At 57.4% G+C, this 57,671-nt stretch carries 40 protein-coding genes (2 of these 40 cut by a window edge); 17 read left to right on the top strand and 23 right to left on the bottom strand.

Annotation, left to right across the window (positions count from 1 at the left end; translation table 11 throughout):
• The 9 genes from WCS52_10435 to WCS52_10395 all read left to right on the top strand — a co-directional run.
• Positions 1-2,707, top strand: partial view of a chemotaxis protein CheB gene (locus WCS52_10435; protein ID MEI6167603.1) — the 3' portion only. The gene continues 320 nt to the left of window position 1, outside the view; the window shows 2,707 of its 3,027 coding nt (coding positions 321-3,027); its start codon lies off the left edge, out of view; it ends in the stop codon at positions 2,705-2,707.
• 410 nt (positions 2,708-3,117) lie between these two features.
• A complete protein-coding gene (locus WCS52_10430; GenBank protein MEI6167602.1) occupies positions 3,118-3,588 on the top strand; it encodes a transposase in 471 nt (156 codons plus the stop codon).
• A 427-nt stretch (positions 3,589-4,015) separates the two neighbouring features.
• Complete coding sequence (locus WCS52_10425; protein MEI6167601.1) at positions 4,016-6,820, top strand: PAS domain S-box protein; 2,805 nt, start codon at positions 4,016-4,018, stop codon at positions 6,818-6,820.
• Positions 6,821-6,902: 82 nt separating this feature from the next.
• Positions 6,903-7,391: a response regulator gene (locus WCS52_10420; protein MEI6167600.1), complete on the top strand. Its 489-nt coding sequence runs from the start codon at positions 6,903-6,905 to the stop codon at positions 7,389-7,391.
• 115 nt (positions 7,392-7,506) lie between these two features.
• Positions 7,507-9,861: a glycosyltransferase gene (locus WCS52_10415; GenBank protein ID MEI6167599.1), complete on the top strand. Its 2,355-nt coding sequence runs from the start codon at positions 7,507-7,509 to the stop codon at positions 9,859-9,861.
• 67 nt (positions 9,862-9,928) lie between these two features.
• Positions 9,929-11,761, top strand: coding sequence for a GNAT family N-acyltransferase (locus WCS52_10410; GenBank protein ID MEI6167598.1), 1,833 nt, complete (start codon positions 9,929-9,931; stop codon positions 11,759-11,761).
• A complete protein-coding gene (locus tag WCS52_10405) occupies positions 11,754-12,296 on the top strand; it encodes a hypothetical protein (GenBank protein MEI6167597.1) in 543 nt (180 codons plus the stop codon). Before WCS52_10410 ends, WCS52_10405 begins: the two co-directional genes overlap by 8 nt.
• Entirely contained in the window at positions 12,293-13,465 is a 1,173-nt protein-coding gene (locus WCS52_10400; GenBank protein ID MEI6167596.1) for a glycosyltransferase, read from the top strand. The genes WCS52_10405 and WCS52_10400 overlap by 4 nt, the downstream gene beginning before the upstream one ends.
• Before the next feature lie 9 nt (positions 13,466-13,474).
• Positions 13,475-14,161 (top strand): response regulator, encoded by a 687-nt coding sequence (locus tag WCS52_10395; protein ID MEI6167595.1) that lies wholly within the window; start codon positions 13,475-13,477, stop codon positions 14,159-14,161.
• Positions 14,162-14,386: 225 nt separating this feature from the next.
• Here the strand turns inward: WCS52_10395 and sixA are convergent, their stop codons facing one another.
• Both sixA and WCS52_10385 read right to left on the bottom strand, forming a co-directional pair.
• Positions 14,387-14,884 (bottom strand): phosphohistidine phosphatase SixA, encoded by a 498-nt coding sequence (sixA, locus tag WCS52_10390; GenBank protein MEI6167594.1) that lies wholly within the window; start codon positions 14,882-14,884, stop codon positions 14,387-14,389.
• Positions 14,885-14,905: 21 nt separating this feature from the next.
• Positions 14,906-15,781, bottom strand: coding sequence for a CHAD domain-containing protein (locus WCS52_10385; GenBank protein ID MEI6167593.1), 876 nt, complete (start codon positions 15,779-15,781; stop codon positions 14,906-14,908).
• A 175-nt stretch (positions 15,782-15,956) separates the two neighbouring features.
• Between WCS52_10385 and WCS52_10380 the strand changes: the two genes are divergently transcribed.
• Together WCS52_10380 and WCS52_10375 are read left to right on the top strand one after the other, a co-directional pair.
• Entirely contained in the window at positions 15,957-16,463 is a 507-nt protein-coding gene (locus tag WCS52_10380; protein ID MEI6167592.1) for a PhoU domain-containing protein, read from the top strand.
• 70 nt (positions 16,464-16,533) lie between these two features.
• Positions 16,534-18,036, top strand: a complete 1,503-nt coding sequence (locus WCS52_10375) for a radical SAM protein (GenBank protein MEI6167591.1) — start codon at positions 16,534-16,536, stop codon at positions 18,034-18,036.
• A 16-nt stretch (positions 18,037-18,052) separates the two neighbouring features.
• Here the strand turns inward: WCS52_10375 and WCS52_10370 are convergent, their stop codons facing one another.
• Positions 18,053-19,921: a hypothetical protein gene (locus tag WCS52_10370; GenBank protein MEI6167590.1), complete on the bottom strand. Its 1,869-nt coding sequence runs from the start codon at positions 19,919-19,921 to the stop codon at positions 18,053-18,055.
• Positions 19,922-20,109: 188 nt separating this feature from the next.
• On the opposite strand from WCS52_10370, the gene WCS52_10365 reads away from it, so the two are divergent.
• The 4 genes from WCS52_10365 (at position 20,110) to WCS52_10350 (ending at position 24,769) form a co-directional block, all read left to right on the top strand.
• On the top strand, positions 20,110-21,270 hold the full coding sequence (locus tag WCS52_10365; protein MEI6167589.1) for a glycosyltransferase: 1,161 nt from the start codon (positions 20,110-20,112) through the stop codon (positions 21,268-21,270).
• Positions 21,271-21,274: 4 nt separating this feature from the next.
• Entirely contained in the window at positions 21,275-22,801 is a 1,527-nt protein-coding gene (locus WCS52_10360) for a lipid II flippase MurJ (GenBank protein MEI6167588.1), read from the top strand.
• A gap of 77 nt (positions 22,802-22,878) precedes the next feature.
• A complete protein-coding gene (locus WCS52_10355; protein ID MEI6167587.1) occupies positions 22,879-23,601 on the top strand; it encodes a sugar transferase in 723 nt (240 codons plus the stop codon).
• 1 nt (position 23,602) lies between these two features.
• On the top strand, positions 23,603-24,769 hold the full coding sequence (locus WCS52_10350; protein MEI6167586.1) for a glycosyltransferase family 2 protein: 1,167 nt from the start codon (positions 23,603-23,605) through the stop codon (positions 24,767-24,769).
• A 58-nt stretch (positions 24,770-24,827) separates the two neighbouring features.
• On the opposite strand, the gene WCS52_10345 is transcribed toward WCS52_10350, so the two are convergent.
• Together WCS52_10345 and WCS52_10340 are read right to left on the bottom strand one after the other, a co-directional pair.
• A complete protein-coding gene (locus tag WCS52_10345) occupies positions 24,828-25,379 on the bottom strand; it encodes a DapH/DapD/GlmU-related protein (GenBank protein ID MEI6167585.1) in 552 nt (183 codons plus the stop codon).
• A gap of 31 nt (positions 25,380-25,410) precedes the next feature.
• On the bottom strand, positions 25,411-26,133 hold the full coding sequence (locus WCS52_10340) for a hypothetical protein (protein ID MEI6167584.1): 723 nt from the start codon (positions 26,131-26,133) through the stop codon (positions 25,411-25,413).
• A gap of 122 nt (positions 26,134-26,255) precedes the next feature.
• Between WCS52_10340 and WCS52_10335 the strand changes: the two genes are divergently transcribed.
• Entirely contained in the window at positions 26,256-26,666 is a 411-nt protein-coding gene (locus WCS52_10335; protein ID MEI6167583.1) for a hypothetical protein, read from the top strand.
• Between the two features lie 60 nt (positions 26,667-26,726).
• Here the strand turns inward: WCS52_10335 and WCS52_10330 are convergent, their stop codons facing one another.
• From WCS52_10330 to WCS52_10245, 18 genes are all read right to left on the bottom strand, one after another.
• Positions 26,727-29,612: a hypothetical protein gene (locus WCS52_10330; GenBank protein ID MEI6167582.1), complete on the bottom strand. Its 2,886-nt coding sequence runs from the start codon at positions 29,610-29,612 to the stop codon at positions 26,727-26,729.
• Positions 29,613-29,615: 3 nt separating this feature from the next.
• Complete coding sequence (locus WCS52_10325; protein MEI6167581.1) at positions 29,616-30,731, bottom strand: glycosyltransferase; 1,116 nt, start codon at positions 30,729-30,731, stop codon at positions 29,616-29,618.
• Positions 30,732-30,744: 13 nt separating this feature from the next.
• Positions 30,745-32,163, bottom strand: a complete 1,419-nt coding sequence (locus WCS52_10320) for an O-antigen ligase family protein (protein ID MEI6167580.1) — start codon at positions 32,161-32,163, stop codon at positions 30,745-30,747.
• Positions 32,130-33,524: a polysaccharide deacetylase family protein gene (locus WCS52_10315; GenBank protein MEI6167579.1), complete on the bottom strand. Its 1,395-nt coding sequence runs from the start codon at positions 33,522-33,524 to the stop codon at positions 32,130-32,132. Before WCS52_10315 ends, WCS52_10320 begins: the two co-directional genes overlap by 34 nt.
• A 14-nt stretch (positions 33,525-33,538) precedes the next feature.
• On the bottom strand, positions 33,539-35,596 hold the full coding sequence (locus tag WCS52_10310) for a hypothetical protein (GenBank protein ID MEI6167578.1): 2,058 nt from the start codon (positions 35,594-35,596) through the stop codon (positions 33,539-33,541).
• 10 nt (positions 35,597-35,606) lie between these two features.
• The gene (locus WCS52_10305) at positions 35,607-36,803 is read right to left on the bottom strand and encodes a polysaccharide biosynthesis/export family protein (protein ID MEI6167577.1); all 1,197 of its coding nucleotides are present in this window, start codon (positions 36,801-36,803) and stop codon (positions 35,607-35,609) included.
• 100 nt (positions 36,804-36,903) lie between these two features.
• The gene (locus WCS52_10300; GenBank protein ID MEI6167576.1) at positions 36,904-37,539 is read right to left on the bottom strand and encodes a hypothetical protein; all 636 of its coding nucleotides are present in this window, start codon (positions 37,537-37,539) and stop codon (positions 36,904-36,906) included.
• 29 nt (positions 37,540-37,568) lie between these two features.
• Positions 37,569-38,468, bottom strand: a complete 900-nt coding sequence (locus tag WCS52_10295) for a hypothetical protein (protein ID MEI6167575.1) — start codon at positions 38,466-38,468, stop codon at positions 37,569-37,571.
• Between the two features lie 72 nt (positions 38,469-38,540).
• Positions 38,541-38,963, bottom strand: a complete 423-nt coding sequence (locus tag WCS52_10290) for a biopolymer transporter ExbD (protein ID MEI6167574.1) — start codon at positions 38,961-38,963, stop codon at positions 38,541-38,543.
• Between the two features lie 13 nt (positions 38,964-38,976).
• On the bottom strand, positions 38,977-40,419 hold the full coding sequence (locus WCS52_10285; GenBank protein ID MEI6167573.1) for a MotA/TolQ/ExbB proton channel family protein: 1,443 nt from the start codon (positions 40,417-40,419) through the stop codon (positions 38,977-38,979).
• On the bottom strand, positions 40,416-41,207 hold the full coding sequence (locus WCS52_10280; GenBank protein MEI6167572.1) for a DUF3450 family protein: 792 nt from the start codon (positions 41,205-41,207) through the stop codon (positions 40,416-40,418). The genes WCS52_10285 and WCS52_10280 overlap by 4 nt, the downstream gene beginning before the upstream one ends.
• Positions 41,204-42,598, bottom strand: coding sequence for a tetratricopeptide repeat protein (locus WCS52_10275; protein MEI6167571.1), 1,395 nt, complete (start codon positions 42,596-42,598; stop codon positions 41,204-41,206). The genes WCS52_10280 and WCS52_10275 overlap by 4 nt, the downstream gene beginning before the upstream one ends.
• Positions 42,599-43,309, bottom strand: a complete 711-nt coding sequence (locus WCS52_10270) for a TonB family protein (GenBank protein MEI6167570.1) — start codon at positions 43,307-43,309, stop codon at positions 42,599-42,601.
• Complete coding sequence (locus tag WCS52_10265) at positions 43,303-44,211, bottom strand: MotA/TolQ/ExbB proton channel family protein (protein ID MEI6167569.1); 909 nt, start codon at positions 44,209-44,211, stop codon at positions 43,303-43,305. The genes WCS52_10270 and WCS52_10265 overlap by 7 nt, the downstream gene beginning before the upstream one ends.
• A 5-nt stretch (positions 44,212-44,216) precedes the next feature.
• Entirely contained in the window at positions 44,217-47,438 is a 3,222-nt protein-coding gene (locus tag WCS52_10260) for a TonB-dependent receptor (GenBank protein MEI6167568.1), read from the bottom strand.
• A complete protein-coding gene (locus WCS52_10255; protein ID MEI6167567.1) occupies positions 47,422-48,645 on the bottom strand; it encodes a hypothetical protein in 1,224 nt (407 codons plus the stop codon). Before WCS52_10255 ends, WCS52_10260 begins: the two co-directional genes overlap by 17 nt.
• 182 nt (positions 48,646-48,827) lie before the next feature.
• Positions 48,828-50,945, bottom strand: coding sequence for a hypothetical protein (locus WCS52_10250; GenBank protein ID MEI6167566.1), 2,118 nt, complete (start codon positions 50,943-50,945; stop codon positions 48,828-48,830).
• A 372-nt stretch (positions 50,946-51,317) separates the two neighbouring features.
• Positions 51,318-52,016, bottom strand: a complete 699-nt coding sequence (locus tag WCS52_10245) for a response regulator (protein MEI6167565.1) — start codon at positions 52,014-52,016, stop codon at positions 51,318-51,320.
• Positions 52,017-52,241: 225 nt separating this feature from the next.
• Here WCS52_10245 and WCS52_10240 point away from each other — a divergent pair, with 225 nt between their 5' ends.
• Positions 52,242-57,671 carry the 5' portion of an SDR family NAD(P)-dependent oxidoreductase gene (locus WCS52_10240; protein ID MEI6167564.1) on the top strand. The gene runs 2,487 nt beyond the window's last position, so 5,430 of the gene's 7,917 nt are visible here — the first part of the coding sequence; its start codon is at positions 52,242-52,244; the stop codon falls past the right edge of the window.

Below are 57,671 nucleotides of genomic sequence, written 5' to 3'. Positions count from 1 at the left end.
CCAATTACTTGAGCCCACCACACCGCATGGTCAGCGTATGCCTATCGATTTTTTCTTCCGCTCCCTGGCCCTGGACCAGCACGAGCATTCCATCTGTATTGTGCTTTCCGGCACCGGTAGCGACGGCACCCTGGGGTTGCGGACCATCAAAGGAGAGGGTGGCATGGCCATGGCCCAGAACCCCTCCTCCACGGAGTACGACGGAATGCCCTGCAGCGCCCTGGCCACCGGCCTGGTCGACTACGAGCTCCCCCCGGCGGAGATGCCCGCCCAGCTCATCGCCTATGTGACCCACTCCTTTGGCAAGCCGCCCCGCCTCGCCATCCTTCCGCCATCCAAGGCGGAAAATGCAATGAAGAAAATTTTCATCCTGCTGCGAACCCAGACCGGCCACGATTTTTCACAGTACAAGCCAAGCACCATTAACCGCCGTATTGAGCGGCGAATGGCGGTTCAGCAGATCGACTCCGTCGATGAATACGTCAAGTATCTTCAAACCAGGCCGTCCGAGCTCGACGCCCTGTTCCGGGATCTGCTCATCGGCGTGACCAGTTTCTTCCGTGACCCGGAGGCGTTCAAAGCCCTTGAATCCGAGGTTATCCAGAAACTCTTTTCCAACAGGCCTGCCGGTAGCGTCATCCGCGTCTGGTCACCCGGTTGCGCCACCGGGGAGGAAGCCTATTCTATCGCCATCCTGCTGCAGGAACAACTGGAGGCCCATAAGCAGAGTTTCCGTATTCAGGTTTTTGCCACCGATATTGACACTCATGCCATTGCCATCGCCCGGAATGGGCTCTATCCCGCAAGTGTTGCCGCCGACATTTCTCCTGAACGACTTGCGCGCTTTTTCGTGGCGGAACCTGACGGTGATGCCTACCGCATTCACAAAGGAATCCGGGATATGCTGATTGTTTCCGAGCAGGATGTGATCAAGGACCCGCCCTTTTCCAAGCTCGACCTCATCAGTTGCCGTAACCTGCTGATCTATATGGGGGGAGATCTTCAGAAGAAACTCATTCCCCTGTTTCACTATGCCCTGAACCCCGGCGGCTTTCTCTTTTTAGGCACGTCGGAGACCATCGGCGAATTTGAGACTCTTTTTTCGCCGCTTGATACCAAGTTGAAATTGTATCGGCGCAGGGAAGACCTCCACAGTGCCTCGCGCACAGCCCTGTCCACCCTTCAGTCGCCGGATGCGTCTGCACGCCTGCGATCCATCGACAAAAAGCCCGGCGGCAAAAGATTGTCCCTGCGCGAGCTGACCGAGCAGGCGTTACTGCAACAGGTCGCGCCCACCGGCGCACTCGTTAACGGCCAAGGTGACATTCTCTATCTCCACGGACGTACCGGCCTGTATCTCGAACCGACCCCGGGCGAAGCAGGCATCAACAACATCCTGAAGATGGCCCGGGAAGGGTTGCAATACGCCCTGACGACCGCTCTGCATAAAGCCGTGTCCGGCAAACAGGCGGTGCAATGCCCCAACTTGCGCGTCAAAAACAATGGTCACTACACCACCGTCAACTTGAACATCCGCCCGGTAATGGACGAGTCTGCCGCAACGCCGGATGCCTGCCTCTATCTGGTCAGTCTGGAGGAAGCGCCGGCCACCCCTAAACCGGGACCGGTCACTCCCGCTTCACCGGCTGGCCCAGAAGTGAAACCGCTTCCGATCGGAAGCCCTGCCGGCACGGACTCCGCCGAATTCGGCGGGCTCACGACAGAGGAATACATCACTTCACTCAAGCAGGAATTACGGACGAAGGAAGAGTTCCTTCAAAGCGCCAATGAGGAGCTGGAGACCTCCAACGAGGAACTCAAATGCTCCAATGAGGAACTGCAGTCGGTTAACGAAGAATTGCAGTCTACCAACGAGGAACTGGAGACCTCCAAAGAGGAGCTACAGTCCATCAACGAGGAGTTGGCCACCGTCAATACGGAACTCCAAACCAAGGTACTGGAGCTGACGCGCAACAACAATGACATGAGCAACCTGCTGGCCGGGACCGGCATCGCCACCATCTTCGTGGACCATAACCTGCGGATCCTGCGGTTCACCCCGGCCGCCACCCAGATCATCAACTTGATCCAGAGCGACGTCGGGCGACCGGTGTCGCATATCGTTTCCAACCTGACTGGCTACAACAGTCTGGTGGCCGATACGCAGGCCGTACTGGACACCCTGGTGCCCAAGGAAATGGAAGTGCTGTCTACCGACGGCAAGTGGTACTCGATGCGCATCCGCCCCTACCGCACGCTTACGAACGTGATCGAGGGGGCCGTCATCACCTTTGCCGATATTTCAGCGACTAAGGAAGCATTGAAGAATGCCGAGGGCTTTCGCCGTCTGGCGGTGGTGATGACCGATGCCTATGACGCCATCACGGTGCAAAGTCTGGATGGCCGCATTCTGGCCTGGAACCCGGCCGCCACACGGTTATACGGTTGGAGCGAACCCGAAGCCCTGGCCATGACCATTCACGACATGGTCCCGGAACACCACCACGAGGAGGTGTTGGCCCTGGTGAATAAGCTTAGCCATGCTGAGGCCGTTAAACCGTGCCGTATGCAGCGGCTCACCAAGGATGGCCGGATCGTGACCGTGATGATCACTGCCACTGCGCTGGTGACGGACGCGGGAGAAACCTATGGTATTGCCACGACCGAACGGGCCGTGGACGAACTGAAGGATGGCTTGAAGGAGTAGCACCCCTTCAGGGTGCAGCGGGGATGTGATGATGGGCGTGGTAATCCCGGGGCGTTGCCCCCGGGCTAAGGAGTTGCACCCCGTTGGGGTGCTTGGTGGTAGCAGGCTGAAGGCCTGCCATTCTCCAGCCCGGGGTGAAACCCCGGGGACAAGGTAGAGTAGCACCCCTTCAGGGTGCGGTGGCTTGGGCAGCTAGGCGTGGTAACCCCGGGGTGTGGCCCCCGGGCTAAGGAGTTGCACCCCGTTGGGGTGCTCGGGCAAAGTTGCACCCCGTTGGGGTGCTCATGGGGTATGCACCCTGAAAGGGTGCCATTCCTCAGCCCGGGGTGAAACCCCGGGGAACGAGAAATGAAAATGGGGTTACTCGCACCCTGAAGGGGTGCAACAGAGATACGAGCGGGAAATAAACCATGTCACAATCACTCTCACGCATTCTCATCCACGCCACGTTCAGCACCAAACTCCGCGATCGCTCACTCGCCTATCCGGACCTGCGTGAACACCTGAACGCCTACACCATCGGCATCCTGCACAATCTGGAATGTCCTGCGCTCCAGGTCGGCTCCGTCATCGATCATATGCATCTCTTTTTCCTGCAGGCCCGCACGGCAGCGGTAGCCGAGGTGGTGGGTACCGTGAAAAAAGAAACGTCCGCGTGGATTAAAACGCAGAAGCCCGAGATTAATGACCCGTTTCTGATGAAATTCGCGTGGCAAAGCGGTTATGCCGCGTTTTCCGTGAGTGAATCCGGAACGGAAGCGGTAATGCAGTATATCCTGAACCAGGAGGAGCATCATCGCCGGATAACGTTTCAGGATGAATATCGGGCGTTTTTAACAAAGCATGGCGTGGCGTTTGATGAGAAATATGTTTGGGATTGAGGCAATTGTGGGAGCGGTGGCACCCCTTCAGGGTGCAGTGGGTTGGGCGGATGGACATACCGGTCCCGGGGCGTTGCCCCAGGCTAAGGAGTTGCACCCCGTTGGGGTGCCCAGAAGGAGTTGCGCACCCGGGGTGCTCGAACGAAATAGCACCTCGTCGGGGTGCGCAAGGAACGAGCAGGCTGAAGGCCTGCCACTCTTCAGCCTAGGGTGCTGGACGGAGAGGGTGACGGGTAGTGCAGGCTGAAGGCCTGCCACTCCTCAGCCCGGGGTGCTGGACGGAGAGGGTGACGGAATGAGCAGGCTGAAGGCCTGCCACTCCTCAGCCCGGGGTGAAACCCCGGGGGCGAAGGCGAAGCCGATAGGAACGGAATGCACCCTGAAAGGGTGCCACTCCTCCGGGGTATGAAATGAACGGGAGATGACTATGACAAACGAAAACACCGACATGAAGCCTGCATCCTTATCTTCCGAGCTGCGCCGACGGGCTGAAGCCATCGCGCAGGGCCAGACCCCTTCACCACTTGACGAGCTCAACACCCTGTCGCCTGAAAAGTTGCGACAGGCGCTTCATGAACTGCATGTCCATCAAATCGAGCTGGAGATGCAAAACGAGGAGTTACGCCGGGCTCAAGCCGAACTCCAGGCGCTGCAGGCACGTTATTTTAGCCTCTACGATCTGGCCCCGGCGGGCTATTGCACCGTCAGTGAGAAGGGGCTGATCCTGGAAGCCAATCTGACTGCCACCGAGTTGTTGGGCTCGACCCGTGTCGCACTCATCCAAAAGCCCTTCTCCCAGTTCATCTTCAATGAGGATCAAGATATCTACTATCTCCTTCGTAAAAAACTTTTTGATACCGGTGCCCCGCAATCGTGTGAACTCAGGTTGGTGAAAAACGATGCGACCATCTACTGGGCACACCTGGATGCGGCCATCGCGCGGGATCCGGGAATGGCGCCCGTTCGCCGCATCGTCATCAGTGATATCACGGCGCGGAAGCAGATCGAGGAGGCCCTTAAAACCAGTGAAAGCCGGTATCGTGAACTTGTTAATTATGCAGTGGATGGAGTCCTGGTGGGTAACCACGAGGGCATCATCATCGAGGCCAATGAGTGCATGTGCAAGCTGGCCGGTGTAAAACCGAGTGAATTGATCGGGAAGCATATACAAGAGGTTTTGTTTGACCCGAAAAGTCTGGCAGAAACCCCGCTACGCTTTGACTTGCTTCAACAGGGTGAAGTGTTGGTAAATGAGCGCATCATTGTGCGTCCGGATGGCTCGAAAATGGATATTGAGATGCACTCCAAGATGATGCCGGACGGGACTTATCAGTCCATCTATCGCGACATCACCGAGCGCAAACGGGCCGCTGATTTTTTGCGTTTGATTATCGACAATATTCCCGACCTGGTTTTCTGGAAGGACCGGAACTCCGTCTATCAGGGATGCAACAACGCCTTTGCCCAGGCAGCCGGGGTCGGCTCCCCGGAAAATATTGTGGGTAAAACCGACTATGAGTTCAGTTGGAAAAAAGAGGAATCCGATTTCTTTGTCAGCGTCGATCGGCGGGTAATGGAAAATGACCAGCCTGAATATCATATTATTGAGCCGCAGCGTCAGTCAGACGGCAGACAGACCTGGGCCGAGACCAGCAAAATTCCCCTGCACGATGAACACGGGCGGGTCATCGGGATTCTGGGCACCTACATGAACATCACCGAGCGCAAGCAGACCATAGAGGCTCTGCGCCTGAAAAATCTGGTATTTGATGAATCTATTTCCGCCAATAGCATTGCCGACCTGAATGGCCTCATTACCGAGGCAAATGACATGTTCCTGCGGATCTGGGGCTATTCCGACAAAAGCGAGGTGATCGGCAAACCGATCATGCATTTCCTCAACGATCCTAACGAGGCCGCCGCGATCATTCACGCTCTCGACACGACCGGCCAATGGGAGGGTGATTATATCGCGAAAAGAAAGGATAGTTCAACCTTTATGGCCCACGGCATGGCCACCACCGTCCGCGATGAGAATGGAAAAATGATAGGCTACCAATCGTCAGCCGTGGATGTCACTGAGCGCAAACATGCCGAGGCCGAACTTCTGAAAACGCAAAAATTGACGAGTATCGGGCTCCTTGCGGGCGGCATAGCCCACGATTTCAACAATATCCTGATGGGCCTATTCGGAAATATCTCATTGGCCAAGAAGGATCTCCCCCCCGATCACCCGGGGATTAAACCCCTCGAAAACGCCGAGAAGTCCATGACTCGCGCCATTCGACTCACCAAACAGCTGCTGACGTTTTCAAAGGGTGGCGATCCCGTCAAAGAGGACGTCAGTCTGGGAACATTGGTCGAGGAGGTCGCCCGCTTTGACCTGACGGGAAGCAATGTCAAGCTGGTCTATCATCAAGCGGATGACCTCTGGAAGGCGAACGCCGACAAAGGGCAAATCCAGCAGGTGATTTCCAATCTCACCACCAATGCCCGCCAGGCCATGCCGAATGGCGGCCACTTGTACATCACCCTGGAGAATGCGGAAATCCGGGATAACTCCATTCCCCGTCTTCATCGTGCCAACTATGTTAAGATTACCCTGCGGGACGAGGGGTCCGGCATCGATGCCAAAACCATTGACCGCATCTTCGACCCCTACTTCACCACCAAGAAAACAGGTAGCGGACTGGGCCTGGCAACGACCTATTCCATTATCAAAAAACACGGCGGCCATATCGGGGTGATCTCGGAACTGGGGAAAGGCACGACCTTCACGCTTTATCTCCCCGCTTCTGATTCCCCGGCAGTACCGCATCAGCAACCGGTCCCGCCCGAACCTGCGCCCTTAACACATACGCCTAAACTCCTGGTATTGGATGACGAGGAATTCATCCGCATGGTGATCCCCCGCTGGCTCAAACACATGGGCTGTGTCGTGACGACCAGCGATACGGGACGCCAGACGGTTGACCTTTATAAACAAGCCATGGAGTCCGGTGCGCCCTTTGACCTGCTCATCCTGGATCTCACCATCCCGGGCGGGATCGGCGGACAGGAAGTGCTCAGGGAGATCCTCGCGCTCAACCCCGCCGCCAAAGCGATTGTTTCCAGCGGCTATTCCGAAGGCCCCATCATGGCCGATTACGCCTCCTTCGGGTTTAAAGGGGTCCTCCCCAAACCCTATACCGAGCAACAACTTCAGGAACTCGTGACGCAGGTGTTGGGATAATGAGCTGCCTCCTAACTATTTTCTAACACGATACTTTTTCCCTTCACATCCTGGTTTGCGTACTATGCATGTGAAATTACCCATGAAAACAGCTCCAGCACATATTTTGGTTGTAGAGGATGAGTCGGATATCCTGAGCCTTCTCACCTATAGCCTTAGGCGGGAAGGATATGAGGTCACCGGCCTCACCAACGGGGAACAGGCCCTGCAGCTGATTCCTCAGAGAAAGCCTCATCTCATTTTGCTGGACCTGATGTTGCCAGGGGCAAGTGGCCTGGAAATTTGCCGGATGCTCAAAGCCAGGTCCGAAACGGCGGGCATCCCGGTGATCATGGTTACCGCCAAGGGCGAAGATGCGGATATGGTGAAAGGGCTGGAACAGGGAGCAGATGATTATATCACCAAACCCTTCAACATGAAGGTGCTGCTCGCCCGGATTCATACCGCCCTCCGGCGTCGCGAACCCCCGCCACTCCAGCCAGATGAGCTGCCGAAGACCCCGGATACGGTAATTAATTTGCTTCGGCAGGTCGAAGGCGGCCTGTTGTCAAAAATCTTCGACATCAAGTGATGTCCACACACAGTTCTCACCATTCCCTCACACTTGGGTAACCTGTTTGAGCGATGATTCCCGGTATATGAATATCGGGACCTTAGACCCATTAATTACAAAAGCAGATCTCCATGTGCACAGCAAACATTCGGATCGGCCAACCGAATGGTTTTTACGGCGGATTGGTGCGCCCGAATGTTTTACTGAACCTGCGGAGGTCTATCGCATCTGCAAACAAAAAGGCATGGACTTTGTCACCATTTCTGATCACAACTGCATTGACGGGGCGCTTGAAATTGCCCACCTGCCGGACAGTTTCATTTCCGCCGAACTGACCACCTATTTCCCCGAGGACGGCTGCAAGATCCATTGCCTGGTCCAGAACATCACAGAACGACAGTTTGCAGAGATGCAGACGCTCAGAAAGAATATCTACGACCTGCGGAAATATCTTGCCGACGAAGCGATCCTGCATGTCATTGCGCACCCGCTCTTCCGTGTTAATGACCTGCTTACCATTGAGCATGTCGAGAAACTGCTCCTGCTGTTTGAGCGTTTTGAGGCCATCAACGGGTCACGCCACCCCAGGGCGGGAGATTTGACGGTGGCGCTGTTTTCCCAGCTTACCGAGGCTCAACTCTGGGCCATGGCCGACCGGCACGGAATCCCGCCCCAGGGCGAGCAGGCCTGGGTGAAGCGGTTTACCGGCGGCAGCGACGACCACAGTGGAGTCTATGCCGCCAGTGCCTACACCATCACCCCTCACGCGGATTCAGTTCAGTCATTCCTGGAACACCTGCGGGCGGGCCGTCATGAACCCCGGGGGACCTCAGGCACCAGTTTGCGTCTCGCGCACAGTCTCTACCACATTGCCTACCAGTATTACCGCAACCGCATCATGAACCAGGGAACGGGCTCCTCCGTGCTGGGCGAATTGTTCAAGCGCCTGTTGAGCGGGTATGAAGCGCCCGAAAAAAGCTCCGGGCCAGTCCGGGCTTGGGCTGAACGGGTGGTAAAGAAATATCGCATCCGGAAGCTGAGTCCCGGCGAGCGGCTATTAGTGGAGTCCTTTTCAAAAATCCGGGAAACGTCAGCCCCGGCCAGTGGACGGGAAGGCCAGCGCATCGGATCCGATGTTGAGAGTTTCGCCACGGCCAGCCAGATCAGCCATGAACTCGGATATACGTTCCTGAAGCAATTTTTGGGACATGTCGAGGACGGTCGTCTTGTGGATGGATTTCAAACGTTGGCCTCGCTGGGCACCGTGATGCTCGGCATTGCCCCCTATCTCACCGCATTCGGTGTCCAGCATAAAGATGAGCGGTTTCTTCGGGACGCCGCCTCCCGCCTGGGCGGAGGAACCATTTATCCCGAGCGCAGCCATCGCCGGGTGTGGATCACGGATACCTTCAGCGATGTGAACGGGGTGTCAAACACCATTCGCATGCTCACCGCTAAAGCCCGTGACCGGGGGGGGGAGATTACCGTCATGACCTCCATGCCGACCGCCCCTGACACTGGAGCCGAAACCATCAACTTCCCGCCCCTGGGGACGTTCTCGCTGCCCGAGTATCCTTCCCAGAAAATGGCCTTCCCCCCGTTTCTGGACATAATTGAATCCCTGGAACGAGGAAATTATCACGAGGTGATCATCTCCACCCCCGGCCCCATGGGGTTGACGGCACTGGCGGCAACACGACTCCTTGGACTGCGGACGGTGGGCATCTACCACACGGATTTCCCGAAATACGTCAAGTGCCTCACCCAGGATGAAGTGCTCGAACAACTGGCGTGGCGTTATATGCTGTGGTTTTACGGACAAATGGACCGGATTTATGTACCAAGTGAGTATTATAAAAAGCTCCTGACCGAAAACGGGTTTGACAAGGATCGGCTGAAAGTATTGCCCAGGGGGGTGGATCTGGCCCGTTTCAATCCCGGGAAACGGGATGAGAATTATTGGAAACACTATGGATTGAACGGAAATCTCAAGATGCTGTATGTGGGCCGTGTTTCGCGTGAAAAAAACATAAAGACCCTGCTTGAGGCGTTTCATCTGGCACGGAGCACCACTCCTAATCTCGATTTAATCGTCGTCGGGGATGGCCCTGAACTCGAGACGTTCCGGCAGGAGGCAGGAGACCGCAATATTTGTTTCACGGGGTTTCTAACCGGGGACGCCTTGGCGGCCGCCTATGCCAGCGCCGATCTGTTCGTTTTCCCCAGCGACAGCGACACCTTCGGCAATGTGGTACTGGAAGCCCATGCCTCCGGTCTGCCCGCCATTGTTTCCACTCAAGGCGGCCCGGCTGAAATCATTGCAAGAAACGGATCTGGCCTGGCGGTGGATGTGCGAACTCCACTCCCGCTATGTGCCGGAATCCAGGCACTGGTTCAGGATGAGCAGAAACGTATCGCCATGGGCCAATATGCCCTGAAAACGGCTCGCGAAATGAGCTGGGACCGGGCCCTCGATCATTTCTCCTGACACCATCACCGTTTTCTAACCCCCGCCTCACCTGCTTTTAACAATGTCGCCCTATGATGGCGACATTATGCAAACGATTCACACGCTTGATGGTCCGGACATCCCCTCTGCCACCTGGCATTTTCCCGGCTTGGGACTGGCGAACCTCGCCACCCATGTCGGGAGAAAAGTTCTGCAATTAGACAAGCTTTCCGAACTCTACACTGAAATCCAGGAGACGCCTGATTCCCGGTCGTTTGCGGATCGCACCCTGTCCCATCTGAATGTCAGCTACACCATTACTCAAGGTGGGCTGGAGGCGATCCCCCGCGAAGGCCCCTTGCTGATCGTCGCCAATCACCCCTTCGGCGGGGTCGAAGGCCTGATATTGCTAAGTCTCCTGACCGCGGTCCGGCCTGACATCAAGCTGATGGCCAATCAGGTGCTCTCGGGCATTCCGGAACTTCACCGGCACATGATTCTCGTGGACCTCTTCGGCAACACCGCAGCAACCGCCAAGAATACGTCCCCTGTCCGACAAAGTTTGAGATGGCTTAAAAACGGCGGGGCCTTGGCCATGTTCCCCTCCGGTGAAGTGGCTCATTTTGACCCGACCCGCAGGCGGATTTGTGAATCCGACTGGCATACGACCGTTGCCCGTCTGACCCGGCATAGCGGCGCCTCCGTTCTTCCCGTTTTCTTCGAGGGCGCCAATGGCCCCCTCTTCCAGATTGCGGGTCTGATTCATCCCCGGCTGCGGACCGCCCTGCTCGCCAGGGAGATTATCAATAAGGCGGGGCATCGAATCAACGTCAGCATCGGACAGGCGCTCCGACACGAAAAGTTGATGCTCATCCAGGACGACCAGGAACTCACCCGTTACTTGAAAATGCGAGTACAATGTCTCGGGGTCGCTCGTACGCCCACCCGGAAACATCCGGCAAAACCAGTTTGGACTAAACGCCTGAAGCCGGTGATCCCGGCCGTCAGCGCGAACAGCCTGGCCAGGGAAATCAGCTGGCTCCGGCCGGAACAACAATTACATGAGGTGGGCGACTATCGCGTGTATATCTCCACCGCGAATCAGATTCCCTGTGTGATCCGTGAAATCGCCCGTTTGCGCGAAGTGACCTTCAGGGCCGTCGGGGAGGGCACCGGCCAGACTTTGGACATCGATGTCTTTGACCGGATCTACCAGCACCTGTTCGTGTGGAACCAAAAGACCTCCGAGGTGGTCGGGGCGTATCGCCTGGGTTTGACCGATAAAATTATACCTCAGTACGGCATTGAGGGTCTTTATACCAGTACCCTTTTCCGTTATGACTGGAAATTTATTGATTCCTTATGCCCGGCCATCGAGATCGGCCGCTCTTTCGTCCGCAAGGAATACCAACGCAAACACCTTCCGCTCCTGTTGCTCTGGAAGGGGATCGGCACGTTTGTGGCCAGAAATCCGAAATACCGGAACTTGTTCGGGACGGTGAGCATGAGCAATCATTATCATGAAACCTCCCGCCAATTATTAGCCCGATTCTTTGAGCAGGAAAAACAGGATGGGCCGTCCCCGCTTTCCGTACGCCCCCGGAACCCCTTCCACATCAAAGAAAATCAGGCCGGGCCGGCGCTGGACTTGGCCTGCCGGATCCCTGACCTCGAGGCCCTGTCCGAAATAGTTGGTCAAATTGAGTCGGACGGAAAAGAGATTCCTGTCCTGATTCGCCAATACCTGAAAATGGGAGGGCGGGTATTGTCCTGCAATGTCGACCCCAAGTTCAGTATGGCACTGGACGCCCTCCTGGTGGTGGATTTAGCGCGTACCGACCCCCGCCTTCTGGAACTCTATATGGGGAAACACGCAGGGGAGTATCTTCGACATCACGGGGTCGTGACTGAATCCGAACGGCAGGCTCAATGTGCCTGAGGAACGCCGGAGGCTGGGCCAGGATCAACTCAGACTGACACGCTTGTTGGCCATGGTCAGCCTGCTGGCCGCTGTTTTTGCCATGGTCGAAATTCAGATTGAAGGGGCGGCCGGGTGGGCCGCCAATCTACCCACGTGGCGGATTGAGCACCATTGGTTGCTTGAGTGTGTCTGGGGTGGCCGGCCTTTGACCGGCTATCATGCCTGGGTTTTTCTCTTCATGATGCTAGTGTTTCATCTCGGATTCTTTATCCATGGCCGGCCCGGCATTCGACTTGAACTCCGCGTGCTGGGAAGTCTGGCATTGTTTTGGATTCTGGAAGATTTTCTCTGGTTCGTTTTCAATCCTGCGTTTGGCCTGTCAAAATTCAATCCTCAGGGTATTCCCTGGCACCACCACTGGCTACTGGGCGTTCCCACAGATTATGTGATGTACCTGACCTTAAGCGCCTGTATCTTCTGGCTTTCCTTCCGTCGGGGTCACTCCGGCCCCTCTTCCGCCACAGTCCGTGTAACGGGCAGGGATGAGTCATGAAAATCCTCATTCTCCACGCGTCTGCCGGGGCGGGCCATAAGCGAGCCGCACAAGCGCTTGAGGTGGCCTGCCTCCTGGAAGGCGCAGACGCGATTGTCCATGATATCCTGGATTTCACCCCCCCCCTGTTCAGAACCACTTATGCCGAGGGCTATTTGAGCATGGTCCGGTCAACCCCCGAGCTCTGGGGTTACCTCTATTCGCTCACCGACCGGAAAAGCCAGAGCCCCTGGCACCGGCGGATCCGCGCCATATTCAATAAATTAAATACCCAGGCCTTCGAACAATTCCGGCGGGAGGTTCATGCGGACGCCGTTATCTGCACCCATTTTCTCCCTCTGGAAATCATGGGACGGCGCACACCGGATGGCACCACGCAAGCCCCCCTGTTCGGGGTGGTCACTGATTTTGCCGCCCATTCACTGTGGTCCTGCCCCAATGTTGACGGGTATTTTACAGGATCGGAGGAGGCGCGCCGACAGTTGATCCGGCGCGGCCAATCTCCCGGCCGCGTCTGGGTGACAGGAATTCCGATATCCCCGGATTTTGTTCCTCCAACCGATATTCCGGGTTTACGCATCCGCCTGGGCCTGGCGCCCGACCTGCCGGTGATCCTGATATTATGCGGCGGCTTTGGCGTTGGCTCGATCGTGGATGTGTTGAGTTCATTTATCCAGGAGCCTCTTCACGCTCAACTGGTGGTCGTAACCGGCAACAATAAACCCCTGAAAGAACAGGCCACCCGAAAAGCCCGGGAATTGATGATGCCGGTCGTCCTACATGGCTTTGTTTCAAATATCCATGAATTGATCGGCGTGGCCGATATTGTCATCAGTAAACCTGGCGGATTGACCTCGGCTGAGGCGTTAGCCATGGGCCGCCCCCTTGTGATCCTCGACCCCATTCCCGGTCAGGAACAACGAAATGGGGAGTATCTTCTGGAACACGGTGCCGCCGTTCGACTGGTAGACCCCTTTGACGCCCCTTTCAAGGTATGGCCCATTTTGGAGAATCCGGAGCGATCCCGGTCTCTGAGCGCGGCCGCCTTGCGTCTGGCCCGGCCCCATGCCGCCCAACTCATCATTCGTCAGGTAAAACAATCCATTACCAAGGCCCGCTCATCAATTTCTAACAATAAATCTATTCCCTCGCCCCCTATGCCGGCTTAATATTCAGGGGTGATCAAACAACACATCTTTATTGTGGAGGATGAACCGGATATTGCCGACTTGCTCTCCTATAACCTCACCCGCGAGGGATATAAAGTTAGCGTGGCGAACCGGGGCGATCAGGCCGTGGGTGAGATTTCCCGCTGGAAGCCCAGCCTGATCCTGCTCGACCTGATGTTGCCGGGCATCGGGGGAATTGAAATCTGCCGCCTTTTGAAAGCCAAACCGGAGACCGCCAAGATTCCCATCATCATGGTCACGGCACGGGGTGATGAAACCGACATCGTGGTCGGGCTGGCAATGGGTGCAGATGACTACATTGTCAAACCGTTCAGCATCAATGTGGTTCTGGCCCGCATTCATGCCGTGCTGCGCCGTCCGGATAAGGCCCCCCCTGGAGCCAATGAAATCCTCACCATTCATGACATCACCATCAATCCCGGCCGCCATGAAGTGATCTGCGGGAAGGCGACACTCGAACTCACCGTGTCGGAGTTCCGGCTGTTCCATTTTCTTGCCCGACGGCCCGGCTGGGTGTTCACCCGCGAGCAAATCGTGGACAGCATCAAGGGGGAAGATTACATCGTCACCGATCGCGCCGTGGATGTCCAACTGGTCTCTCTACGAAGAAAGCTCGGGAAACGCGGGGATTACATTGAGACGGTCCGGGGCGTCGGCTATCGTTTCAAGCCCTAGTGTCCTGTCATCCGAGTTCGTTCAAGAAAGACTTCACCACTGATTAAAGAAATGAAATCAATCTAGATAATGAAGCACCATGGCGGCATTTTTGGATCGGGTACTCCCGAACAAGAAATGCCGCCATATTGTTTTGCTCTTCGCGGGTCCCGCATGCGCGGGATTCAATTCCGGATTTCCTGAATTTCTTAAATCAGTGGTGAAGTCTTTTTTTCTTGCAGGACTCTAGGGTTCCAGCCGCGACAGCAGCGACGGGGTAACCAGCCAAACAAGTTGGCCTTTCCCCTCGGCTATCCGGCCATCAAACTCGATGCAACAGAGCCCTGATTTTTTGAGGATGATGGCTTCCGTCTTCACCCGCATGGTGAGACAGGCCGCCAGAATCGCCAGATCCGGCATATGACCCACCAGCATCAATGACTCTTCCTCACAGGTCTTGAGCCACGGCAGGATCCTGTCCACCTCCGTTCCCGCGCTCAGGGACTTCAACGTCGAAAGCGGTGCAGGCGGCGACAGGATCTCGCAGGCGATCTCGGCGGTTTCCCTTGCCCGCACCAGCGGACTCGTCCAGATGCGTTGCGGCCGGCACACCTTGCGCAACCGGCGGAGAACGGTCGTGGTGCACTCCCGCCCCTCCCGCGTCAGCATCCGCTCCTCATCCGAACTTACTCCCTTTTCCCCGATGTCCACTGCACTTCCATGCCGCAATAGATAGAGTTTCATAAGTCTCCCGGAAACGCCTGTTTACTTCCCTGCCCGCTTTGCGGCCTGCAATGCTTTGAAAACGCGCTTTTTAAAGTGGGGCCGCGTCAATTCCCCCCATGCTTCGACAAATTCCTGCTGCGCTTCATGCTTCGCACAGGTCACCCCGAGCAGAAGGACATCCGGCGGCACGGTCATCTCCGCCAGGAGCCTGGCGTGAACGTGGGCGTCATGCCGGGCGCCCAGCGCATTGGCGACCCGCTTCAGGCGGCGGCTAAGTTTCTGAACCGGCTGGCCCAGTATCGGTTCCGTGAATTCAGCAAGGTATCGGACGCGCCGACAGCGGCGGCGAAAGGCATGCTCTTTCTCAGCCGTCAGGTCAGCCAGAGGCTTGTTTTTCAACCGGCAAAGTGGCTTGTACGCTCGCAACAGCTTTGCGGCCAGAAACGGTCCAGGAGGTTGATCGCTCGATACCTGGCTGCTGCATTCTTGCGCTTCCCGGAAGGGAATGCTCTGCAAAATCCGCTCGAGCGCTTGTAATTGGACCGCACAGGACGCCTCCGCCGACTTCACGCACAGATCAAAACCCGGGGGAAGCCTCGCTTTCCTTTTCCGCATGGTCCATCTCACCAGGTCCAGCCACACCTGGGCATCCCGGATCGGCCCTAACCGGCGATTCAAGACGAGCAGCCGCCGCCGGAGACGCTTCGCCAGGATATCCGGCATCAGCTCGCCAAAGACCCATAACGCGGCGCGGAACCGCCTGACCGCGAGCCTCAGGTCGTGGATGGCCTTGATGCTATGATCCCGGGCGGCACGTTCGGCATTGGACTGCATCAACCGTAACTGCGCATTCAGGATTCGGCGGGCGGTTCCCCCGACTGAATCCGGGCGGTTCATGTTCACACAGGTATGCATGGCGTTTCTCCTATAACCACAGAAGCCCCCCCTTCCACTGTGTTTAGCCACCAGTCTGAACTAACCAAATATTCGCGTCACGCTAATATTTTCCTTACAGAAATGAAGGACTATCCCCTTATTACAACTCAGCATCCATTACTATCCGTTTATGTTCACCATAGGAAATGACATTATGAAAAAACCCGATCAGGCTGAAATTCATCCGTTACCGTTCGAACCCTGCCCCTTGACAGATTTCAAGCAAACCCAAACCTTGCAAGCGACCGAGGCCTCCCTCTCAAAAACTGATCACCTTCCCCCATCCGACGCAACCACGATCAACCAGGAACTGGATCGCATTGGCATCCTGGCCAACACCGTCGCCCATCAATATGAAATCATTTCCTTGATCGGTCTGCCTTCGGTTTCAAGGGATGTCGCGCTTATGGCTAAATTAGCCTCTTCTTCCTGCGCTAAAGCGGTCAATGCCTGTTTCCGTAAAAACACGAATGAGGCTTACGCCGCGCAGGAGGATTACACCGCACTTGCCCAGACTTACCATCGGTTATCCGCACGCTTCTATAGCGCCCTCGGCCAGCCGGATTCTCCCGTCGAAACCCTCATGGCAGGGTGGGCGGTCGTCGCCTGCATCGCAAAAATAGGCCATCACGCCTCACGGATCGCCACCATGACCGCCTGAATTCCCAGGACTCTGCAGGAACACCACCCCCGAACCATCGGGGCTTTCTGTTTTATCAGCCAGACCACTTATGCGAATCGCCCTAATCAGTGTAAATACGCCCTTTCCCTGCGATGGCTTCAGGCTCATCCTGGCGTTGCTGCGAAAGGACGGTCACACGGTCACTGCCATTTCATTGCCGCGATCAGCGCCCCTGGCCTGCACCGAGCACGAATTAACGCTACTGGGTCGGGCGGTGTCAGGAACCGACCTCATTCTAATCAGCGTTTACAGCGCCTTCTCCGCCCGTGCCATTCAGGTCACTCACTTTCTGAGGGGCGTGCAACCAACTCGCAAAATCATCTGGGGCGGCCCGCACTGCGTGGCCTCTCCCGAGGATTGCCTGAAACATGCCGACGGGGTCTGCTATGCGGAAGGGGATGCCGCGGTTCCGCATTTCGTCAACCTTCTGGCGCAGGGAAATCCGACCTGGATACGGACACGCAACATGGGTTTCCAGACACCCGGCGGGATAAACATCAACGGCCTGCTCCCGCCGATGACTGATCTGGATGCCCTGCCGTTTTACGATTACAGTTTTGAAACTGAATTCATTCTGGACCGCACACTGGAACCAGTAAGCACAGAATTATTGCGGCGTTACCTGCCCGTTCACCCCTTCATGGTTCCCACCGCCACGTTCCTGACCTCCCGGGGTTGTCCACATCACTGCGCCTATTGCAATAACAGTCGCTATGTCGCCCTGCATGGCGGCCGCGTGCCAATCCGGCGCCAGTCCGTCGGCCGCTTCATGGACGAGGTGGAACAGACACTCGCCCTAATGCCCTGGGTGGAACACGTCCTGTTCGGGGATGATGATTTTCTTATCCGACCCATTGCCGAGTTACAGGCATTTGCGGAGCGTTACCGTAAAACCATCAACCGGCCCTTCGCGATCTGCCTGAGCGCCAACACCTACCGCCGCGGTAAACTCGACATTTTGCTGGATTGCGGCCTGAAAATCGCTCAATTCGGGGTCCAATCAGGCAGCCAACGCATCCTGGATGAAGTCTATGCCCGTGGCATCCGCGCGGACAAGGCCCGGCAAGTCATTGAGGAATCGGCCCCGCTGCTGGCCCGCCACGGTGGACTCGCGCTCTGCGATTTCATCATCGACAATCCTTATGAAACGGAAGAGGACGTGCTGGCGACTTACCGTTTTCTGGTGGATCTACCCCACGAGGCCTTCACGGAAGTTTTCTCCCTCGTATTCTTTCCCGGCACCCCACTCTACGACCGCGCACTGACGGACGGGCATATCCGCCCATTCGATCCCTCGTCCTTTCGGGACTACACGAGCGCCACGGTCTTATACCAGGTCAATTATCCCTTGTTGCTGATCCGCATCCTGCAAGCCCTGCGCGAAGAGCGCGTCCATTCGCGCCTCCCCCGCCGACTTTTACACGCGCTCGCCGCCCGGCCGATCCGTTTCCTCATGCGCCTCATGCCCCGCCCGATCATCGCCACCCTGATCCGCCGCCTTCCGGGCTGGATCCGCCGCGTCATTCGCCTGTTCCCGCGACAACGCAAATAATGGAATGTGCCGGGTATCACCTGCGCCCGGCGACCAGAGGCCCGACCAGGCACACCTGTTCTCCCACACGCGGTGGCGTAAAGGGCGCATAATGCCCCGCCAGACTGTCCCAGAAAACCCAGTGGTACCGGGCCGAATCCAGGGATTCGACGAATGTGAAGGTCGCCTCCACCGGCAGCCCCCGCCCGTTCACGCAATCCACCTCGACGGTCATGGCCGGAAGCGTGATCCTGTCCCCCGGCTTAAAGCGAAGCTGCGCAGACCGAAACGCCGAGCCGATCACACAACTCTTATAAAACGGATGGCGTGAGGGAGCTCCCGGGGGAACATCGTCTGCTTCCAGCCTGACGGGAATCAGCGCCCCATGTGACGCGACTAGTACCAACGTACGGGACCCTGTCCGGCGCACCACCGTGTCCCCCGGACTGGAGGAGAGCGTGCGTATTCCCTTAGGCCATGCGACACCATCCTGAGTCAGGTTAAACGGCATATAGGAGAGCGTCATCACATCCGGCGTAGTAACAATGACCAGTTCCTGAGACACCGGCGTCCGCAATACGGGTTCCACCAACAGCCCAACCGACGGGACCGGATGGAACAGACGCATCATCCGCTTGACTTGTCCTGGTAACGGCAGGAATAGATGAATGACAACAAACAGAATACCGCCCATCTGCAAGAGGCCGCGAGAGCGCCCTTTCAGCATCCAAGCCTCGTTTTCCACAACCCCTGCGATGAAGGCCGCTACCAGCGGGGCCACTCCGATCGCCGCATAAAGCGTCACCCGGTCATCCGGCAGGGTGGTTGCACAGGCCGGCACAATAGTCAAAAGTAACCCTAACGCCCAGAAGCGAGCCGCACGTGAGGCCCGCAGCAAAGGGGTGCAAACGGCCGAAACTGCCAATACCCCGATGAGTCCCGCCCCCCAAACCCAAGATTGGAGGTGGGGCGCTAGACACGCGTATTTTCCCATAAACGGCCGGGTAAATACGTCCACCAACACCAGTGGCCCCCATTTCAGCAGATTGAGAACAAACCGGACGGGCTCACTGCCGGGATCAACATACAACCCGGAACAGGCGGTCCCGAATCCCAAAACCTGATACACCATACGCCAGGCGATGAGAACGGCACAAAACGGGACCATGCTCAAAAGCCGGGTCTTCCAAGGGCGTTCGTCGATAAATAGGGTGTAACTGAACAGATACGCAGCGGACGCCACGGCCCCCTCCCCCGCCAACAAACCCAGGGCAAAGGCCAGCCAGGACGCCACGGCCCACCGGCCTGATGTGCTCCGCACAAAACGATGGTATAGCCCAAGTGTCAACACTACAAAAAAGACCGCCACCAGCGAGTTGCGGGCAGCCACCCACACCAGGGATTGCCAATTTGCTGGATTGAGGGCCAAAATCAGCGCCGCCAGCCCGGCCACCCAGGCGCGCGCATCCATACGGCGGTAGAGCGCCCAGGCCGCCATCAGGAACAGACCAAACCAGACCGCATTATGAAGATGAATCGGCACGGTGCGGGACGGCCAGAGTTGATAATCCAACCAGTGTGTCGCCGCTGTCAGAGGGCGCCATAAAGACAACTGCGCCTGCTCGGCCATCCACCAGGGCCAAACACCAAATTCCATCCCCCGTCGCGTCAAGCCCGGCCGGAACCAATCGAAAAGGGTCATTGTGGTCGTCACGAACCGATGGGAATCAATAATGCCTGCCAATTCCTTGACAGGATGATCCTTGAGTAATTTGCCGGCATGCACAAGATCATCTGCAAAAAGCGGCACTCGCCAGGCGGGGGCGCTGATCATAAAGGCCAAAGCCAACAGAAATACCGGAAAGCCAGCGTGGCCCAGAAACTTTTTAGCGATCTCACTATTCATATCAAGAAGCCTTGATACCCCCGGAATGTTAGACCCGCGTGTGCCCTTCGTGAGAATATGAATAACCCCGCGGGGCGTTGCACCTCATAATCAAAAACTAACATACTGAAAATATTCCCGCCATACGGATCCCTTATAGTCCTGCTTTCAACTTAAGCAGGGAATCGATCCTTTTACATAAACACACTATGCGGATTGCTCACATCTCAACCAAATTCAACCGGACCAGCGAGACATTCATCTATAACCTGATCCTGGGACTGGAATACGCGGGAACTGAAAACCATGTTCTGACAACTAGCCGGGTTAATACGTCCGAACGCCCCTTCGTCCGGGTTCGCCTGTTACCCCTTTCCCTACATCAAAAGGCGGCTTTCGTAATCAAGAAGCATTGCCTAGGCCTCTACCATTTCCCCCTGCCCCCCAAACTTACCCGCAAAACCCTTCAGGATATCCGGCCCGATGTCATCCTGGCGCATTTTGGCGGTACCGGTGCCGCCATCACCCCCGTGGCACAGGATCTGGGAATTCCCCTGGTGGTGGTCTTTCATGCCTTTGATCTCTTCATGCGGCAGTTCCGCCGGGAAACCTACCAGGCATTATGGCAATCCGGTGCCCAGGCCGTGGCGGTCTCGGAACACGGAAAACAAAGACTGCTCGAACTCGGTTGTCCCGCTGACCGCCTGCGGATCATTCACTGTGGCGTAGACCCCTCACGGTTTGCTTGGGCGGATCGCCCCACACCCCGAACCAGCGTCTTCCACCTGGTCAGCATCGGCCGTCTCGTCGAAAAAAAGGGTTTCGATGATTTGCTCCGGGCTATCGCCCGGGTGCGCCTCCGTCTGACACATCCGATCCGGGTGGATATTTTTGGAACCGGCCCATTGAAACACCATCTGGTGAAACTGGCACGGACACTGGGCGTAGAGGATTCCGTCACCTTTAAAGGCTCTGTGGCCTGCGAAGACGTGCCCCGCCTGTTGAGAGAGTATGATGCGTTCGTATTGCCCAGCCGCATCGCCCTCAATGGGGACACCGAGGGCATCCCTATCACCATTCTGGAAGCTCAGGCAACTGGATTGCCTGTGATCGCAAGTCTTCACGCCGGGATCCCGGAGGGCATCCCCCCGGCTAATCGGGAATGGCTGGTCCGGGAAGGTGACCCGCAAGATCTCGCCGATAAGCTCTTTTCACTAGCCACCCACCCTGAGCGCTGGCCCTCCATCAGTCGCTCCGGGAAAGACTGGATCACCAGCCACTTTTCATTAAACAACGAAGTCAATGCCTACCTTCGTTTATTCAAGGAACTGAGTTCCGTTACAAAACCCGGGCCGAAGGGAATGGCCTGACCCCGTGTCATTAGGAACCACTGGCTTGGGGCTGGCGTTTCTCCGCGCCCTGAACTCGGGGCTCGGATTGCTACTCAGCATAGCGCTTGCCGCGGTATTCGGTGTCACCCGGGAAGTGGATGCTTTGTTCGTAGCGATGTCTGTCGCGGTTTTCCTGGCGCGTGATTTGTCACGCGTCATCCGGGTCGCCGCCGTTCCCTGCCTGGTGGAATCGGACGAAGGCCGCGGCCCACCTGACTTCGCGGCCAGTTTTCAAATGACCGTGGCGGCGATCGCCCTGGCCGTCACTGCCGTTGTCTGGTGTGGCGCTCCGCTCATTGTGAAACTGACCTCGCCCGGCTTTGACCCCGCCACCTGTGAGCACGCCCAGCGGCTGTTGCGCCTGCTGACACCGTCCCTGCTGATGTTCATGCTGTTCGGCTCCGCCCAGAGCGTATTTCACGCCCGGCACCGGTTTTTGCTTCCTGAGCTGAGCGAAACGCTCTGGCGAATCCTGGCCATTGTGGCTCTGTTCACACTGGGGCGGCAGGGCGGCATCGAGGCCTATGCGAAAGGACTGACCGCCGCCGCTTTCGTGCAATGGGGGTTTCTTTTTTTTGCCGCCACCCGGTACGGGTTCCGCGTCCTGCCGGTCCGCTGGGCCCCGGTTCAACTGGATCTCTTAAAACCTTTCTGGCTGGGCGCCATCGTCGTCCTTTGCTCGGTCATCCAGATGCAGATCGAGGGCGCGCTGGATCGCGCCATGATTTCGTACATGGCGCCGGGCTCTATCGCCTTGTTCTCCTATGCCGACCGGCTCGCCCACATGATGCCGATTCTCCTCTCAACCAGCCTGCTGACCCCCTGGCTACCCGCGATTGCAAAAATCCAGGCGCTGGTGGGAGACCCCCGGCGACTGGCCAAACAGGGCTCGTTGTTTCTGGCGGCACTGGGAACCCTGCTGGCCATCGTGATCGCCTGGGCGGCCCGCGACATGGTGGCGTTCCTTCTCCTGCGTGGCAAGTTTGACGCGTCTTCGGCTCAACTGGTCATTGTCTCCATACAGGTCTTCACCCTTGGAATCCCGGCGATCTTTTGTGTGCAATGCCTCGCGGGGCTCTACGTGGTCTCGCGCAACCTGAAGGCCATGATCGGTGTGGGCCTTGTGGCCGTGCTAACCCACGCCACCTTCAATCTTCTGCTACTCCCCTGGGGGGTGCCTGGCATTGCGCTTTCCAGCGCTCTGTCGATCTGGATTGTGGCGGCCTACCTCTGGTGGCGTATCCGGGCACGGGAACAGGTTTGGTTTCCCTGGGGACGTTTTGCGGGTGCCGTCGCCGCCTCGCTTATCGTCCTCTACACTGTGCCATGGACCTCATTCTTCACCTGGGTACCCGTCCGCTTGACGGCTGGCGCAACGACCGCCTGGGCGGTTTACACGGCCATCATGTGGCCGGCCATCCTCAGGATGCAGGCCTATGAGCGGGAGGCAACCCGGCTAACAAAACCTGACGGCGGTGACACGTCAGACCGAAAAATACTCAAACCCTAACGCCTCTCTAATCGATTTGAGAGAGGATGCCTGCATTCATTTTATTGAATTCAACCATTTTCAAAACGAGGGGAACGATGAGTGGCAAAATAACATTCGCGGGAGCGGCAACAACAGCATGGGACTTTGAACCGGAAGCACTGGCGTCCTCGGCAGTTCTTTCGCCCACCAAAGATATTGCGATACAACGGGACGTTCTTCATGAGTTCGCCAAACGGTGTACCGATGTGATTTTGGCTATTCTTGGAATCGCGCTCACATTGCCCCTATGGGCACTCATCGCACTCGCGGTGAAACTGAGCAGCAAAGGTCCAGTCTTTTTCACCCAGGAACGTGCCGGGCTGAACGGCCACCCTTTCCGCATGTTTAAATTCCGGTCCATGGTGGTGGATGCCGAAGATCGGTTGAAACACCTGGTCTCAATCGAGGAACTCGCGGAACCGGTTTACAAAATCAAGGATGATCCCCGGGTCACCCGCATCGGGCGGTTACTGCGCCGGTTCGGGCTGGATGAACTTCCGCAGCTGTTGAATGTCATTCGGGGTGAAATGAGTCTCGTCGGCCCGCGCCCTGAAGTCGTGCAGCTGGCCGAACGCTACAACGAAAATGAACGTCGCCGGTTGCTGGTCAAACCAGGCATCACCGGGTATCAGCAGATCCATAACCGCGGCATGCCCGACATGGCCGCGCGGCTTGTCTACGATTTCTATTATCTCCGCAACCGGAGCAACATACTGGATGTCTGGATTCTCGCGATGACCGTTTTTGTCATTGCCAGTGGCAAGGAGATTACTTACTAACATGACCTTCCTTTTCTGGTTAAGCTTGGCTATCATCGCTTACGTGTATTTCGGTTATCCGCTTGCCATGTGGCTCCTGGCCCAATTCCAAGCAGCACCGCTGCCTCCTTCCGTAACGAACTGGCCCACGGTCAGTCTGATCATTTCCGCCTTCAACGAAGAACGGGTATTGGAGGAGAAACTCCAGAACGCGCTCTCCCTTGGCTACCCACGAGGAAAGCTGGAAGTCATCGTCGTCTCGGATGGATCTACGGACCGGACGGATGAAATCGCTGCCCGCTTCCAATCGCGGGGGGTGCGCCTGATCCGCTTGGAGAATCGCCAGGGGAAAACAGCCGCCCAGAACCTTGCCGTCGCCCGAGCCAACGGCGAGATCCTGGTGTTCTCCGATGCCAATGCCCTTTACAAACAGGATGCCTTGCAGTGGTTGATTTGGCATTTTTCGTGTGAGGATGTCGGGTGCGTCGAAGGCAGGCGCGTAGACTATTCGCCCTCGGATTCCGCCACGGCGGAACACGAACTGGCCTACCGCGACATGGAATCACACATCAAGACCTGGGAGAGCCGCGTGGCGTCCTGCACCGGCGCAACAGGCCCGATCTATGCTGTCCGGCGTTCCTTGTACATCCCGCTTAATCCAGCCCTGATCAGCGACTTCATGGAACCTATGCTGATCATGTGCCGGCACCGCAAACGGCATATCTTTGAGCCCTGCGCGATTTCCAGCGAAGCCGTCATTCCAAAACTAAAAAATGAATTCAGCCGCAAGGTGCGGGTGATGACCCGCTGCCTGAACAGTCTCCGGATGATGCCCGAGGTGCTCAATCCCTTTCAAAACGGAGGATTCGCCCTTCAGGTCATCAGTCATCGCCTGTTACGCTGGTTGGTCCCCCTCTTCGCCATCACCGCTTTTGTGGCCAACCTGTTCCTTCTGCCCGCTCCCTTCTATCAGGCGACGCTGATACTGCAGGTCTTTTTCATCCTGGTCGCCATGATCGGCGCCATCCTGGACCGTATTGATATCGGCCCGGGCTTCCTGCGTCTGCCCCATTATTTCTACACTGTCAACCTGGCTGCGTTGGATGCCATCGGCAATTGCCTGAGGGGGAAAAACATGGTGATCTGGCTCCCCCAGCGTCACGAGCGCCAGCCTCTTATCGATACCTGATCCTAGGGCCATGATCGATGTTCCTCCCCGAATCACCCTCCTCTATGCGGCGGGAGGGTCAGACCACATAACCGATCCGATCCTTCATTAGGGCGTTCATCTCCCGCTTCATAGCAGGCGTCACCTTCTTCCGCCCGGTATACGCCTCACCAAAACAGGGAACCCGCTGCATCTCCACATGCTTCCGCCGCAGGAATGCGTCCAGGGTACAGAGGATCCGGGCCGGGTTCCCAGCGGCCACCCGGGAGGCAGGGATATCCCGTGACACTACACTGCCTGCGCCAATAATCACGTCATCCCCGATCATCACGCCCGGCAAAATGATCGAGCCGGCCCCGATAAACACCCGGTTCCCGATCGTCACCTTGCCGATCCTCACTCCATTTAACGCTTTTTTCATGCTGGCATCATGCGCCAGAATATGAACCCTTGGCGCCAACGTCACATCATCCCCGATCTCAATGTGCCAGGGATGGGAGTAATCCAGGATGACCTCATCCCGCATCGTGAAATTCCTCCCCACCACCAGACCGTCACGAATGCGCTTTTTCAGCGTCACTTCGTCCAGCCAATTCACCAGCCTTCGTAGCCATTTCCTGAGTAGATTCATCCGTCTTTTTTTCACTCCTTCAGGGACTTGATCAGCGGATAGAATAGATCGAGCCCGTTGGCGGTCGTCTACCAAAGTTTCCAGGGAGTTCCGCACGGACAGTGAAGTCTTCGAGATAGGCCGAGCCTTCACCCGTCAGCTTGAAGGTGGTCATCGCGCCATTCGTTTGCGCCATGTAGAACCAAGTCCCCGTCGCCGACCCGCCATACCCGCTCCAGCCATGCGGATCGGAAATCGGAATGCCTTCATTCACCCGCACCTGATACATGTTATTCCGATAGTCGCTCTCGAAGGTCAGTCGTACCCACGCCGAGGTGCTGATCGCCGGGGCATTCGACAGCGTAACCCACTCGTTCGTCATCGCCGTGACGTCCCGCTGCCACACCACCAGATGGTTGTTCGTCGTCAAATAACACGCGATTTGGTCATTGGTATCCACCGAGGGCTCGTCTATTAGAGGCACCATCATCATCAGGAAATCGACAAACACATTCGTGATCGATTCGCTATGCACATTGTTATGCAGGGAATCCTGAACATGTAATACTTGTGTATGCGTCCCCGTGATCGGATAGGTCCTGGCTGGCAGTCCCACATAGTCCAGCAACTGGGCCATCACCGCGGTACCATTCGTCACCATACCCGCCTCACCGCTGTAGTCTGCATACCACCCATTGCTTCCCGCGATGCGTGTCCCTTTCGAATATTCCTCAAAGGACTCCTCGAACGGGATGACATGGACAAGATAGATCACACGCCCATTCCTCTCAAGTTAGAATTAGGTTAATTTTTTCGTGATCAGTCGTGAAGCCCGAGTGAAAGCGGCTTCAACTCGGCAGATCCTCCCTCTACAAGTACCTCCAGGTCCATGACTGGATGGTCGAATTCCACCCGAAGTGGCTCGAACCCAAGCCGGAAGGGTTCATCCCTGAGTTGTCCGATGCCGATGACCTGATCTGGATCGAGAAGGAACTTTCCAGAGTCGATCTCAAACCGGAGACGAAGACGGCGCTGGCGGGGTTGCAGAAGAAAGCCCTGGAAGGGCAGCTGCGTGACGGCGAAATCGTTCCCTTCCAACGGAGGCAGAATAAGAAGGAGGGGGGCCTCAAAGCCTATCTGTCAAAGCTCCGCCTTCTGCGTAAACGGGCGGGTGAGCTTGCGAGCATGCCGCCTGAGGTCATTGCGTACCTCGACCGGGCCATCGAAATCCTCAAAAATGATCCTCCCGCGCAGTCATCCGAAGCGGCTCCTGGTGGAGCGGGAACAAGGAACGGCGCCAAGAAATAACGATGTAAGGCGTTGATAAACGGAAGGTTATAAAAAGTCCAGCCGGCTGGACTTTTCTATTTATTCCTTCAGGTAATGGATGTCATCCACCGTGAAATCCGCCTTCCGCTCCATCTGGGTCACGATCCGGTTGGCCTCGACGGCTTTCTTCAGGAATACGGGATTCGGCACAAAATCATCCTGATAAAAGCCGTGGTTATAGCCAGGGAAGCGCACCCCGTTATGCCAGACATACCCGTTGTAGGATGAAAACCAATGCGCCCCTACCACAAAGGGCAGACTGGCCAATTGGGTGAGGCAGTTCTTGTAACCATTACCCCTATCCTCCCAGGTCGGCACCGTACTCCAGAGCGGCCAACCCACCGTAGTGGGAACGCCGGATTCCTCGCAGCAGATACACCACTCCGTGATGATAATGGGCCGGCCGGTTTTCTGGTGAAAATACTCGAGGGTTTTCATCTGGTCATGCGTGAAATGATCCTGCCCCTGCGGATACATATTCAGGCCGATCATGTCATATACGGAAAATAGGTCGAGACACCAGTCATAGATGTATTTCATGCGCCCGAAGCTATCCATGGCGTTGGCGCAGGGAAGCCGCTGGCCGATGATCAGAATATCCGGACGGTACTTTCGCACCGTGGAAATTTGAAAGGCAAAATATTCCTTAACATAGTGCCGCAGGAATTCATAAACCAGGTCATTGTTGTCATCAATGCTCCCCTTGAATTTCTGCTTGGCAAAGTTTTCAAACTCCCGGCGACAGGCGGGCGAATAAATTAACTTTGGAAGTTCCGCCCAAGGCAGTTCATTGTCCAGGCATACGGCAAATAGATCGCCTGACTTGCGTTTTTCAAACCACTCCTTGACATACTGGTCATAGGCCTTGCGAAACTTCTCATTAAACACATCCGGGAAAGGCGCCTCGGTACCCAGGACGGGCACGGAATCCCTATCTACCATCGAAAGATCCTCCACCTTCACATTTCCCGCTCCATAGAGGCTTTCTGCAATCTCCCACAACCTGAAGCCGCCTTCATGGGGAAGATTGAGACTCATCACAATGGTGTCCACATAGGGGAGGGTTTTCGCCTGGGTTTGTCTCCGCATCTGAAGCGCCTGATTCATCGGGTCGATTTCAATGCCCGACCCGATGGAATTGAAACCCCAAGCGATCAGCCGGTCGAATACAAGATTGTCGTATTCATTGGTTTTCCCCTTAATTAAATAGGCGTCCCGGATATGCCTGCGCAAGGGCAACTCTCCCCAATCCCCAATGGGGCCGCCCCCCCACAGGCTGACATTCCAATAAGCCTTTCCCATGGGATCAAACAGCCACCACACTCCAGCCATTTGCCTGACCGAGTATTTTCCCTCGGGGGGGATTTGGGGGCGCGCCTCCGCCTTCCTGACCGGGATGTCTTCCATTTTACCAATCAGGGATAACCGTCTAGCCGCCCGCCGTCCAATTTCATTAATCGCGATCTCGTCGATCCAATATTCCCCGGCATCCATGGCGTTCAGGCGCACCTTGCATGCCGTGGTCGCTTCCGGAATAATCAAAAGATACTCCTTCTGTATCCAGTCCGCCTGGTGATCCTGAAATGCCAACGATTGGGAACCGAGACTCCGGCCCAGCATAAAATATTCAATGGTGACACCCGACCAGGCAATTTGTTTGGCGTTGGTTTTGTAATGATACAGCAGCCGGTATTTTCTTTTTGGATCCAAAATAATGTAGGGTGTCTCCATGTTGATCGACTGATTTGCCTGCATATTGATTTTGAGACACTGATCGCCTTCCTTACCCTTATCGAAACTCAGCACCTTCTTGTCCCCATGCAAAATGATCCATGCATCAAGAGGCTCCCTGGTTGCCCAATCTCCGTTGGGAATACGATTGCCCCCGCCAAAACACAGACTGGCGCTGGCTAGATACACTCCGACCGGGGCGATGGTGGCCGCCTTCCCTTTGAAATAATACAGCGACAGGCCAATCATAAACGGATAGGCCGTCCAAACAAACCGTCCATCGGCATAAGCCGAAAGGAACGAATACCCGAAGAGGGAAAGGCCTGAAAACATCCCGACGATCAACGGGATGGCGTTCCTGTCAAACCGTGTCCGGAAATGCCTGATGATATACCACGTCGCAAAAATGCCCGGAAGCCCGAAGGCCAGCATGAAACTGATATAGGTTTTCAGGCGATAGAGATTCTGCCCCAGAAATACCCCGGCCGGCTTCCATACAAATGGAACCCCGGCCCCAAACGCCGTTCTGGCCCAGCAAACGGCCCCCAGATAGGCGGCCAGTCCTAGCCCCCAAAAGGCGAGGTTGGACCGTATAGGCCTCTGCCTGACCAGCATATCCACCAGGAGATACGGGAAAACCACTATCACCGTTTCTTTTGTCAATCCCCCGATCCCGCACCACAATGGCAACCAATAATCCTGTTCATACACACGGGACGAGATCATCAGGAACATGATCAGCATCGCCGTAGCATCAATATAGCCCGAGGGCCCGTAATAAAATACCGGGAAGGACAACGTGTAGAGCAGACAGGCGGCTATTCCATATTCGAAGGCAAACCCCATTTTCCGAAACATGAAAAAGATTACCGGCGGCGTCAAGCAAAGGGCCAGAACATTGACCAGGTTGAACGACAAGAAGGGATCAAAGGGAAGCCGCGAGGCCAGATAGGGAACCAGCGGCCTGTATGAAAACGGGGGAGTCACGGACTCCAGCGGCAGTTGGCCCCTGAAATAGTTGACGAAGTTTAAATAGCACTTCATGTCGATCTGAACTTCACCCGCACGGGTTCCAATCAGCGGCTGAATCAGCTGCACATCCTGCCGGTTAAACCGCGGATAGAGAACCAGCGGCAGACTCATGACCACCAGCGTCACCGCCAGTGTTTTGTGAAGTTTAAAAAATGCCAGCATGGATTATTTCCGTTCGAGCAGTTCCCCGTAAAGTTCCGCATACTGTCGTGCCGTGGCTTCGATGGTAAACCGGCGCACATTGCGTTGCCCGCCTTCAACCAGTTTACCTGCCAGATGAGAGGCCCCGAGTAACGACTGGATCGCCTCAGCAAAGGCGGCCGGCTGGCCCGGCTCCACGAGTAACGCATCTACGCCATCTTGAAGTGTGTCTAAAAATCCGTCAATCCGCGATGCGACCACGGGAATGCCCGCCGCCTGGGCCTCCAGCGCTGCCAGCCCAAATGACTCCTGGATCGAAGGACATACGAGCACGTCCATAACGGCCAACCACGGAGCGACCTCCTTCTGCGCTCCCACGAACCGGATGCGATCTCCGACTCCTTCCTCAGCTGCCGCCTTTTTCCACGCCGCCAGGTCCGGGCCATCCCCCACCAATACCCCCTGAACCGGAACCGAATCGCGGAGAAGTCGCGCCACCGCTTGCACCAGAGTCCTCCCTCCTTTTTCGGGACTGCAGCGCGCCACCATCCCAATCACCCAGCCCTCCTCCGACAATCCCAGCCTCCTTCGGTCTGCCGTTTGGTTCGCCGAGCGATAAAACCGGCGCGCCTCTATCCCATTGTGAATGAGCCGGATCGCCCCGGGCCGGGTTCTCTCCTTCTCCACCAGAGATCGTTGCACACTTTCACTGACGGCCACAAAACGAGTCGTCACGGGCTGTAAAAGCCGGTTACAGACGAACTGCTTCCGCGGCTGGCGCCACCCCGCCACGGAATGGAAGGTGGCCACCACGTTCGGTGTTGCTGCCATCACGGCCGCAAGTCGACCCCAGAACCCGGCCGAGAAACAATGGGTATTAAGAATATCGATCTGCAGGTCATTCAGCAAACTCCGGACTCGCCACAATGCACCAAGATCCAGTCCGCCCCTTCTTCCCAGGAAATGACAAGGGATGCCTCGTTCTCTCAGAACGTCGAACAAAGGCCCCCGGTCATCCAGACAGCCTGCATGCACGTCAAATCCTTGCGCCGCAAGACGGGGCAATAATTCGACCAATTGGGTTTCAGCCCCCCCGACTCGCAGATGATGAATCAGATGGAGAACGCGTGGCGGTTTCATAATACGAATGGGATCAGTCCGATTCCAACGCCAGGGCCCGGGATTTATCGCGCCTGATACGGGCCATGGCACCCGCCGCCGCAAGAACAATCCAGAGATATTTCTCGTTCTCCAGCGTGGAAATGAGGGAAAACAAGAGAAGGGCAACGAGTAAAATGCCCAGGATTTCCGCCGCCTTGTCCTGAAACGGGAAGTCGCCCTCCTGATCGTCCCCGGCAGGTCGGCTCGCTGATACGACCGCATAGGAGCGTTTCACCAACCAGAGGTCACGCCAGGTCACGGCGATAAGCAGGAGAAAAATGGATAAGCCGATCACACCCGTTTGGTAAAGTATCGAGAGGGGTGTATTCCCCATCACACTTCCCGGGCGGTTCAGTCGGTTGAAACGAAATTCACTCGCCATATATTCAGCCGGAAAGTTTCCCGGCCCCCGTCCGATCAGGGGGCTGCGCTCAAACAGCTCCAGGCCGATACGCGCGCTTTCCAGCCGCCAGCGAATACTCCCTTCATTACCTGCCTGCATGGCACTGACACTGAACCGCTCGTATACCTTATCCGGAATCAGCGGTACCACAACCAAGGCAATGAAAATCAGACCCAACACCAGAACGGTTCCCGATATCCGCTTTCTGACACTGAAAACCAAATAGAGGAGCGTCACCGCCAGTACAATGATGGAGCCGCGGGCCCACGTTTTCATAATCGCATCAATCAAAAGAACGGACACCGGCAAGAGCGCGATGCGCCAGGACAGGCGCCGATCCGTCAGCAGAAAATACAGACAGACCAGGGTGCTCAGCACAAGATATAGCCCAAAGGTCGGGGCATCGTTCTGGTAAGTCCAGCCCGAGAGCCGTTCCATCCCGGCCGGGCCATACCCAGCCGCCCACTGGATGGGCATCAGGATTCCTCCCAGCGCAGACAGCAGGCTTGCGGTCACCATAATGGCCAGGAGGATGGCCACATCCCGACCGGTCTTCAGCACATTGAGCGCCAGCAGGAGCAGCAACACCATATTCAGGGGGCGAATCACGCCCTGATACGACCCTTCGGTCTCGACATTCATAAGATGCGACAGCAGGATAACCCCCAAAAACAGGACGCCAAATAAACCCTGCCACCCAAATACGAAGCGCCGGTGGGACAACGCACTTCCCGCCAAAAGCGCCCCGAACGCCACAGGAAAAATTACTTTGGGCAGGGAATTGAAAAACGGCAAGGGAAGACGCCCGCCGATCACACTCAGCGGCACCAAGGCCACAATGGCATACAGTCCCCATTTGGGAACATCATCCGGCCAGCGCAGGGCCGCGCCAACCAGCGCCGCCCCAACTCCCAGCACCATGGCGGCGGTCGGGGCAAGGCTGGTTAAAAGGGCAAACAAAACCACCCCGCCCATCAGACCCAGATTGACACGTAATCCCTGCAACATAAACAGTGCCTCCTTAAGGCAAACACCCACTTTTTGGCCCGATGCATCACCGCCAGGAACGGATACAAGAGATACCAGCCTTCAAATACCTTCAACTCCAATACAAACGCCGCAAAATCCAGCCCTGGGGAACGAATCCCCGCCGCCCGGCAGCCAATAAAGGTGCGCACGATCAAGCCCGGGGTTTCACCGACCATATTCCGGCTGCGGTGCCGGTTGGAAACTGTGGCTTTATACCCCAGCTGTCGAGCGGCGGCCTCACCCTCAGGCGAAAATTCATTTTCCGGCCAACACAACACCTCCACCGTCGTATGCAGTTCGCGCTCCAGCGTCTCACGGGCCCGACCTAAGTCCTCCATGACACGCCGGACGTATGATTCCGGATCCTCCAGACTCCCCTGATGCGCCGGATCCGCGTTCCGGCGCATCCATTCCTCGCGCAGGCGCTCCTCCCAACCCGGCGAGTCAAAGATTGCCCGCCCCGGTTCACGGGCCCATGAGAGAAAACGCCCCACGGTATCCGGGTCCGGTCGATAGGCCCGATGCGCCAGCGCGGGCCCCTGCCGGAACACCGGCTGACCCCACAATGAACGATCCGCCGCCAGTTTATGCCACCATTGTGTCCGCATTTCCGGCAGGGCATTCCAGAAAAGCCACAAATTGGGCTTGCCTGGTCCAACAAACCCCTTCAGTTCCGGCTCCACAAAAACCCGCGTATGGGCCTCGCCGTGCGACTGGATTTCCACCAGCCCACTCGCCTGCATGGCCTTCAATTCCGGCCACGTCAAATATCCGCTCCAATCCAGACCGCCCCATTTTGCGCGGTCGTTCTTCTCAATCGTCGGACGACATCCCGGCGCTTCCGTGACAAATCCGGGGCTGACAAACAGCGTGGCTTTCATGCCGTATTTCCTCAGCAGCGGAAACGCCGCGATCCAGTTGTCAGCATAACCATCATCAAAAGTCAGTGCCACATACCGGCCGCGCGACTTCATCCGCATCTTGCCAGTCAACGCCTGCCGAACCTCACTGATGAAAAGAGTTCGATAGCCCTGCCGTGAGAGATACGACAATTGGCGCTCCAACGCGGCCGGGGTCAGTGACACGTGATCGGCAATCTGCAACCACTCCGGGTAAGCGGATACACTATGGTAATTCAAGACTGGAATTTTCCGCGGCCAGCGCCGCATCAGAATCAACCAGCTTCCCAGCCCGAACGCCACCAGAGAGCATAACTGGATCCATAAAACCGCTGTTCCGGCCAACAGCGCCGCCCCGGCCACAAACCCTACCCATAAACACCACTGCCCCCACGCCATTGTCCTGGTTCGCGTCGCTCCATTTTTACAGATTGATCGCATATCGGCGGATCGTTTCAATTACGGCTCAAGACCGGTCTACTCGTCAGGGGTTCAGTCGCAGGCCTGTTCCCATTGGAATGCCCGTTATTACCTGCCGCGAACAGGTGATCACCCGCATGCATCTTTTTGTTGAAAATGATTTTCATTCCGCCTGCCGCACTACCGAGCCGCTGGCGCACCTCATCAGCATCGCTCCGGCAGGACTTTGTCGCATCAAAGACACACACGATATCCGTCGCCAGAGGCAACAGGCGGGGCACGGAGGAATCGACCCTCAACGCGGCGGTATCTATCAAAATCAGATCAAACCCCTCCTTGAGTTGGAGAAGTTCGAGCCGGATCTTTTCGACCGCCCATTTCGATTGCGCCGTCGGACGTTTGTAGCCGGCATTGATCAGGCTGAGTCCCCCGTCAAGGGTTATGGAAACCGCCTTGGCTTCCACTTCGCCAGCCAGAATCTCAGCCATACCAACCGACTGGGATTTGCCGAACGCCAGGTGGAGCGCGGGAGCGCTGAAATTGGCATCCACAACCAGCACCTTGAGTCCCGATTCACGGGCCAGTTTGGCGAGTTGCTCGATCAGATAGGTTTTTCCCTCGCCCCCGTTGAGACTCACGAACATGCAGATCCGGGCGCTCACACTTTCCATCAGGCGCATCAGCAGATGTTCCAGGTGCCGCTTGGTGGTGCGCCGGTGTGCCACCGTGCCATAATGGCCATGTGCCACGCTCTGGAAAAATTCGGTCAACCGGCCAGAGGACTCGCCATCAGGATCCCCGTGACCGTTGGCAACCACGTAGGGCATGAGGCCGACGATTTCGCCGCTGCTGCGGCCAAGATCATCCTGGCTGCGCAGTCCGGGCCGCCACGCCTCGCACACCAGCACATAACCGATCGAAAGCAGCAGGCCCACGATGAGCGATGCCACGGCATTACGCAACAGAAGCGGCCCCTCCGGGTAGACCGGCGGAATAGCCCGGTCAATGATCCGCGCCGTGCTCAGTTGCGCCAGTTCTGTGATCTTGGTATCCAGCAGCCGATCCTGCAATGAACCGATGGTATGTTCCAAATTCAGCCTCTCGCGATACAAATCCAGGAGCCCGGCTTCTTTTGCCGGCAACTTGTCCAGCACAGCCACTTGTTCGCCAATGACTTTTTCAACCGCCGCCTCCCGCGTCTTCAATTCGCTGCGCTCCGCCTCAATCACCGCCAGTGAAGCCGGTGTCTGGTAAGGCTTGAGTGCGTCAATTCGCGCATCCAATTGAGCCCGGTTGACACGGGTGGCGTTGAGATCCCGCAGATACACCGACTTTTCTTGAAGCCCAAGATCCATGTCGGTTGAAGATGCGTAGAGTTTCTCGCCCACACGGTAATCCTTGATTTTCGTTTCCAGGGTGGCCAGATCCGCTTTTGATTCCTTGATCTTCGCCTCGATATAGTCGCGGGTTGTCCGCATCTCTTCCCGGTTCGTCTGCAAAGTCATCTGCACATGGCGATCCGCCAGCGTATTCGCGACTGCCGCCGCGATCTTGGGATTTTCCCAGGTCACGGCAATCTGATAGACAAAGGAACCTGGCAGATTCTGGACTTTGGTGCGGGCCTGAATGGTGTCCACCAATGACCTGAACGGATCGGGCGTTTCCCAACGACCGGTATTCAGCAGGGTGACCGCCCGGCCAAAGAGCCCGAAAATCGGGGAGATCAAATGATGCCGGATATGCCCGAGAACGCCGCCGTTGCTCAATTCCGCCCGGTCATTCGTCATCAGGGTGCGCGCCACATCCTCCGCCAGGGTGCGACTGGTCATGGTTTCAGAGTAGGTCTGGCCCAACAACGCCACCGGGCTCCCGAACATATCCGGCCGACCGGCCGCGAAACCAATTTCGCTGCGGGTGGGCAGAATGGTCATTTTGGTGCGGGCCACAAACTTAGGGCAGAACGCCATGCTGAAGGCCGTCAGCACCAGCGTCAGGATAAACAGTCTGGAGGTAATCCACCAAATCCGTCGCCGGTGATAGGTCAGAAGCCGGAAGGATCGTTTTATGATATCGTCATATGCAGTTGTCATCATGGCGTCTCCCTTAATTCAAATTGTAACCGAAGCCCAGGCCGGTCGGCACCGGCATCATCCGGCGTATGTATTGATCCACAAAAGTATTCAGGTTGGCCACCCCGGTCCGGGGAACCAGCAGCATATCCTGGGGTGAGAGCGCTATCTCAGGGCCCAGCGGTTTGCCGGAGTCAATATCCAGGTTGATCACATGCCAGCTCACCTTGCCATCGGCCCGGCGATTAACGACCACCACCTGGGATTTCTTGGCGGTGTCTAGCGCGCCACCCGCCATCGCCAGCGCAAAGAAGGGGCTGACCGGGTTGTTAATGGTGTAGCGTCCGGGATTGCGCACTTCACCCAGCACGGCGATATTCCCGTCCGAACTCGAACTCAAATTCAAGGCCACGGCGATGCCCCGCCGGAAGACCCGGTTGTATTTCTCGTCGAGTTCAGCTGAAAGCACGGGCAGGGTTTTACCCATGGCGCTGACCTCGCCCACCAGCGGGAACGTCACCGTACCGTCATTCCGGATCTGGATGATCCGGGTGGAACCCAGGTCGGTGTTGCTTCGCAGGGTATTCAGGAAGTCGCGGGCCAAGGCATTGCCCTCCTTAAGGATCACGGTGATTTCCGCACCCGCCATGGATTTGGCCATCCGCGTGGTCATATCGGTCCGCACCTGCGCCACCGTCAGGCCTCGCACATTCATCTCACCGATCAGGAAAAAGGAAATGCATCCATCCGGCCGCACCGTCACATCCCCGGTAAAGGTTTGCTGCCCCGAGACACTGATGGTCAGAACATCCTGACTGTCAATCAGGTATTCCTTCGAATCGCCCGGGGGACGGGGAAAATAGGAGACCGCCAGTACATCGCCGGGGGAAATGCGGTAATTGGCCGGCCCTTCTAATGGCGTATTGGGGACGGGAACAGAATTCGGTGTTATCGCGGTTCCACCAGTTCTTGGAGCAGATTCCTTGGCCGGAGGTTCCTTATCGACCTCCACCAGCGGGTGAATAGTCTGGCGCTGAGTCTCCGCCGCTGGCGAACCTGCGAAGCTTCGGACTTCATGACGCGCCGAGGCGTGGTAGATGATCCCGACGAGCCCGTCGTCCTGATCCGGAGGGGTACTGCAGGACGAACAGAGAGCCAGACCCATGACCAAGGCCATGCAGGCACCGACCTTTGCCACGAAGGGTTGATGTTCTTGATCACGAGTTTTCACGTTAATTCTGTCCTCCCTGTTCATTGAAATATTTGTCAGTAGACACCTTTGGGATTTGGACTCAATTAGCGTGGTGTTACTTCTTGGCTTGCATTCGGAATTATCGGCCATACCCCCGCGTTGTTCTCACTGGCGGCAATAATGATTCCTCCACCTTCACAGGAGCCTTGCTGATGTTCCGCTTCTGTTTCGGGAGCATGCCGTCGGATTGGAGTTTGGCAACCAAGTCTCTTGCCAGCGCCGGCATATCTTCCGCCTTGATGAAGGCCCCGGCCGGATCCAAATCGATGGAGCCGCGCCAGGCCAGTTCCCGTTTGCTCCGTTCGGCGTAATTTCTAAACACACCGGCTTCAAACCTGCGTTTGTAACTCCGGCCCCGTGTATCCACCGTTCCATCTCCCGGCTCCACCACCAGCACCAGATCCGGATTGAACTCCCTGATCTGGGCGGCATAGCGGGCCTTGTCGGCCTGCAGAGCCAAAGGGTTTCGGCTCTGGATCAGGAAAGGCGAACCGCTTCGCTTGAGTTCGAAGTCCAGCGCCTTCTCAAACGCGGCCGCCCAGGCTTCATCCGCGGAGGCCAGTTGCGACACCACGATGAGGGATTGCCCCACCGAAGCGTGCCCCTCCTCCCCTTTCGAGACCAGTTGAATTCCCGTGGACACACAACCGACGGCCAGAACCGCCAGCCCGGCCGCCACCAATCCTCCCCTCAAAAACAGGGCATGTTTCGACATATTTCCTCCCCAATGGCGCACGTAGCGCCTTAGAATACGTAATTTATACTCGCCATGACCGCATGATGATTCTCGATGAACAGCGCATCGCTGTTATCCGGGAACACCACAATCCCTGTATCCGTGGAGTCGAACGAGTACAGCCATTCGCGCATATAGTCGATCGAAACCCAAACCCGCTTGGTGATGGAAACGTCCACCCCGAATGACGCCCGGCCACCGTAGGCCAGCGAGTACTGGTCACTGTAGGTTTCCGAGACCACACCATCGACCCAGTTCGTGTCCATGCCGCTGCGGGCGGTTCCTGAAGCCTCACCCAGGAAGAAAAGAACGGAGCCGTGCGCCTGGAACAAAGGCGTTTCAAATGGACGCCAGCTCCCCGTGTAACCGCCTTCGAGCATCAGCCAGTTCATATTCCCCCCGCCCTCCACCATCGTGGAGCCTTCAGTGATCATATCGTCCTTCTGCATGCCCATGTACCGGAACCCCATGATGGTTCCATATTCCGCCTGATTGTTGCGGCCCGTGATCTGCGACCAGGTCACTTCAAAGTCGCGGGAAACGGTGTCGATCGACTGCTTGGCATTGGGATGGGTATATTCGTATGTGAAGTCCGACTTGACGAAGGATACGTCGAGCGTCCCGTCGCCACGGCCAACCTTCATCTGCAAGCCCGCACCGTTGCCTGAGGTGCTGCCGTTCTCCCAGTCTTCCCCGCCCTTGGACGTCGTTGGCCCACGCTGTTGCAGGGCATCGTGTTCGTAGAGCCAGTTCTTATATAACACTCCGGCCGAAATGCGCCAGGGTGTCGCGGCTTCCTGTGCCACCTCACCCAAATCACTATTGGCATCCTGCTTTGTCTTCTCCTGTGCCACGCACAGGCTGACACTACCGGCCACTATCATCGTCATCCAGATAACCTTCTTCATTGCTCCTCCGTTTTTTTTGTTTTGCTGTTGTTTCCTGCGTTTTTCATCCTGAGACTCCCTTATATTGTTGCGTTATTTTTTATCCGTATTAATTCCCACCTTGGCAATTCCGCACTTGCGGACTTCATCCAGCACCGCCACCACATTCTTGAAATTGGCGCCGGCATCGGCGTTGATGATCACCTTGGGATCCTTGCTGGTGGTCTTGTAATTCTGCAGCCGCATCGGCAATTGGGAGATCGATGTTTTTTCCTTGTTATAAAACACTTCTCCCTTCTCATTGACACTCAACGTGACCGACTTTTGCATTTCCTGCTGGTCTCCCAGGGAGGCGGCAGACGACGCGCTCGGCAACGCCACAGAAACCCCCTGGTTCTGCGTCATCGACAGCGAGACCATGATGAACGTGGCCAGCAAAAAGAAAATAATATCGATCAACGGGATGATCTCGATGCGCGCTTTTTTCCCTGATCCACCACCTCCACCGCCATGCATGTGCTCGTTCTCCTTAATTAGATTGATGTTGAGCCATGGCCGCCAACGGGCCTGCCGGGCGGTTCACCAGCAATTCCAGCTGAATTGCCGCCGCTTCCATTTCCTGTCGGGCTTCTTCCAGCCGCGTATTCAACATGTTGAAAGGAATCAGACTGGTAATGGCGACGCCCAGACCGAAAGCCGTCGCAATCAAAGCCTCGGAGATACCGCCGGTAATGGCACCCGGCGCACTGAGTTCGCCGCCGATCAGTGCAAAGGAGCCCATCATACCTGTCACCGTGCCGAGCAATCCCAGCAAGGGGGCCAGGGTAATCACGGTGTCCAGGATGGGAATCCCCCTGCGGTATCGCCGCATTTCCTTTGACTGGGAATACAGCAAGGCGTTGGAAATGGATTTCTCCCGGTGCTCCAGCGCATACGCCAGCGCCCGCAACACAAAGAATTTTGACTTGCCCCCCACCACCAGCGCCCGGTCAAAATCCCCTTCCGTCACGGCCTCAAGGAATCGTTGCACCGCCTGGGGATTGCGGCGACTTTGCTCGAGGGTCAGAAAGATGAGCCGCTCCGTAACGGTCAGGAGCGACAGCGTCGCCGCCACCAGCAAGGGCCACATGATCGGCCCCCCCTTTTCAAAGATGCTGATGAGGTCGAATTTCTGGACCATCGCCTTCAGTGCTCCGCCCCGCGAAGGATCCAGCGGCAGGGTTCCCCGGCCGGTCTTGATCAACTCTCCCAGACCTGCCTGCATGTCATTTTCCATCGGGCGCACCAGCGGCTTGGCCGAACCGGGTTGAGGGATCACCAACCCCACCAGTGCCCCATTCGACGAGCCGAACATGACCGAGGGGCCCACCACCAGGAACTGCCCCCCCTCCACCGAACCATCCGGCCCCACCGCCACTCCGCCAAAACACATACCACCGATCGCCTCGGCTAACCGGGTGCTGGTCAAATCAACCACCGCCACCCGCCGGTCGAAAATGTCGTCCGGGGTCAGGGTCGGGTTCCCGGCGGCCTGCTTGGCCGCCTCCAGCGTTGCCGCAAGCGCCTGCATTTCACTGACCGAGCTTTTCGTTTCACACACCCGGATGTACTCATCCAACAGGTTGGCAATGTAGGACATCTCGTCCTCACGGGCTTTTTGTTCCGCCTTCAGCGCCACCATTCCCATCGCGCCCGCATCGGCCAGACGCTGGGCCTGATCCAGCTTCTTCCGCCCCTGGATCAACTGGTCTTCCCCTTTCGCCAATTCCTCTGCTAGCGGCACTTTTTCCGTGGCAACCTCGGCCCGCAATTCATTGAGTTCTGTCGTGGCCCGTTCCAGCTCCATCTGAGCCGACTGGGAGATCCCCCCCATTGCGGCCGCCCCCACCTGTCCTTTCAAGCCTTCATCCGCAGATTGCGCCGCCGTCACCATCCAGGCCGTCAACACCACTGCTGTCAGGATTCTTTTCATTGGAGCACCACCGGTAGGCCGACGAAGGCGGGCGGGCGCTTGCCTTCCTGAATTTCAATCGCTTTTTGCACATCCCGCGCGATCCCGGCCGACGCTTCCCAGGTCCAACCGTTGGTAGTCGGCCGCCCGATCCCCGCCTGGCCGGCGGCGCTCAGGTAATAGGCCTGCCCCAGACCCACGTAAAGGACCCGAACCTCGGCCGGTTTTCCGTTCGCCAGATTGCGCACTTCAAACACCACGGGGATCTCGGTATTGGCTTTGATCGACTCACTCAGGATGCCCAGCACATTCTGGAACCGCTCGGCGGCGGAGACCTTGGTCGTGGCCGCATCCGCGGGAATACGCTCATATAACGGCTTGAGTTTCGTCTGGATGGGATCCGGCAAGGTCGGGAACATTTTACGGATCTGGCCTTCCAGCCGGGTCACGGCTACCGCCAGCCGTTCCACAGACCGTTTGAGCTTCGCATTTTCCGCCTCTATCGTCGCGCGCTGTTTGGCCGCGGTCGCCGAAGCCACCTCCGCCTGCTTGATTTTCTCCTCAATGGTGGCGGCTTCCTTGCGGGCCAGGTCCAGCCGCGAGGCCAGCGTTTCCTTACCCTGCTGCCAATCCTTCCGCTCCCGGGCAATGACCTGCTGGGTCTCAATCCACTTGTCGAGAACCATCCGGGTCTCGGCCAATGTGGCCCCCCCGGCCGGTTCTGTGGACCCGGGGCCGGTTCCCCCGGCTACCGTCACTCCGACTGCACCGCACAGGGCGACCACTGTAATAAGGCTCCTTGCTTTCATCGTTTGCTCCTTGCCACACGTTCAATTTGTTCGAGATACCGGGCAATTTCCTCGCGCGGTTTCACTTCCTGTACCCGTCGCAACAGGGGCACCGCATCATTGAATCGGCCTAGACTGACCAGCAACTGCGCCTGTCGTGTCCGGGCTTGCACCTCGAATTCCGGGATCTCCGCAGCGCGTTCGTAATTCAGGATGGCGCGTTCGGGTTCTGCCTTGCGCCCGTAGTACTGAGCCATCAGGATCAACGCGTCCCCATCCAAGGGGTTCAACTTAAGCGTCTCTTCCAGGGCCTTTACCAGATCCACCCCATCTTCACCCTGCGCCATGGCGATGCGTGCCCCCAGTTTGGCCAGTTGGGCGCGGTCGGCGGGCTCCAGGGTTTTCTCCCGCAAGGCGCGCAATCGGGCATTGACGAATCGTGCCTGGGAGAAGGCTCCCTTGGCGGACAACTGCTGGGCGGCGCGGATCACGCGGGCGGTCGGCAACGGGGGCTCCGCCGACAACGCCAGGCAGTACGCCTGCGCCGCCAGGTCCGGCAGGTCCTCGCCCAGATAGAGGTCCCCCAATAACATCAGGTTATCGGGCGTGGCCTTTCGCAACCGGTCAAGGCATTCCAGATTGACGGCCGCCTTCAGGGGTTTTTTCAAGCCCAGATAGGCATTGGCCTGCAGCAGCCAGAATTCCGGCTTCTCGGGATAATGCTGGATCAACACATCCAGCAGGGCGACGGCGTCCTCAAATTTCTGTTGCTTGAAAACACAACGTGTAAGCCCCAGGCGCCACTCGGTGTTGTCCGGCTGGAGCAACAGCGCGTTACGGTAGGCCGCCTCGGCCGCCAGATAGTCCTCCTTGGCCGCATAGGCGAAGGCCAGTAGACCATAGGAATAGGCATCACCGCCGCCTAGTTCGATCATGCGGGTAAAACTGGTAATGGCTTCGTCAAACTTGCCGTCCCGCACATGAATGATGCCCAGGTTACGATGCGCCCGGCGAAAGGAGGGAAATTTATCAACCGCGCGCCGGTACTTCCGCAGCGCTTTGTCCATCAGATCCTGCTGGAAATAGATACTACCCAGATTGAAGTCCAGCATCGCCGAGGAATTCGGCTTGGTCTCACGCTCCAACATCTGTCCCGCCTTGCGCAGGTCGGTTCCCATCAGCGGCCTGACGCGCTCCAGGATCGCCACCTCCTCCGGCGTCACCCGGGGTTCGAGTTCCGCCGAAATCCCGTAGCTCCCGACGAATTGCTTCTGGAAGGTGGGATCCTTCCACAACGCCGCCAGGGCGGCGGTGGAGGGTGACACAGTGGGCTCCGCCCAAGCCCCCGCACCCACGACCCAAAGACCGAGCGCCATTCCCCTCATGATTTTATATTTTATGGTTGGCATCATTTACCCCGCCTCAAATCGTATGGGAACCCGCATGAGACACTTGACCCGGACGCCACCCTTGACGGCCGGCTCAAACTTCCACTGGCGCACCGCCGCCAGGGCGGGCGCACCGAAAGCAGGATGGGAGGCCCGGTCCACCCGGGCATTCAGGACATGCCCCGTCGCCGTGACAATGAACACCACCTGGACACTTCCTCCCATTTTTTTACCCTTTAATTCAGAGGGATAGACGGGTGGCGTTTGAACAATCGGCCGCGGTTTCTGGTCGATATCGTCCATGCTGAAGGCGTTATCCATGTTGTCGCCGCCATTCCGGGCACCGGCTTTACCTGTGCCGCCGATACGGCCGCCCGAGGCCAGTGAAACTGCCGACCCGAATTCCCCGCCGCCCGCACCCGGATTCAAGGCGGCCTCGATGGAGCTTAAACTCGCGGCATCCAGCGCGGGAGTGTTGTCAGACACCTGGGGCGCCGGTGTGGCATCACTGATATCCGGCGGCTGATCCTTCTGGGCCTGCAGTTCTTCCGGTGGTTTTTCCGGCTCGGGCTGATCCAGCTTCTTCTCTTCCGCTTTTTTCAAGTCATCCGAGAATAATTCAACGGTTTTAATGTTGGCCTTCTTCGGAGTCTTCGGTACAAGCAACCCCCCGAAAAGCAATACCCCGGCGATCGTCGCGATGCCAAAAAACATCCCCATCACTCGCCCTAACATGCGACACCTCCCGATTTCTGATGGGCTCCACATCGGGTGGCAAGCAACGTCATCATCGCGCTGGCGGCCTCGTCGATTTCCTGTGTGGCCGTCTCCAGTTTCTGGTTCATCAAATTAAACGGAATCAAACTTGTGATCGCGATCCCCAGGCCGAAGGCCGTGGCAATCAGGGCCTCAGCAATGCCGCCGGTGATCGCCCCCGGGGCGCCCAAATCGCCACCGATCAGTGAAAACGAGGCCATCATGCCCGTTACGGTGCCAAGCAGTCCGAGCAGCGGCGCCAGGGTAATCACGGTGTCAAGGATCGGGATCCCCCTGCGGTACCGGTGTAACTCACGTTCCTTTGCGTATTTAACGGCGCCTTCCAGTGCGGAACCGCGGTGCTCCAAGGCATAGCCCAACACGCGTACCACAATATGACGGCTGTGCCTGCTGATCTGGATCGCCTGCTCGATTTCTCCCTCGCGCAGAACCTTCATGAATTTTTTCTGGACCCCCGCCTTCCTGCGGAAGCGCTCGAGCATAAAGAATCCGGCGCGCTCCGAGACCGTGGCAAGGGCGAGGAACGCCGCACAGAGCAAAGGCCACATGATCGGCCCACCCCGGCGAAAGACCTGGAATAGGTTTCCTTGATCCACCGTGTCCAGAATTGACTCCATGTACGGACCTGAACCCGCTCCGGTCGTATCCTGTTCCTCACCGGACCACATGCGCATCAGGCGTTTCGCCCAGGGCTGTTTGGCCAGCGTTCCCAGCCACCCCGGTGCGTCTTCAGCGGTGACGGCCTCAGGCGGGGCGGCCACTTCGGGGTCCATCGCGTGTACAGCAAGCGGAAGCCCCAACGCCAGGGATAGCGCGAGAACCCATCGTCTCTTCCTTATCGTGTTAGCGTATAGGTTCATCAGCTTCACCAGGTACCCGAAATGCTGAATGTGTAACGAATCCCCTCACGGTAACTCCGTTTGAGGATTTCCTTTCCATCCGGCAGGCGGTAAACCTCCCGGACCTCCTGATCGAGCAGATTCTGTGCACCAAGGGTGACGCTGACCGTTTTATTGAGTTTCTGCGTCAGACCGAAATTCACCAGGGCCGCCTTCTTGGTATAAACATCCGGGATGGCGGCACTCGCCACAGCCGCGCCGGTCTTGAGCATGTCGCCCCGGATATTGTAAAACCAATTCAGGGAGGTTCCCCATTTCTCAATGTCATACCCCAGGTTGAAGTTACACAAATACGCCGGTTGGCCTTCCATATCCCTCGTGGCTCCTTTCGAAGCGCCCAGATCATTCATATTGAAGAAACTGAAGGCAAAGCCCTTTGCGAACTGGTCAAAAGGCGACACGTATTGTTCAGCTGTGTCCCGCTCTTCGGGGTAGAGGTTGTAATCCTTGAGCTGGTTTGCATAGTCAGCAGGCAACACCACCAAAGATCTCATCTTTGTGTAGTTGGCCCCCACATGCAACGCCTCGAACGGGCCCGGGAGAAAATCGAGATCTTTCCGGGCCTCGTATTCCATTCCCGTAACCTGACCCTCGGGATAATTGACCGCCACGACGTAGGGATCGCCAAAATAGTTAAAGGAGACCTTCTCGATCGGATCGGTAATCTTTTTGTAGAACCAACTCACCGCCCACACCTCGCCGGGTTTCCTGAACCATTCCCAGCGCACGTCATCGTTCTCAATATGAGAGACCCGGAGGTTCTGATTCCCAAAAAAGTTTTCATTGTCGATGGGATCCACGGATAACACCGAGGCGGTTTCCCGGAAGGTGGGACGCGCAATGGTCTGCGACCAGTTTACCCGCAGATTCATTTTCGGCGCCAGTTCGTACACCAACCCCATCGAACGCAGCCAGTCCGCCTCCTGCAGATGGGTCTGGGCCTGATCGCGCGTAACTTGCTGCATGAGGTAGGCGCCTGAATTATTAGTCAGGGTATAATACGGAGCGGTTCCAGGCATGACGGCCTCAAAGGATGAGTACGGGTTGACCGAAATGTCGGTCACTTCAAGCCTGGCACCACAAAGCGCCTTGAGCCGCTCGGTCAAAGGATAATCCAGCATCCAATACCCCGAGGGGATATCCTGATTCCCCTCATAACTCACGTTGTTCTGGAGTTGCGGCTTGATATACCAGCGCATTTCATTTTGATAAGGCCCCCCACCAATGGTGTTGGGGTCCGAGAATGAATCCGTCCATAATGCGCCTGGATCCGCCGCAGTCGTCTTGAAGGATGCGGCATCGACATCATGGTTATACCATTCCACCGCATTCGAATTTGAACTGTCAGCCGGGGGCTTCTGCTGGTACTGCGACACATTGACATAAGTAAAGGCTGACTGGGAAAACGTCCTCTGAGTCCTATCCTTGACGAACCCGAGTTTGAATTTTCCGTCCGACTCATTGCTCCGGAACGGGAAGGCCAGATTCATGCCCTCCTGCGTGTTATCCTCTTCAATATCGCGCCAGATGCGGGAGGCATTGAATACCGCCTGGGCACTGGTCGGCTGCTCCACGATATAATTCCAGGTATTTGAATCCGGGTGGGATACCAGCTCCCGGAACCGCCGCGTGTCCGGATCATACTGCCGCACCTGGTTCTGTGCCGCGAACAAGTCCACATCGAAGGCCTCGAATTTCCGCTGCCAGGTGAACTGCCGTGTATCCGTCGAACGTTCCGTATACTGGATGCCTTGAAGCCGGTCTGCCTGACCGCTGTCCCCCATCTGATCAGGAAACCTGACATCATTGCGGATGGATGCACGATCAGTGGCCGTCTGCGTCCGGAGCCAGGTGAAGCCAAATGACTGCTCATCCCCTTTTGCCAAACCCACGGAGACCAGCATGCTGTCTTTGACTTCCTGGATGCCCGTCTGGCGGCGGTACTGGGCGCTATCGGCGGTCTCGATTCCGGGCGGATCCAGTGCATAGGTTCTCTCAGTCACGTCCTGTACCGAAAATTTATTGCCATAGGTGAAGGCGCCAATGCCGCCCACAGTCCAATCGCCGCCCACATTTTTGCGACTGCCGCTGCTCAGGGAATAACCGTAGTTGCCGTCGGGCACTTCGGTGTATTTGGTTCCCATAGCCGGCGACAGGGAGCGCGTGATCTTGTCATACTCCGCGAAAACCGGATTCTGCGGATGGTCAGCATCCACCAACTGGTCGTGCTTGGAATAGTTCCCGGGCAAATTTCCTGAAGCAATACTTCCCGCGAGCGTAGGATTGTTAACCATCGAGGCCAGCTCCGTCGGCATGGCCCGCGAGCCCAGATCGCGGCCCCACTGGCTGCATCCTCCCCCCTCGTAAGTCACAAACCCGTCCTTCCCTGTATTCTGGCCATTGATTTCACGGGACATCGAGAATTTCGCGAACGGTTTTTCGGGAATCGAGATGGTGCGGATGTTGATCCCGCCACCGCTGTAATCACCGGGCAAATCAGGGGTAAACGTTTTTGATACCGTCATACTCTCGATCGTTCCGGACGGAAAGATATCCAACTGCACGGCCCGCTTCTTCGGATCCGAACTGGGCACCCGCATACCGTTCAGCGCCACGCCCACATAGCGGTCACTCATGCCGCGTACGGTGGCATATTTGCCATCCACCACCGAGGCCCCCACCACTAATTTCAACGCACCGGCTGCGTCGCTCGCCCCGGCCCGGCTCATCATGTCCTTGCTCACGGAATCCTGGAATGACAGCGTACTCCTGCGCAGGTTCAGGAGCCCTGACTCACTGGCGGTATCGGTCAGTTCCAAATCACGCACCATCAATTCCTCCATATCCGTAAATTCGCCTTTTAACTCAATCGCCAGATCCGCCAGCGCTCCGGCCATCACGATCACGGAAGACTCAACGCGGCGCTCATAACCTGGCTTGGATACCGTAACGGTATAGGTTCCCGGGGGCACGCCCTCGAATAGAAAATGCCCGTCTTCAGTCGTGGCTTGCTTCAGGTTCAGTTCTACCAACTGAACGACCGCCTGAGCGGCCGGCCCGCCGAACTCCGCATCCGATACCGAGCCACGAAGCCCCCCCAAGGGTACCTGCCCCCTGGCCGGCACACCCAAGGCAAACTCCAGAACCAACACAGCCCTGATCAGCCATCCTCTATGGCTGTGTGGCATCGAATGTCCCGTTCAAGCGCTCGAGCTTCTTCTGGATATCCGCATCCATGACCTCTTTGTGTCCTGTCAACGACACGCACACATCCACACCGGCGATAGCCCGCGGACGACGGTTCACCAATTCAATCGCGATGTCGAGAGCCTGGAGATAGAGGGCACGAGCCTTAACTTGATCCCCGATTGCCGCATAGGTATCCGCTAATTCGGCATAGGCGAAAGGCTGGAAAATCACTTCCAATTGGCGGGTAATGCTTATTTCCGCGGCATCAATCAGTGCCTGGCTCTTACCTTGATCGCCAAATCTTTTCCACAAGATGGCGCCTTGACTCAGCAGGGAAATCTGGACTTCCACCGGTAGTTTGACCGCGCCAACGACATTGGAGCCCACTTGCTCCAAACATTCGCGAGCCTGTTCAGCCAACCCATGGCTCGCCATTGCATCGATCACCTTTAACTGCAATTCCCAGCGCCGATATGGCTTGACCTGTTTCGTCGTTGCCCAGGCACTGACCATCATTTGCGTGGCTATATCGGGATTAATCTGACCAGAGACGACCAGGTCCAGATACCCCCGCACACTGGCGTCCGCAGTATCAATCCCGTTGGTCTTCGCCAGGTTGTCCAGAATTCCAGTGGCCTCATCCACCCGACCTGTTTTGGCAAGCGTGAGCGCGAGATTGGCCGCGACATCGCCCCCCAAACTGGAGCGGGCGTTGAACTTTGCCGCCCCATGGGCCACATCGTTCCCCCGTCCCAGCAAGGCTTGGATGCGGATAATGGCCGAGCGGAGATAATCACGCTGCCAATCTGTTGCCGTGAAACCACAGGTTTCGAGTTCGGGCAGCATGGCTTCGGCTTTCGCCCTTTCACCGTGTGCGACCAGTGACTCAGCAATGGCGGCCAGGGCCATTCCCTTGCTCCAGTCTTCAATCTGCACCGCACAGGCGCGGGCCGTTTCGGTATCTCCTTCCGCCAGATAGGCAAGGACAATCTTCTTCTGGGCCTGACCGCGGTCGCTCAAATCAATGGCCGCGTTGGTTATCGCACAGGCATATTTCCAGCCGTAGCTGAGCGGGACGTTTGTAGCCACCGCCACCGGTTTGGTCACCGCAGGGCCGCAACCCGTCATCATGAGGATCAGCGTGGCTGAAGCGGCTAATCCGGTCACCCAACCTGCTGTTGTCATCTTCTGCCTTAACGTGTTCATTATTTTGTTTCCTGTAATACCGCCGTATTGAAGCATCGGGAATTATGCACGCCCATGTTAGGCCTCTATTAGGGGACTGCTATTATTGCGCGAGATCCCCTCCAAAAAAACTGGCGGCGGGAAAACTCCCGCCGCCAGTACTCCACTGAACCCCTTTTCTGCGGGTTCACCTGTCCATTCTGTTACTTGACGATATGCACACCCGCAACATAGAGCTGATCAAAGGTCACCAGATTGTCCTTGACCAGATCGACTCCGAAGTAGATGTCATAGGCGCCAGCCGGCAACGACGCGGTTGAGATCGCGATCGGCGCGGCGGTGCTCAGGAGAGGCCCTTGCAACGTGCTCGTCAAGCCTACCACCCAAGCGCCCGTGGCGAGGTTGAAACGGTAGATCGTGCCCGTTGATTTCACCGCCACCAACCAGAAGTCGGCGTTGATGCCTTCATAGGTATCGGAGTTCAGCGCGATATTCACGATGCCAGCGCCACTGGTGATCGTCGGCACAATGCCGGTCTCGTCACCCGTAGGAACGTTGTTCGTCACGAATCCGCCCAAACGCCACGGGGTGCTCCAGGGACCCGCCCAGTTCTTCTTGCCCATGGCGCCGATGAACTGAACAGGAGTATAGAACCCGTCCGCAGGAGGCTGCACACCGTAGGTCGCAATGGCGCTCCAGAAGTTCGTATTGGCCCGGGGGTCGATCTTTTTCACGCAGGTGTAAGGATGCGACACAGGGCGGAACGTCGGCTGGAAGTTATAGACGGTGGTCTCACGCTCGTAATAGGCGATCGGGGTCATCGCCGGAGCAGGCAGGCTGGTGTTGTCGAAGACAAGGTTGCCGCCCGCGTTACCCGCCGCGACGACATCATAACCCGTGTTATTGGGGGTATAGCCGAAGTGCGCATGATTGGCGAAACGGGAATTGTCTGTTCCAACAAGCAGTTTCCCGGCCGTGACATCATACCCGTTCGTAATACCGATGGAGTGCGGGGTGCCGAAGTTCCAGAACAAGTTGCGCTTGAACTCGAGCTTCTTGGACCCAGCGATGGCATCGGGATAACCAATGTAGTTGGCAAATCCGGGGTTGTTCACAGCCAAACCCTGACGGTTCGTGTTGCCCAGGAAATAGCCGTCTTGCGCATAGTCCTGATACAACTTCATCGCCGAACAGTTCGCGCCAAGTGCCCAGGTATTGGTGGCGCCTTCGATCAGCGTAATGCCGCCGGCGAAGTCCATCACGATACCGTTGTAGATCCGGCCAGCGCCATTGTCGCGAATGTTCGCGAAGGTGTTCGCCGGGTCTCCGGAACCGCCAAGACCAACAAACGTGTAGTTGAACAACGAGCCGCAGGACTGGGGATCATCATTGAACCCGGTCGCGTCACCCGCGCCATCCCACTCCAAGCCCTTGTCAGAGCTGTCAGGCAACTGCGTTGCACCACCCGTGATGGTGGCGACGCCCTGCACGACCAGTGCGAACTGGATCTTGCCACGCCAGCCGGTGTCAGTGTCGATACCATCATCGCAACCGTTCCAAGCCACCAAGTGCTTCATGTTGGCGGTACCACCGAAGAACTCAACATTGTCATCCTTCGTGTTGTACACGTCCAGGTGATCAATCGTTGTCCCACGGCCCACGCCGCAGAAGGTGATGCCGTTGATTTCCTTGGTCGGACCAAGAACGAATCCACCGTATCGGCTCGATACGTAGTTCAGGATACCGCTGTTGTCCATATCATCCTGACCGCCGTAACTGCAGTCACCCGTCAGATGAACCAGGCCTTCGATCGCGGATTCAATCCGGCCGTCAGGCGAGTACACGCCGGAAGCGTCCATGGAGTCCCACGCGATGTATGACCGACCGGCAACGATCAGTCCACCCCACTGCCCGGTGAGCTGATTGTTCAACTTGCCGTAGTCTGTGCCCACGGGGTTATTGGTGCTTCCCGGATTGGCGCCGATGCTGTCATCGTACTGATCCGTGAACACGATCGGGTTCGCCGCCGTGCCCTGGGCGTTAATTTTCGCACCACGGCAGATGAGCAGAGAACCGGGTTCGCTGGGCACCGGGCCCACGGGAAGACCACGAACAACCGTACCCGGCTGAATGGTCAGGGTCGCGCCGTTCTTTACCAAGATCAGGCGATCCAATTTATATACATTACTGCTCAACCAGGTCGTGCTCGCAGTCACGTCGTTGGAAACGACGATATCGGCAGCTCCGGCCTGCTGAGCGCCGAGCGCAAGCGCCGCGGCGGACATCAGTCCTGCTAAAACTCTATTTGTATTTGTTTTCATTTGTTTCTTTGATTCTTAACTGTTTATTGATCTCGTGTATTTTGATTCACACTACCATCCACATTCATCCGACTTTTTGATTTTTTCCGTTTCACCCGCGTTATTCCTTGACGTCCCTCGCTTTGCCTTTACCGCGAACCCACCTCCTATTCTCCTGGTTGTTTCCTTTCGCGGTGAGCGGGTTTTGTGCCCGCCTTCCGCCCCTCTTTTTTGATTTACGATGTCGGCATGCTCGTAAAACCCCGTTTGCAGTGAATTAGGAGTTTCATTTTTTTCGATTAGTTTTCACCGGTCCGCGAGAGGGGAATAGGGGGGGCGTGGGGGCGCCAGGTCAACTGGTTGCGGGGGAATGGACTGACGACAGGCAGACGCTCAGGCATCCTTGAACCGGTAGCCGACGCCACGCACAGCCTCGATGCAGTCCGCGTACGGACCAAGCTTCTTGCGCAAGCCAACCATCTGGACATCCACGGCACGCTCAGTCACGGCGATTTCCTCACCTCGCACGGCATCCAGAATCAGTTGCCGGTTCATAACACGGCCTGGCCGGCTGGCAAGAAAGTGAAGGAGATGAAATTCCGTCACGGTGAGATTTTCAACGGGCTTGCCACCGGCCAGCACCCGAAATCGACTTGGACTGATTTCAAAGTAGCCCACCCGCAACTCATTCTTCTGGTTATAGAGGTAAACCTGCTGGCGGCGCAGTACGGAGCGGATCCTGGAGCTGAGCACTTTAATGCTGAAGGGTTTGCCTACATAGTCATCCGCCCCGAGTTCCAGTCCCACGATAATTTCCGATTCCTCACTCTTGGCCGTGATCATAATAATCGGAATGCTCGCCGTGGCAGGATCTTTTTTCAATTTTCTGCATACATCGAGCCCATTCATCCCCGGCAGCATGAGATCAAGAAGAATGAGATCGGGCTTCTTCTGGGCCACCGCATTCAATCCCTCTTCGCCGGACTTGGCCGTGACCACCCCAAACCCTTCTCGCGTCAGGTTATAGTTCACCAGCTCAAGAATGTCTTTCTCGTCATCGACAACCAGTATTACTTTTTGAGTTACGTCCATGGGACATTTCACGCAATCCCTTCACCCCTACACGTCTTCTGAAACACCTGTTTACTCTGTCGCAGCTTCATTAGCTCCCGATTAGCGAAGCGTCAGATATTCATAAGAACACCAGCGCTTGAACGGCGTTCTTACAGCACCCTGATCGTGTGCTAACAGATACATGGGATCCTCAGGTGATTACGGGAGAACCTCATCATGACAGGGATGCGCGATTTTCATTTTATGGCAGTTTCATTTGCGGGCATCGCGCCTCGGGGCATTGCTTTAGCCGCTATCCAGTCAGGCGAAATCGGGATCATCAACGGCGAGTTCGCTCCCTCTTCATCTGTGGTGCGCGCGGCACTTACGGAGCTTCAGGGCACCCCTCGTGAGCGTTGCGGTGTGCGCCTTGACCTGAGTGATCATGTCCTCACTCCCGATATCCTGAAACATCTCCCCTCCCATGTCGGCTGGGTTATTCTGAGTTCCCCTGCCCCCGGGACATTACGCAGTGTCGTGCTCCCCCTCCGCGAACGGAACGTGCGCGTACTGGTTGAAGTCGTGACCACCGAGGTGGCGCAGGCGGCGGAATCGGCGGGCGCTGACGGCGTGATCGCCAAGGGAAACGAATCCGGCGGCTGGGTCGGGGAGGAAACCGCCTTTGTGCTCTTGCAGCATCTGCGCCGCAGCGTCTCGATACCTATATGGGTGCAGGGAGGTATCGGGACACATACGGTTGCCGCCGCTTACGTTGGCGGTGCCGCCGGAGTCGTGCTGGATGCCCAACTGGCGCTGTTAGAAGAGTCGCCTCTGTCCCCGCCGATGCGAACCCGTATCGCAGGCATGGACGGAACCGAAACGCTGTGCCTCAGAGTCCATCCAAACCTTATGTTCCGCACCCTCGCACCCCGCGGGGAGGCCACACAAACCCTCAACCCGGAAGATATCCGCAAACGCATCGGATGGGGGGATGAGCTTACGTCGTTGGCTCCGCTCGGACAGGATGCCTGTTTCGCGCGTCATTTAGCCGGGCGTTATGGTACGGTGGGCCGTACTCTGCGTGGCCTTCGGGCCGAACTGCGCTCGCACCTTCGCTCCGCACTCTGTAGCGCCCCCTTAAAAGAGGGCTCGCCCTGGACGGCGGCACACGCGACACGGTACCCGATCGTGCAAGGCCCGATGACCCGCGTCAGTGACACCCCTGCCTTTGCGGAGTCGGTTGCAGAGGCGGGCGGCTTGCCGTTCCTCGCGCTGGGATTGCAGCGCGCCGCCGAGCTTGAGTCGCTCCTCGGAGAAACACGCCGCCACCTCGGCAAGCGCCCCTGGGGAGTCGGATTACTGGGCTTTCTCGCCGCCCCGCTACGTGAAGAGCAGTTATCCGTTGTGCGCCGACACCACCCGCCTTTCGCGCTCATCGCGGGCGGACAACCGGAACAGGCACACATTCTGGAGCAGGACGGCATACAAACCTATCTTCATGTCCCCACTTCAGGGCTCCTTAAACTGTTTATTGAGGAGGGGACTCGCTGGTTCGTGTTTGAAGGCCGCGAATGCGGAGGGCACGTCGGTCCGTTATCAAGTTTTGTCCTGTGGGAACAGGCGACACAGGTTCTGCTGGAATCCCTTCCTGCGAATGAACTGGCCACCTGCCACGTGTTGCTGGCAGGGGGCATCCACGACGCATGCAGTGCTGCCATGGCCGCTGTCTGCGTGGCGTCATTGGCAGAGCGCGGCGTAAAAATCGGGTTTCTCATGGGCACCGCCTATCTGTTCACGAAGGAAGCGGTGTCATCGGGTGCGATTCTTGAGCACTTCCAGCGCCAGGCATGCGCGTGTCGCCACACGCTTCTGCTCGAAACCGGACCCGGCCATGTCGTGCGCTGTGCCCCCACCCCCTACGCCGAGGTGTTTTCCCATCAAAAATCCCGTCTACGTGCCGAAGGGGCTACCCCCGAGCAGCTTCGCGGGATACTGGAAACACTGAATATCGGACGCCTGCGCCTGGCCGCAAAAGGGGTGACGCGCCGGCATAGCGTCGCGGGCAAGGTAACCCCTGTGAATGAAAACGAGCAACTTGCCGAAGGGCTCTTCATGCTAGGGCAGGCGGCCGCACTCCATCAGGGCGTTTACACCGTGCCAGAATTACATGATGACGTCATTGCCGGGGGAACTCGTCTCCTGATGGAGGCGGCCAGCCCGGCGGCCGAAAGCACTCCGCCTCACGCGGGGACGCGGAACGGGATTGCCATCGTAGGCATGAGTTGCCTGCTGCCTGGCGCCCGGAATCTTGATCAGTTCTGGACCAACATCCTGAACAAGATCAATGCCATTCGCGAAGTCCCACCCACCCGTTGGGATTGGAAACTGTATTTTGACGACCACCGCGAAACCGCCGATCGCATTTACGCGCGTTGGGGCGGGTTCCTGGACCCAGTCGCATTTGACCCGGCGAGTTATGGCATGCCGCCCAGTTCGCTCGCCTCCATCGAACCCATTCAGTTGCTGGCGTTGGAACTGGCGCGCGCCGCGTTGCGGGACGCCGGATACGAAAATCGTTCTTTCCCGCGGGAAACTACATCGGTCATCATCGGCGTCAGCGGCGGTCTGGCAGAGTTGGGGCAGGACTACGTTCTGCGCTCCGCCCTGTCGGCTGGCACTGATAGGCCCGCCATGGCGGGCCACCAGCGGAAACTGCCTGAGTGGACAGAAGATTCTTTTGCCGGAATCCTCCTGAATGTGATTGCCGGCCGCATTACCAACCGGTTCGACCTGGGCGGACCCAGTTTCGCGGTGGACGCAGCCTGCGCGTCTTCGCTGGCCGCCGTCTATCTCGCCTGTCGCGAACTTGAAAGCGGTGCCAGCGACATGGTTCTGACCGGCGGAGCCGATACGTTTCAGAGTCCCTTCAACTACCTCTGTTTCTGCAAAACCCAGGCGCTCTCCCCGCGCGGTCGTTGCCGCACCTTCGACCATACCGCTGACGGCACTTGCATCAGCGAGGGTCTTTCCATGCTGGTCCTGAAACGGGTTAGTGATGCGGAACGGGATGGCGACCGCATCTACGCTGTCATCAAGGGAGTCGGGGCCTCCAGTGACGGGCGCGCCAAAGGCTTAACCGCACCCTCACCGGAAGGACAGATCCGCGCACTCCAGCGCGCTTATCGCATGGCCGGTATTTCCCCCGCAACGATCAGCCTGATCGAAGCACACGGAACTGGAACCGTGGCGGGCGACCGGGCGGAGACCGAATCCCTGCGCCGGGTCTTCGAAGCTGACGGCGCCAAACCCGGTTCGATAGCGCTCGGTTCGGTGAAATCCATGATCGGCCATACCAAGGGTGCCGCAGGCGTTACCGGCCTGCTCAAGGTCGCCCTGGCGCTCCACCACAAGGTCCTGCCCGCCACCCTCGGTGTGGAGAAACCGAACGACAGCCTGACCAACGGGGCCCTTTACGCCAACACCGAAACCCGCCCCTGGATCTCCACCGCTCCGGATCAACCCCGCCGTGCCGCGGTCAGTGCCTTTGGATTTGGTGGCGCGAACTATCACGCGATTGTCGAAGAATATGCCGGGGCGGCCGCCCCGGCCGCCTCCGGGCGGTGGCCCAGTGACCTCTTTCTGTGGCGCGCCCGCTCCATTACGGAAGTCATCCCGCAGGTCACCCTGCTGCTGAAGGCTCTCAAGACAGGTGCCCGCCCGGCCCTGCAAGATCTTTCCTTTACCCTGTGGCAACAGACCCAACACCAACCCGATGGCACCACTCTGGCCATCGTGGCCTCCTCACTTAATGACCTGTCCGCCAAACTGGAGCTTATCAACGCGAAACTCGGAGCTGGAATATCAGCCGTCTGGGATGCCGCCGCCGGGATTTATCTGACCCCTCAGGCACTGGCGAGGAACGGCGGCCTCGCCTTTCTTTTCCCGGGACAGGGGTCACAGTACCCCGACATGTTGCGCGAACTCGCCGTTCATTTCCACGAAATCCGCGAAGCCTTCGAGAGAGCCGACCGCACGCTCGCCGACCGTTTCGAAAAACCACTGTCCTCATTTGTGTTCCCCCCGCCCCGTTTCAGCGAAGACGAGGAACGTGCGGCACGGCACGCGCTCACGGCAACCAACGTGGCCCAACCCGCTCTCGGAGCCGCCGCCACTGGTCTTTTGAACCTGCTGCGCGCTCTGGGCGTGACGCCGAACCGGGTGGCAGGCCACAGTTATGGTGAGTATGCGGCCCTCCACGCCGCAGGGTGCATTACGGCCGAACAGTTGTTTGACCTGTCGGAATCCCGCGGCCGGTTCATCCTCGAAGAAGCCAGGGGGGATCTGGGGGCCATGGCGGCGGTCGGGGGGGACGAGGAGAAAACCTGCTCCCTTGTGGGCAACCTACCCGACCTGTGGATCGCCAACCTCAATTCACCGCGCCAGACTATCATCTCCGGCACCCGAACGGCGATTGCTGCCGCGCTGAAGCGACTGGAGGCGCAGGAGGTTCCCGCGCAGGCCATTCCCGTGGCCTGCGCGTTCCATTCGCCCCTCATGGCCCCTGCCAAAAACCGGTTGCAAGCACGGCTTGGGGAGATTCCTTTTGCCTCACCTGAATTGAGCGTTTATTCCAACACCACCGGCGAGGCCTACCCAACTGAACCGGCCGCCATCCGGTCGCAATTGGGAGAGCATCTGGTATCGCCCGTACGGTTTATGGCGGAGATCCAGGCGATGTACGCGGCGGGAACACGCGTCTTTGTTGAAGTCGGACCCCGCAGCGTACTGACCGGACTGACTGAGCAGATTCTGGGTGATCGCGAGCGGGTGGTCGTTCCTCTGGAAACGCGCCAACGCTCCGGTTTGGAAGCGTTACTGCACGCCCTGGCTCAATTGGCCGCCCATGGCGCACCGGTACAATTGGACCGGTTGTTCGAAGGCCGGTGCCCACGTCAATACACATTGGATCACTTAATCAAGGAAAGCCTCGACGCCCCCTTCCCGCCCACTGCCTGGTGGGTGGACGGTGGCCGCGCCACACCCATGCACTCTCAACCCCTCCCTGCTCAAGATCAACTCACGGCCCTCCCTGTTCTCGGAACAGGGGAAACCGGCCACCTTGCGTCCCTGCTGCGAGCCCATGAACAGGTCATGCAACGTCTCCTCGAGACCCATCAACGCGTCATGGCGGCGGCGCTGGGTAAGGCCTCCACCGTGGGGGCGACAGCGTCTCCTGCTCCTGTCCCCCTGGCACCCGTTCCTGCAGCAGCGCCCCTCCCGGTCACGCCGGTCAGTCCCGCCACACCGGACGCGCCCGTTGCGCAGAAAGGCGCCGGGCATATTCGCCAGGAGGTACTGCGTATTGTGGGCGACCGCACCGGGTATCCTCCGGATATGCTGGATGTTGACGCGGATCTTGAGGCGGATCTCGGTATTGATTCCATTAAGCGCGTCGAAATTGCCGGCCGTCTGCGCAAGGCATTCCCTCATCTCGGCGCCTCCCCCGACGCCTCCACCGCCGGTAATCTGGCGAGCCTCAGGACCTTGAGGGGGCTTATCGATCGGATCACCTCGGTTCCTGTCAACGGAAGCCCGGCGGCCCCGAAACCTGAAGCGGGCGCCGCGGTTGAGCCTGTCACGAAGCCCGACCCGGACGTTCCCGTGCCACGTTTCATGATGCGAATGGAAGATGCG

The organism is bacterium, from assembly GCA_037128595.1.
GTDB lineage: Bacteria > Verrucomicrobiota > Kiritimatiellia > CAIKKV01 > CAITUY01 > JAABPW01.
The sequence above is the reverse complement of the archived record's forward strand: the minus strand, read 5'-3'. Positions and strand labels throughout refer to the sequence as shown.

Excerpts from the sequence above, each read along its gene's own strand:
- WCS52_10430 (MEI6167602.1), top strand. The coding sequence starts at position 3,118 with ATGTCACAATCACTCTCACGCATTCTCATCCACGCCACGTTCAGCACC.
- WCS52_10425 (MEI6167601.1), top strand. The coding sequence starts at position 4,016 with ATGACAAACGAAAACACCGACATGAAGCCTGCATCCTTATCTTCCGAG.
- WCS52_10420 (MEI6167600.1), top strand. The coding sequence starts at position 6,903 with ATGAAAACAGCTCCAGCACATATTTTGGTTGTAGAGGATGAGTCGGAT.
- WCS52_10410 (MEI6167598.1), top strand. The coding sequence starts at position 9,929 with ATGCAAACGATTCACACGCTTGATGGTCCGGACATCCCCTCTGCCACC.
- WCS52_10400 (MEI6167596.1), top strand. The coding sequence starts at position 12,293 with ATGAAAATCCTCATTCTCCACGCGTCTGCCGGGGCGGGCCATAAGCGA.
- sixA (MEI6167594.1), bottom strand. The coding sequence starts at position 14,884 with ATGAAACTCTATCTATTGCGGCATGGAAGTGCAGTGGACATCGGGGAA.
- WCS52_10385 (MEI6167593.1), bottom strand. The coding sequence starts at position 15,781 with ATGCATACCTGTGTGAACATGAACCGCCCGGATTCAGTCGGGGGAACC.
- WCS52_10380 (MEI6167592.1), top strand. The coding sequence starts at position 15,957 with ATGAAAAAACCCGATCAGGCTGAAATTCATCCGTTACCGTTCGAACCC.
- WCS52_10375 (MEI6167591.1), top strand. The coding sequence starts at position 16,534 with ATGCGAATCGCCCTAATCAGTGTAAATACGCCCTTTCCCTGCGATGGC.
- WCS52_10370 (MEI6167590.1), bottom strand. The coding sequence starts at position 19,921 with ATGAATAGTGAGATCGCTAAAAAGTTTCTGGGCCACGCTGGCTTTCCG.
- WCS52_10365 (MEI6167589.1), top strand. The coding sequence starts at position 20,110 with ATGCGGATTGCTCACATCTCAACCAAATTCAACCGGACCAGCGAGACA.
- WCS52_10355 (MEI6167587.1), top strand. The coding sequence starts at position 22,879 with ATGAGTGGCAAAATAACATTCGCGGGAGCGGCAACAACAGCATGGGAC.
- WCS52_10350 (MEI6167586.1), top strand. The coding sequence starts at position 23,603 with ATGACCTTCCTTTTCTGGTTAAGCTTGGCTATCATCGCTTACGTGTAT.
- WCS52_10345 (MEI6167585.1), bottom strand. The coding sequence starts at position 25,379 with ATGAATCTACTCAGGAAATGGCTACGAAGGCTGGTGAATTGGCTGGAC.
- WCS52_10335 (MEI6167583.1), top strand. The coding sequence starts at position 26,256 with ATGGTCGAATTCCACCCGAAGTGGCTCGAACCCAAGCCGGAAGGGTTC.
- WCS52_10330 (MEI6167582.1), bottom strand. The coding sequence starts at position 29,612 with ATGCTGGCATTTTTTAAACTTCACAAAACACTGGCGGTGACGCTGGTG.
- WCS52_10325 (MEI6167581.1), bottom strand. The coding sequence starts at position 30,731 with ATGAAACCGCCACGCGTTCTCCATCTGATTCATCATCTGCGAGTCGGG.
- WCS52_10320 (MEI6167580.1), bottom strand. The coding sequence starts at position 32,163 with ATGTTGCAGGGATTACGTGTCAATCTGGGTCTGATGGGCGGGGTGGTT.
- WCS52_10315 (MEI6167579.1), bottom strand. The coding sequence starts at position 33,524 with ATGCGATCAATCTGTAAAAATGGAGCGACGCGAACCAGGACAATGGCG.
- WCS52_10310 (MEI6167578.1), bottom strand. The coding sequence starts at position 35,596 with ATGATGACAACTGCATATGACGATATCATAAAACGATCCTTCCGGCTT.
- WCS52_10300 (MEI6167576.1), bottom strand. The coding sequence starts at position 37,539 with ATGTCGAAACATGCCCTGTTTTTGAGGGGAGGATTGGTGGCGGCCGGG.
- WCS52_10295 (MEI6167575.1), bottom strand. The coding sequence starts at position 38,468 with ATGAAGAAGGTTATCTGGATGACGATGATAGTGGCCGGTAGTGTCAGC.
- WCS52_10290 (MEI6167574.1), bottom strand. The coding sequence starts at position 38,963 with ATGCATGGCGGTGGAGGTGGTGGATCAGGGAAAAAAGCGCGCATCGAG.
- WCS52_10285 (MEI6167573.1), bottom strand. The coding sequence starts at position 40,419 with ATGAAAAGAATCCTGACAGCAGTGGTGTTGACGGCCTGGATGGTGACG.
- WCS52_10280 (MEI6167572.1), bottom strand. The coding sequence starts at position 41,207 with ATGAAAGCAAGGAGCCTTATTACAGTGGTCGCCCTGTGCGGTGCAGTC.
- WCS52_10275 (MEI6167571.1), bottom strand. The coding sequence starts at position 42,598 with ATGATGCCAACCATAAAATATAAAATCATGAGGGGAATGGCGCTCGGT.
- WCS52_10270 (MEI6167570.1), bottom strand. The coding sequence starts at position 43,309 with ATGTTAGGGCGAGTGATGGGGATGTTTTTTGGCATCGCGACGATCGCC.
- WCS52_10265 (MEI6167569.1), bottom strand. The coding sequence starts at position 44,211 with ATGAACCTATACGCTAACACGATAAGGAAGAGACGATGGGTTCTCGCG.
- WCS52_10260 (MEI6167568.1), bottom strand. The coding sequence starts at position 47,438 with ATGCCACACAGCCATAGAGGATGGCTGATCAGGGCTGTGTTGGTTCTG.
- WCS52_10255 (MEI6167567.1), bottom strand. The coding sequence starts at position 48,645 with ATGAACACGTTAAGGCAGAAGATGACAACAGCAGGTTGGGTGACCGGA.
- WCS52_10250 (MEI6167566.1), bottom strand. The coding sequence starts at position 50,945 with ATGAAAACAAATACAAATAGAGTTTTAGCAGGACTGATGTCCGCCGCG.
- WCS52_10245 (MEI6167565.1), bottom strand. The coding sequence starts at position 52,016 with ATGGACGTAACTCAAAAAGTAATACTGGTTGTCGATGACGAGAAAGAC.